Raw genomic sequence first — 56,825 nt, 5'->3', positions numbered from 1 at the left:
TCCCATTCCTTGGAGGCGCGCCTGACACCTGACAGCACGACGGTCACGTTCAGCGCGGCGAGCTCCTCGAAGGCTTCGGCGATCAGCCGCGCACCGGCGCGCGTGGTCGAGGTGACGCGGTGCAGGTCGAATACGACGATTTGCGGCCGCGGTCGTCCCGCCAGCCGGCGCGAGACGTAGTCGACCGCCGACAGCGACAGCGTACCGACCAGCTCGATGACCCGCACCTCCTGCTCATGCGCCGCCAGGATCTCGCGCTCCTGCGGCCGGCGCACGCGGCGTGACGGGCTCTTGCCGATATCGTAATCGGCGATGACGGCGTTGCGGGCATCGTCGCTGCGGTTGAGCATGTGCAGATCGTAATGCGAGGACAGCGCCTCGCAGACCTTGATGCCGCGCACGCTGTTGCCGTGCTTGTCGAGCTTTGGCGAATAGCTGCCGAGGCCGAGGCGGGCAGGGAGCGCCGCCAGAATGCCGCCGCCGACGCCGCTCTTGGCGGGAATGCCGATGCGGTAGATCCATTCGCCGGCATAGTCGTACATGCCCGACGAGGTCATCACCGAGAGGGTACGCGAGATCGCGTAAGCGCTCAGCACCTGCTCGCCCGTGACCGGATTGACGCCGCGATTGGCGAGCGTTGCCGCCATCACCGCAATGTCGCGCGCGGTCACCAGCACGGCGCATTGCCGGAAATAGACGTCGAGCACGGCGGCGACATTGTCCGAGATCACCGCATTGGTCTTGAGCAGATAGCCGATGGCGCGGTTGCGGTCGCCGGTCTGGCTTTCGGACGCGTAGACTGCCTCGTCGACAGCGAGGTCGCGACCGGCAAACCGGCTGAGCGCGAGACGAATTTGCTCGAAGGCTTCCGCGCCCTTGCTGTCGTAGATCAGCCCGGTGCAGGCGATCGCGCCGGCATTGACCATCGGATTGAACGGATGGTTCTCGGAATTGAGCCGGATCGAGTTGAAGGGATCGCCGGAGGGCTCGACGCCGATCGCGCTTTCGACCTTGCCTGCGCCCAGAAGATCCAGCGCCAGCGCGACACGAACGGTTTCGACATCGACTGGATGGTGAAGGGCACCCTGGAGTCGCCGACCTCATAGACATGGCCGTCCAGGGTCGCGAGGCTGATGCCGAAATAGGCAGGATCGGCCTTGCTCAGCTCTGGAATGTAATCGGCAACGTGGCCCGAGGTTTCCGCGGAGAATTCGTTCAGGCAATTGTCCAGAAACCGCAGCAAGGGCGGCTTCGAGCGGGTCCAGGCGGAGGCGAGAGGCGAGAGCAGTTTCATCGCCTCACTTGTGCAACGCAATCAGGGTGCGCGCAACCCGTTCGGTAGCATGCTCTGCCGTCGTACCAGCAGCAGCGCCAGCAAGGCCGTGGGAACGAGGATGGCAAGGCCGAGCAGCGTCACCTGCAGCTGCGACAGCGGCATGATCCCGCCGCCGGGTGTGGCCACCACGAAGCCGCCGATCACCAGCAGCACGCGGATCGGCCATTCCAGCGCGCCGGCGCCGCGCAGATCGCCGACGAAAGGCTGGTAGCCCTGGATGCCGCCGCAGATGAACAGCGTGCCGAACGCGGCAAGCCCCATCAGGCCGAGGCCGGCCAGATACGGGCTCGGCCCCTGCAGCACCAGCGCCGGATTGAGCACGAAGAAGAACGGCAGGAAATAGATGATGCTGCCGACCCACATCGATTCCCAACCCGTCTTCATCGCCGGCGAGCCGGCAATGCCGGCTGCAGCGAACGATGCAATCGCGACCGGCGGCGTGATCGACGACAGCATGCCCCAATAGAAGATGAACATGTGCACCGCCATGCGGTTGAGTCCGAGCTTCTCCAGCGCAGGCGCGACCAGGATGGCGAGGAAGATGTAGCAGGCCGTCGTCGTCAGCCCGAGGCCGAGGATCAGGCTGGTGAGGGCGCACATGCCCAGCAGCAGGAACGGATTGTCGCCGGCAATGTGCAGGAGGTCATTGGCAAGGCTCGACACCACGCCGGTCATCGAGAACGCGCCGATCAGCAGGCCGCAGCCGGCGAGGATGCCGACGAGCTCCACGAAGGTGCGTCCGTTGACCTCCAGGAATTTGCCGATGGTCGCAAACGTCCAGCGCGTGTCCTTGGAGAAGAACTGGTTGAGCACCAGCAGCAGCGCGGTGGCATAGAACGGCGCATGGCTCTCGCGCTTGAAGTAGAGCAGCATCACGATCAAGAGCGCGATGACGAAGACGTAGTACCAACCATCCTTGATCGTATCCATGATGCGCGGCAGCTCGGCGCGCGGAATGCCCTTCAGCTTGTGGCGCGCGGCATAGGCGTCGACCTGCATGAACAGGCCGACGTAATAGAGCACAGCCGGAATGATCGCGGCGACCGCGACGTCGGCGTAGCTGACGTTGAGGAATTGCGCGATCACGAAGGCGGTGGCGCCCATCACCGGCGGCGCCAGCACGGCGCCGGTCGAGGCGCAGGCCTCGATCGCGCCGGCATAGGAGGCGCGAAAGCCGCTCTTCTTCATCACGGGAATGGTCATGGTGCCGGCGGTCAGCACGTTGGAGATGATCGAGCCCGACATCATGCCGAGCAGGCCGCTGGCGAAGATGCAGACCTTGGCCGCGCCGCCGCGGAAGGTGCCGCACAGCGCGAAGGCGAGGTTGATGAAGAATTTGCCGGCGCCGGTCATCATCAGCGCGGTGCCGAACACGAGAAAGCCGATCACGGTGTCGGCGAAGGCCTGAATCGGAATGCCGAGCAGGCTTTCGCCCGACAGCACGTGATAGGCGGTTGCCTGCTCCAGTGTTGATTGCGTGCCGCGGAACGGGCCGAGCCAGCCGGCCTCGGCAAACAGAGGATAGACCGTGAAGGGCAGCACGCTGAGCAGCAGGCTCCAGCCGCCGGTGCGGCGCAAGGCCTCCATCAGCATCACCCACATCACGAGGCCGGCGGCGATCACATTGTTCGGCGCGCCGCCGAATTCCCAGCCTGCCTCGGCCGCCTTGCGCACGTTCGACATCAACATCAGCGCTGCCGCGAAGGTCGCGACGAACAGGACGAGGTCGTACCAGGGAATCCGGTCGAGCGGAGCGCGTTCCGTGCCCGGGAAGATCAGGAAGGTGAAGGGCAGCATCAACGCGATCAGGAGATAGAAATACTCCGTGTTGAGCTGGGTGTAGCCGACGAAGAAGCGCAACGAGAATTGCTGGTTGATGCAGAGCAGGATGGTCGCCGCGGTCGCGACCACCAGTGCCCAGCGCCAGGCGCCGCGAAGCGCGCGCACGCGCGTGACCTCCGCCTCCTGCATGTTGCCGGCGGCGCCATGCGGATCGTCGAACACGACCCGCTTGGCCCCGTCTTGCGGGGCGATGGAGGTGGAAGCAGAAGACATCATTGATCCCGCGCGTGGGTTAGTAATTGCTAACTAGCAGTTGGTCGAATCGGATGCAGCCACGGCCTCGCTAACCTCTCCCGCTTGCGGGAGAGGTCGGCGCGCAGCGCCGGGTGAGGGCTCTCTGGCGCACCTGTCGCGTAGCAACGACCAAGCTCAATCTCACTACGTTCTATTCCTCGAACCCGTTCGGCATCTCGGCCTTCGCCAGCGCGGCCGCGCGCGCCTTCATCCAGCCTTCGAGAAACGCCTTGTCGTCCGATGGCGGATTGGACTTGCCGTATTCCGCCCACGCCGCGCCGAGCACCTCCTGCCGCTTGATCAGCTTGTTGTTGTGCGCCTCCTGCGCATCGCTCCAATGCCCGGCTTCTTTCAGCGCCTTCACCGCGCCGGGATGCACCGGCACCACCCAGTTCTTGGTCTGGCGATCGGCCGCGAGACCGCCGGCGCCGGGGGCGGAATCCTTGTAGGCATCATAATTCACGATCATCGCCTTGGTCATCGCATAGACCTGGTCGGGTGCTTGCGAGGCATAGGTGACGAAGATCGGGTAGGGGTAGTTGCCGAGCTCAACGGGTTTGTCCGGCGAGATGCCGGCGCCGCAGGTCGCTAGCTGCGGGAAGAAGAACGAGCCGACCTTCTGCATCCGAGCCCAGCCTTCCTTGTCCTTGGCCGGCAGCGGCGGCCAGATCAGGCCGCGCGGCGAGGTCTCGGCCTCCTTGGCGGGACCGGTGATGGTGGTGCCGAAGGCGGCATCGACGTCGTTGTTGATCAGCCCTTTCCACATCGCGCCGTAGCTCGCGAACTCGACGACCTTGACGTCCTTCTGCGTCAGCCCGGCGAAGGCGAGCACGGCGAGCGAGTTCTGGTTCAGCGCGGGCGAGCCGACCACGAAGCCGACGCGCTTGCCCTTGAGGTCCTTGAGCTCCTTCACGCCGGTGTCGGCGGCAACGGCGAGCGAGCCGCAATTGCAGTCGACGGACGAGAGCACGATCTGAAGCGGCTGCGGGCCCCATTCCTTGGCCCCGAATTCGAACACGCCTTCCTGCGCGAAATAGGTGCCCGATCCCATCGCCGCGGACGCGGCGCGCTTGGCGCGCAGCGGCGCAAGGCGGGCGACGTCGTTGCCTGCGGGCAGCACGCGCACATCGGTGCCGTATTTGTCCTTCATCATCTTGCCGACGCCGACCGCGATGTTGAAGCCGGCGGTTCCGGTGTCATAGGCCGTGAAGGTCAAGGTCGCCGGCAGCTTGACGTCTTCAGCGAACGCGTAGCGTGTAGACGCAAAAGAAAAGCCTGCCACCAAGGCAGGGGCGAGCATGAGCAACCCACGAAGCATGTTTCCCTCCAATGACCCTCGCTTTGCCGCGAAGATTTTCTTTCTTTGTTTGAAACAACGTTTTGTTTGCAGCAGATCATGTCACCGCCATCAAGCGATGGCAACGCCGCACCGCGCATGCGGGAATGAGCCTGACAGATTGTCGCGCAGACGACGGATAGAACACTCAGCTCGCTACGATCGCCACCGCCTGTCCCTCGGCAACGACGTCGTCGAGCTTCACCAGAAGCGATTTGATCGTGCCGTTCGCAGGCGAGGGCACTGGTATCTCCATCTTCATTGCCTCGACCACCACAATCTCATCGCCATCCGCGACGGTTCCTCCAACTTGCACGGGAGTTGCGCAGATCCGCCCCGCGACCTCCGTGACGATCTTAATTTCTGGCATGCCATCGCCTTTTTGTTGTCGTCGCAAAATGCCTGAGGTAGCGTCGTCTGCAAGCGGAATTTAATTCCGCAGAGCGGAACATTAGCGGTAGGGAACATGGGACGACGATCCGAGCGGTTGAGTAGGCAAGGCGTGCTCGCTGGCGATGCCGGTGAGGGAGATGTCATCCAGGTGGTCTCGCGCGCGTTCGACGTGCTGCGATGCTTCGAGGGCCACGAGGCGAGGCTCGGCAATCTCGAGATTTCAAATCGCTGCGGCCTGCCGCGCTCGACGGTGTCGCGGCTCACGCACACGCTGACGCGGATGGGACAACTCGTCTATCTGCCGCGTGATCAGAAGTATCGCATCGGCCCGAGCGCGGTGGCGATGAGCGCGTCGATGATGAAGGGCGCGCAGCTGCGCAGCATGATCCGCCAGCGGCTGCAGGAAGTGGCCGAGCAAGTGCCGGGCACGGTCGGCTTCGTCGTCCCCGATCGCTTCCATCTGGTCTATCTCCTGTTCGCGCGCTCGGCGACCGCACTCGGCCTGCACGAGGGCACCGGCAGCCGAATCTCGATGGCCTCGACCGCCGCCGGCGCGGCCTACACCGCGGCGCTGGCGCCGGAGATCGGCGATGCCTTCATCGCGGACATGGAACGGGAAGCTCCCGAGGCCGTGAAGATCCTCAAACCCCGCATTGAAGCCAACCGGCAGATGCTGCGCGAGCGCGGCTATGTCACGGCCTGCGGCCTGTGGAGTCCGCACATCAACGGGCTCGCGGTGCCGATCTGGTCACCGCAGTACCAGACCTTCGTGGTCATCACGATCGGCCTTCTGTCCGCGATGTATGACGAGGAGCGGTTGCATACCGAAGTCGCGCCATTGATGCTCGAGCTCGGGCGTTCGCTCGGCAGCCTGGTCGAGGGCGCGGAAGGCGACGTCTTCAACAACCGCATCCCGCGTAAACCGGTCGCAATGGCCGTGCATAACAATAACAAGCCGATCAATTCGGAGGGAGTGAATGAACTGGAAGCCGGAACTCGACGAGCTCGCCCGGCGCGAAGCCTTCGCGCGGGAGATGGGCGGCGTTGACAAGGTCAAGCGACAGCATGACCAGGGCCGGCTGACTGTTCGGGAGCGTATCGACAAGCTGATCGACAAGGGCAGCTTTCACGAGATCGGTGCCGTCTCCGGCATCGGTGAGTACGATTCCAGCGGCGATCTGAAGAAGCTGACGCCGGCGAACTGCGTGTTCGGCCGCGCGCGCGTCGACGGCCGCACCATCGTCGTGGTCGGCGACGATTTCACCGTGCGCGGCGGCTCGGCCGATGCGTCGATTTCCGCAAAGCCGCTGATGGCGGAGGAAATGGCGCACGATTTCCGTCTGCCCATCGTCCGCATCATCGAAGGCTCCGGCGGCGGCGGCTCGGTCAAGACCATCGAGACCAAGGGCGCGGCCAATCTGCCGGGCGGCATCGGCGGCACGCGCTGGTATCGCTTCACGACGGAGAATTTGTCGCGCGTGCCGGTGGTCGCGCTCGGCCTCGGCTCGGTGGCAGGCTTAGGTGCCGCGCGTCTCGCGTCCAGCCACTATTCGATCATGACCCGGAAGTCCGCGATGTTCGTCGCGGGGCCGCCGGTGGTGAAGGCGCTCGGGCAGGACCTCTCGAAGGAGGAGCTCGGCGGCGCCGACATCCAGACCCGCGCCGGCGCGGTCGACCATGCCGTCGACACCGAGGAAGAGGCGTTCGCCTGCGCGCGGCGCTTCCTCTCTTATTTGCCGTCATCGGTCTACGAGCTGCCGCCGACCTTGCCCTGCACCGATGATCCGGAGCGCAGCGACGAAGCGCTGCTGAACGCGGTGCCGCGCAACCGCAAGCAGGTCTACAAGATGCGGCCGATCATCGAGCAGGTCGTCGACAAGGGCTCGTTCTTCGAGGTCGGCAAGAACTTCGGCAAGCCCCTCATCGTCGGCCTGGCGCGACTCGAGGGCAGGGCGGTGATGCTGCTCGCCAGCGACAGCTTTCATTACGGCGGCTCCTGGACCGCGGATGCCTGCCAGAAGGTAGTGCGCTGGGTCGACTTCGCGGAAACCTTCCATCTGCCCATCGTCTATCTCATGGATTGTCCCGGCTTCATGATCGGCCTCGATGCCGAGAAGGCCGCCACCATCCGCCACGGCGTTCGTGCCATGGCGGCGGTGAACCAGACCACCGTGCCCTGGTGCACCGTGATCCTGCGCAACGCCTTCGGTGTCGCCGGCGTGGTGCATCAGCCGGCCGATCGCTTCTCGATCCGCTACGCCTGGCCGTCGGCCTATTGGGGCTCGCTGCCGCTCGAAGGCGGCATCGAGGCGGCCTACCGCGCCGACATCGATGCGGCCGAGGACAAGGCGGCGAAGCTGGAGGAAATCCAGCAGCGCCTCAACAAGCTGCGCTCGCCGTTCCGCTCGGCCGAAAAATTCTGGGTCGAGGAGATCATCGATCCCCGCAAGACGCGCTCGCTGCTATGCGAATTCGCACGGCTGGCGGAGCCCTTGCGGAAAGCGGGACCGCCGGAGAATTTTTCGATCAGGCCGTAGCATCCTTGTGCTTACGCGCGGCAATGGCCGCATTGTGATCGGGATGCAAACCGGATGTTGGCAGTCAAGTGTCTTCCGCAACGCTTCCAAACGCCAACCGGGCTTGATTGCATGCTGCAAGCCTGGCGCGTTGAGCGCGCATTCGTGCGCTGCGAGTTAATCATCTCGGTCGCTACGTGTAGGCTATGACACGATTGCAGGTCGTGTCGCGCAATGCAGCCATTTCAGCCGCTCTTTAGGCCCATTTCAGCCAAACTGTTATTGATTTCTCGTTGTCCGGGGCAGGGTCTCTCATTTGGAGTCCTGCAATGTTCAAGCGAGTATTTTCTGCGTGTCTCTTCGTTGCCCTGGGTTCTGTCGCTTCGGAAGCGCGGCCTTATCGCATTCATCAAGCTTCTGAATGCAACGTCACCATGCCCTGCGACTTCTCGTACTCGCAGACGCGACGCGAGCGGACTTCCAGGTCTTCACTGGCTTCCAGATCATCACTGATTTCCAGGTCCTCACTGCAAGCCTACCGCTCGACGCAACTGACTGTGACTGATGCTGGGGGCACCGCTACGCCGGAGTCTATCTCCGGTGTCGCTGGCGTACGCATTGTCGGTGGCCGTCCGGCCGGTTGCCCGTCGTCCTTCTGCGGCTGCGGCGCGGCTCTGCGCGTGTTCGGCCGTATCGTGCCGGAGCTGAATCTTGCGTCCAACTGGCTGCGCTTTCCGCGGACATCACCCGCAGCAGGAATGGTTGCTGCGCGACGAGGACACGTTTTCGTCCTGGAGCAGCACCTAGGAGGCGACGTCTGGATGGCCTATGACGCCAACTCGGGCGGACGCGCGACGCGAATCCACGCGCGCTCATTGCGCGGATATACGATCGTCAATCCGCGCGGCGGTTCGGTGGCTTGAGGACAGGCACCGCTCCATGAGACCATGGACGGGTCGCAACGTCTTTGCGGCCCGCCTACGCCAGACCGATCGGGCGCAGCGTCCATCACAGCCGCAGCACCTTGCCGGGATTCATGATGTTCTGCGGATCGAGCGCGCGCTTGATGGTGCGCATGATGTCGAGCTCGGTCTTCGACCGGTAGTGGCTGAGCTCGTCGAGCTTGTCGATGCCAATGCCGTGTTCCGCCGAGATCGAGCCGCCCATGGAGGTGACGAGATCGTTCACGGCCCGCGTGATGGCGCCCTTGTATTGATTCAGCGTCTGCTGATCCATGCCGAGCGGCCCCATGAACGAGAAATGCAGGTTGCCATCTCCGATGTGCCCCAAAGGATAGGGCCGGATGGTCGGGAGAATGTCGAGCACAGCCTTGAGGCCCTTGTCGATGAACTCCGGGATCGCCGAGATCGCCACCGAGACGTCGAAACTGATCCCCGGTCCCTCGGCGCGGGAGGCTTCCGCCATGGCTTCGCGGATGTGCCACATATTGCGCGATTGACCGAGTGTGTGCGCGATCGTTGCGTCAAGCACACGGCCGGCTTCGAGCTGATCGGCGAGGAACTGCTCCATCTTGCCGGACATGCCCTCGGTTCCGTCCTGGCGCGGGCGCGCCGACGACCATTCCAGCAGCAGGTACCAGGGCGTGTCCGCCTTCAGCGGATCCTGCGTGCCGGGAATGTGGCGCAGGGCGAGGTCGACGGCCGCCCGGCTGAGTAGCTCGCAGGAGCCGACATTGTCCTCGGATGCCGCGTGCGCCTCAGACAGGATTTCCAGCGCCGCGCGTGGATCCCGGACCGCCAGCCACGCGGTGCAGACGTCCTTGGGCGCCGGCCATAGCTTGAGCACGGCCTTGGTGATGATGCCGAGCGTTCCTTCGGCGCCCATGAAGAGGTGCTTGAGGTCGTAGCCGGTATTGTCCTTCTTGAGTGCACGCAGCCCGTCCCAGACCTCGCCATTGGCCAGCACCACCTCCAGGCCCAGGACCAGATTGCGGGCGTTGCCGTAGCGGAGCACCTGCACGCCGCCGGCGTTGGTCGACAGATTGCCGCCGATCATGCACGAGCCCTGGGCGCCAAGGCTAAGCGGCAGGAACCTGTCGTGCCGGCTTGCTGTCTCCTGCAGAGTCTGCAGCACGCAGCCGGCCTCGACCGTCATGGTGTAGCCGGTGGCATCGACGTCCAGCACGCGGTTCATGCGGCCAAGCGACAGCACGATGCCGGTGTGCGAGGGCCAGGGCGTGGCGCCGCCCATCAGGCCGGTATTCCCACCCTGCGGCACGATCGCGACCCCATGGTCATGACAGAGCCTGACCACCTTCGCGACTTCCGCGGTGCTGCCGGGACGAACGACGGCGCCGGCACGTCCAACCAGCAGTCCGCGCCAGTCCGTCACGAACGGCTGCTTGCCGTGCTCGTCCTCGATGAGGCCCTTCTCACCGACGATCGCGCGCAGTGAATCGCGCATCTGGGCGGTCAGCGGAGCGGTTGGAATGATGGGTTCGGACGACGGACCGGCAGCCGGCATTTGTTTCCCCTGGGCGCATCTTGGTGTGCACTGCGCACGTGACGTGCGTCGGAGTATTGTCCACGTTTGCGCCGTGGAGTCTAACGGCATTATAGCGCCGGCCACCTCCGGTATTTCTACGGGCGTTTCCTACCGTTTATCGCCAATTTCTGTGGTCGCGTTTAAGCGACATTAGTGATGCCTTCTCGATATGGGACATCCCGATCCCGTGCGGTTCCGGTTTGCGGATTGTCCGTAAGTGTTGATTAACGGGGCGCTCGACATATTCCGCCCGTGACGGACGAGTGTTGGGATCGAATCCCGGCAATCTCTTCCGTCGATTTCAGGGAAAGGGCAGCTGCCGCAATGACGGCAGACAGGATGAACCTCATGCTCCGCCGCGCAGTGCTCTGTTTCGCGACAGACCGGAAGGCCAACGTCGCTATCATCTTCGCGCTGACGATGGTTCCTATCATCTTTCTCCTGGGCATGACGCTCGACTACACGCTGGCCCTGCGCAAGCGCGAGCAATTGAACGCGGCTGCCGATGCGGCCGCGATTGCGGCCGTGCGGCCGGCGATGCTGACGCAGACCGATAGCGAAGTCGTCAAGGCGACCGCGAAGGCGGTCTTTGCCGCCAAGGCGAATCTTCCCGGCCTGGCGGCGACGCCGACGCCGACGGTCACGGTCACCGATTCCGGTCTCGCGCGGACCATCACGGTTTCCTACACCGCGGAGTCCGTCAACAATTTCCCCGGCGTCCTCGGCAAGCAGACCTGGCAGGTGGTCGGTTCATCGACGGCGAAGGCGTCCAGCGCGCCCAACATGAATTTCTACCTGTTGCTGGATGATTCCCCGTCGATGGCGCTGACGGCGACCCAGGGCGACATCGATAAAATGATTCTCGCCACGCAGAGCCAGCCCACTTACGCCAGGAATTGCGCATTCGCCTGTCATGAGGCGCATCCCAACAACGCAGCCCCCAGCTCGACGAACAAGGACAACCTCACGGTCGCGCGTGCGAACAACGTCACGCTGCGGATCGATCTCGTGACCAATGCTGTCAAGCAGTTGATGGTCGGACCCTGGACGTGCCCCCAGTCGGGCACGTCGGGCGGCGTCATGCAGTGCATGTCGGCGCTCAACAACACGACCTACAAGGCTGCCATCTACACTTTCGACTACGCCCTGAACACGATCCAGACGCTGACCACCCCAACCACCGCAGGCACGAAGATCGGCAACATTCAGCTCCTGACGGTCGATCACCAGAACTGCCCCGTTCTCAACGGCTCGGGCGGCTGCATCTACACCACGGACTACGGCACCGATATCTCGAAGGGGCTGACGGACCTCAACACCTCCATGCCCGATCCCGGCGACGGTAGCGCGACCGGTACGCCGCAGGAAGTGATCTTCCTCGTCACCGACGGCGTCGAGGACAAGCTCATCCCGAAGTCGGGGGGCAGCTGCGACATCAATGCCACCTATCCGCTTCCGTCAGCCAACTCCACGACGGCGCGATGCCAGCAACCGCTCAACACGGCGATATGCGATACCATCAAGAAGCGAAACATTCGTATCGCGATCCTCTACACCGAGTACCTGCAATTGAGCGACGGCTGGTACACCAGCCGTATCTCGCAGTTCAACAATCCGTCCTCGTCGACGGGCACGATCGCGCAACGGCTGCAATCCTGTGCGTCACCGGGCCTGTACGCAAATGTTCAGAATGGTGGCGACATCTCCAAGGCACTGACGGACCTGTTCATCAAGGTTGCGTCCAGCACGGCCAGCCTGGTGCAGTAGGGGAAGGGCCATGTTCGGATTGACCTCCACCATAAGCAGACGCCGCAATCGCTGCGCCGCATTCGCGCGCGACAGCAGGGGCGCCACGGCCGTCGAGTTCGCGCTCGTCGCTGCGCCGTTCCTCGCCCTCGTCATCGCGCTGATCCAGACCTTTCTCGTTTTCTTCGCCCAGCAGATGCTCGAATCCGTCGTGCGCCAGTCGGCGCGCCTCGTCATGACCGGACAGGTTCAGTCCGCCAACATGACGCAGGCGGTCTTCAAGCAGAAGGTCTGCGATCAGATCGTGATCCTGTTCACCTGCAGCGGCCTGATGGTGGACATGCAGGTGGCAACCTCCTGGACGTCCACGAACACGGCGATGCCGACCCTGACCTACGACGGCTCGGGCAAGGTCTCCAATGCCTGGCAGTACAACCCGGGCGTGGCCGGCGATATCGTCGTGCTGCGCGTGCTGTACGAGTGGCCGGTCGTGCTCGGGCCACTCGGTTTCAATCTCTCGAATCTCAGCAACGGCAACCGGCTGATCATGTCATCCGCCGCGTTCCAGAACGAGCCAGGAGCCAACTGATGATCTCCGCCCTGTCATCTCGCGCCCGGCACCTGTTGACCGATGTCCGCGCCGTCGCAGCGACGGAGTTCGCCATCGTGACGCCGTTCATGCTATTGCTCTATATCGGCGGCGTCGAGCTCGGCAACGGGCTCGCCATGAACGTCAAGGTCAGCGCGACCGCGCATGCTGTCGCCGACATGATCACACAGAACACGTCCGTTAGCCCGAGCCAAATGGACGGTATCCTCGCGGCTGCGACCGCCATCATGGCGCCATATCCCATCAAGAATGGCAGCACCTCCTTGATGACGATCACCGTCTCGGAAGTCTCGACCGACCCCAGCGGCAATGCCACGGTGCGATGGAGCAAATCGACCAATGCGTCAGGGGCGAGAACGCCGGGCACCGCGATGACCTTGTCGGCCTTTACCGCGCAAGGCGGCACCACCAACGCCAACATCTCCCTCATCCTGAGCGAGGTGTCCTATGACTACACGCCCAACCTCGGCTTCACCATCGCGGGCACCATCAAGCTGTCCGACAGCTACTATTTGTTCCCGCGCTGCTCGACCAACGGCCCGGGCGGCTCCTCGAGCCCTCCCTATTACGACGTGAAGTATTCCTCGACTTCCCCGACGTCGACCACCTGCACCTGCGTCCAGCATCTGCAGCAGAAGACCTGCTAGTCTCGCCGACGCGGGCAGGGCTATCTCACACGGCATTGTGCGCGAGCTGAGCTCGCGCCGCGTCCTTCGAGACGGCGCTTACGCGCCTCCTCAGGATGGGGTTACTCAGAGCCAGGATTGCATCCCGTTGCGGACCGTCCCATGGCCGGGGGGGCGCGGGGACGCATGATCGCATCGATTTCCATCGACCAGCTCCGAGGATATTCAGGCCATGACGAAGGCACCTGCAGTCAGCCGCTTCCCGGTTCCTGATCTTGCCGACATGCCGGATGACATCCGGGCCCGTATCCTGGCGGTCCAGGAGAAGTCCGGCTTCATTCCGAACGTTTTTCTCGTGCTCGCGCACCGGCCGGATGAGTTTCGCGCGTTCTTCGCCTATCACGATGCGCTGATGGAGAAGCCCGGCAATCTCACCAAGGCCGAGCGGGAAATGATCGTGGTTGCGACCAGCAACCTCAATCAATGCCAGTATTGCGTCATCGCGCACGGCGCGATTCTGCGCATCCGCGCCAAGGATCCGCTGATCGCCGATCAGGTCGCGGTCAACTACCGCAAGGCTGATATCACCGACCGCCAGAAGGCGATGCTCGACTTCGCCGTACGCGTCTCGACGGAAGCCTACACGGTCTCCGAATCCGATTTCGCCACGCTGAAATCGCACGGCTTCACGGAAGACGACGTCTGGGATATCGCCGCAATCACAGCCTTCTTCGGCCTCTCCAACCGGCTCGCCAACGTCACCAGCATGCGTCCGAACCCGGAATTCTACAGCATGGGACGCGGCTGACGGGCCGCAGCTACGTCGGATGAGAGGCCGTCTGGGAAAAGACGACGCCGCCGCTTGCGCGCACGCCTCGTCGTTCGAGACGGCGCTTACGCGCCTCCTCAGGGATGAGGGGTCATTGTCGCATCCGCGCTAAGTCATTGATCCCTCATGCTTCGGCTACTGTGCATGGGGTTGTTTTCGCAGTTTTGGTCGAGCGCCCGCGCCGGGGGCATTCCAGGCGACGCTGCCTCGCGGCGAGACTGCCGCGCCTCCCTCAAAAAATTCGCTTTACAAGAATTCGGATTTATCGTAGACATCGACACATCCCGCCCGCCACAAGGGGCGTTTCGCGATCGTCACGAGATGCGGGCCGGGAGGCGGTGGCCGCGACGGCGTCGGCGCGCTGGGCAAGCTGCAGGGCGGGAATCCCCGTGAGCAGCGGCACGCGCGATACGACACGGCGCTGACAGCGTCCTCGTTCGGCCGCGATGGCGAGCGCACGCCAGCCGTCGCGGACAGGAATGGGGATGTGCGCGGACGGCAAAATCGTGTGGTCCTGACGCCCGGGGTCTGTGCGTCAAGTGTTGCGGTGATTGCGGCGGCCCAACCGGGTTCGCGCATCAGCCATCCGCAAGGCGACGGGGGCAATAGTGCATCGCTCCCCGGGGAGAGCACGACATAAGCCGTAAGACCATCCGCGCAGGGAAGGCCGGGCGTTCCGGCGTCACCTGTAGTCCACCCCGTGCGCGTCTTGTTCGCACACGGGACCGCGGGTGCCAGCCGGCGCCCGGCCTTCTCTGCGCCCTTTCTTAACGAAAGGAGCAACGAAGCGAGCAAAGCTCGGGCGAAATCGGCCGCGAGAACGCGGAGGTGTGTTTGCGAACGCCAAAGCCCGTCAGTGCACGCTTACGCTATCGCCGGCTTTGGCTTGATTTGCCGCGACAGCGCCAGCACGACCAGCGCGGCGAACACGCAGAGCGCGCCGGCGATGAAGAATGCGGGCAAATAGCTCTGATAGATCGTTCGCGACAGGCCGGCGCCGAAGGCGGCCGTGCCTGCGCCGAGCTGATGGCCGGCAAAGATCCAGCCAAACACCAGATTGGCGCGCTCGGGCCCGAACTTTTGCGCGGTGAGCCGTACCGTCGGCGGCACCGTGGCGATCCAGTCGAGCCCGTAGAACATCGCGAAGATCGAGAGGCCGTAGAACGAGAAGTCGCTGAAGGGCAGGAAGATCAGCGAGAGCCCGCGCAGGCCGTAGTACCAGAACAGCAAATAGCGATTATCGTACCGGTCCGACAGCCAGCCCGAGATGATGGTGCCGACGAAGTCGAACATGCCCATCGCTGCGAGCAGGCTCGCGGCCTGCACCTGCGGGATGCCGAAATCGAGGCACATCGGGATCAGATGCACCTGCACGAGGCCAGCGGTGGATGCGCCGCAGACGAAGAATGTCGCAAACAGGATCCAGAACGTAGCGGACTTCGAGGCGTCGCGCAGCGTTCCGAGCGCAACGCCGGTGATCGAGCCGTGGCTGACGGGCGGGGCGGGCAGGGGTGTGGTGCCTTCGTCGCCGAACGGGCGCAGGCCCAAATCGCTCGGACGGTCGCGCATCACGAGCAGGATCGCCAGCGCGGACACGCCGAGCATGATGCAGACGAAGCCGAGGGCGAGGCGCCAGCCGTAACGTTCGGTGAGGGTTGCGAGCAGCGGCAGGAACACGAGCTGGCCGGTGGCGACACTCGCGGTCAGGATGCCGATAACGAGCCCGCGCCGCGCGGCGAACCAGCGCGTCGCAATGGTGGCGCCCAGCACCATCGCGGTCATGCCGGTGCCGATGCCGATCACCACGCCCCACAGCGCGACGAGTTGCCAGACCTGCGTCATGCCGAGCGAGAGCACGAGCGCCGAGACGACGACCAATTGCGCGGTCAGCGTGACGTTGCGCAGGCCGTAGCGGTTGAGCAGGGCGGCCGCGAACGGCGCCATCAGCCCGAACAGGATGAAGCGGATCGACAGCGCGGAGGAGATCTCCGCCGTGCTCCAGCCGAACTCCTTTTGCAGTGGGACGATGAACACGCCGGGCGCGCCGACCGTGCCGGCGCTGATCAGCGCGGCGAGGAAGGTCACGCCGACCATCGCCCAGCCGTAATGGACGTTGCGGCGGGACAATGCTGCCGCGAGCCAGCTCGAGATCATTGGGCCTCAATCGTGGTTGGCGAGCCTCGAAGACCCGCACCATCGTCGCAATCTGGCACAAAAAAGGGAAGTCTAAAATGTCAGACTTCCCTCTATTCCGGCCATGGCGCGGGTTAGTGTGCCACCCGCTCCACCGCGATCGCGGTCGCTTCGCCGCCGCCGATACACAGCGACGCGACACCGCGCTTGAGGTTATTCGCCTCGAGCGCATGCAGCAGCGTCACGATCAACCGCGCGCCGGTGGCCCCGATGGGATGGCCGAGCGCGCAGGCGCCGCCGTTGATGTTGAGCTTGTCGCGGGGAATGCCGAGGTCGCGCTGCGCCGCCATAGCCACGACGGCAAAGGCCTCGTTGATCTCGAACAGGTCGACGTCACCCGCGCTCCAGCCGACCTTGTCGAGCAGCTTGCGGATTGCCGGGATCGGCGCGGTCGTGAACCATTGCGGCTCCTGGCTGTGGGTGGCATGGCCCTTGATCTCGGCGATGACAGGAAGGCCATTGCGATCGGCGAGCGAGCGCTTGGTCAGCACCAGCGCGGCGGCGCCGTCGGCATTGGCAGAGGAGGCCGCGGGCGTGATGGTGCCGTTGGCACGGAAGGCCGGCTTCAGGCCGGGAATCTTGGCAGGATCGACCTTCAGCGGATGCTCGTCATTGGCGATGATGCGGGGACCCGCTTTCTCGGTCAACGTGATTGGCGCGATCTCGGCCTTGAACGCGCCGCCCTGGACCGCTGTGCGGGCACGGCTGAGCGTTTCCATCGCAAAGGCGTCCTGGTCCTTGCGGGTGAACTGGTACGCCTCCGCGGTCGCTTCGCCGAAATCACCCATGGAACGGCCGGTCTCGTAGGCATCCTCGAGGCCGTCCATCATCATGTGGTCGATGATGCGATCATGGCCGGCGCGGTAGCCACCGCGTGCCTTGGCGAGCAGATACGGCGCGTTGCTCATGCTCTCCATGCCGCCGGAGACGACGATTTCGGCCGAGCCGGCGCGGATGATGTCGTGCGCCAGCATGGTCGCCTTCATGCCGGAGCCGCAGACCTTGTTGACGGTGGTCGCGCCGGTGCCGTCGGGCAGACCCGCTGCGCGCGCAGCCTGGCGCGCCGGGGCCTGGCCCTGGCCGGCCGGCAGCACGCAGCCCATGAAGACCTCGTCGACCTTCTCGGGCGCGAGCTTGGCGCGCTCCAGCGCCGCGCCGATCACATGCGATCCGAGCTTGTGCGCGGCGAGCGGCGAAAGCTCACCCATGAAGCGGCCGAGCGGGGTGCGGGCGGCGGAGACGATGACGATGGGATCGGCGGCTTCGGCCATGATGAGACTCCCTGGCGATGATGATTAAGATTATGACCATCATATGATGCGGCGCAAAAAATGCAACCGCGGCAGGGATGAGAAATTGTCGAGGGTCGGATGAGATTTGGTCTTGCGAAGGCAGGAGTGACGTCGAGGTCGCCGCTTCGGCGTCACTGCCTCGGGAGCACCTACCGCTTCCTGTTCACGAACGCCTGCATCAACCGCGTCGGCTCGTCGGTCAGGAACGACTCGCCGAACACCTTCACGCTCAGATTCACCGACTCCGTCAGCGGCAGCTCCTCCCATTGCCGCAGCAGCGCCTTCTGCGAGCGCAGCGCCTCGGGGCCGCATTCCAGCAAGGCCTTCACCAGGCGCTCGATCGTCGCATCGAGCCCGCCCTCAGGCGCGACCCTGTCGACCAGGCCCCAGGCGAGCGCCGTCGGCGCATCGATGTTCTCCGCGGTCATCACCAGCCAGCGCGCGCGAGCCCAGCCGATCAGGCGTGGCAGGAGCGCCGCGTGGATCACGGAGGGGATGCCGACGCGCACCTCCGGCATGCCGAAATGCGCATCATGCGCCGCGACCCGGAAATCGCAGGCCGCCGCCACTTCGAGGCCGCCGCCGAGGCACCAGCCCGGCATGCGTGCGATCACGGGGGCGGGGAACTGGCGCACCGCTTCGCAGAGATCGCGCAGGCGGCTGATGAAGGCCTCGGCCGAGGTCTGGTCGAGCGTCGCCATCTCCTTGATGTCGGCGCCGCCGATCATGCTCTTCTCGCTTTGGCCGCGCAGCACCACGACGCGGATGCTGCGGTCGGATGCGAGCTGCTGCAGGCCTTCGCGCACGGCGTCGGTCACCGGCGAGCCGAGAATGTTGAGCGGGCCGGCGTTGCAGATCGCGACATGAACGACGCCCCGCGCATCGCGCGTCACGCCGCAGTGGGTGTTGAGCATTTCCATCGTGGCACTCGAAGGTTTCGTGGACATGCGCGGGGGCGCGCCGGTCATGATCACTTCCGGGCCGAAACGCCCGGCTTGTCAAGCGCGTTGGGATGGAGTTGCCAGCCCGAAGGCCGTGCCATAGTATGATATGTAACATTCAAAGAGGACGGCATGACCCGAACCGATCAACTCGACCTGTTTTCGCCCGCGCAGCGGCGCGAGCGTGTGGTGGAGTGGCAGGCGCCGGCACCGGTCGCGAAAGTGGCAATGGGCCTGTCGGGCATGGACGCCATGCTGGGGATTCGCGACGGCCGGCTGCCGCCGCCGCCTTTCGCGAAACTGATCGGTTTCGCGGTGGCCGTGGTCGAGCCGGGCCGGATTGTGCTGGAACTGGAGCCACGCGAGGATCTCGAAAACACCATCGGTCTTATCCACGGGGCGACCGCCGCCGCGCTGCTCGATACCGCCATGGGATGCGCGATCTCGACCCGGCAGGAGGCCGGCCAGAGCTCGGTCACGCTCGACCTGAAGCTGGCCTTCCTGCGCCCGCTCTCGGTGCGGTCCGGGCTGATCTCGGCCGAAGGCAAGGTGATCAAGCTGGGGCGGCAGACCAGCTACGCCGAAGGCTTCGTCCGGGACGGCAAGGGGGCCCTTGCGGTGCATGCAACGGCGACGTTTTCCATGATCGGAAGCAACTTAACATGAATTAATGCACCCTTTGCGTCGTTTGCGTGTTATGAGATGACTATCGACATCCAATGAGATCCGCATGCGCTATTCCCGGGAACACAAGCAGGAAACCCACGACCGCATCGTGAAGAAAGCTTCGGTGCGGCTGCGCGAGAGGGGTGCCCACGGCATCGGTGTCGCCGATCTCATGAAGGAGGCCGGCCTGACCCATGGCGGCTTCTATGCGCATTTTGATTCCCGCGAAGCGCTGGTGATGGAAGCCTTCGCCTACGCCATGGATCGTTCGATGGACCATTGGCGCAAGCTCACCGACGAGGCCGCTCCCGAAAAGCGGTTGGCGCTGTTCGCGGAGAGCTATCTCTCCACGCTGCATCGCGACAATCCCGGCAGCGGCTGCTCGATCCCCGCCCTCGGCGCCGAGATCGCCCGCGAGAGCCCGAAGACGCGAAAAGCCTTCGCCGGCAAGTTCGAGGAGATGATCGAGCAGCTCACGGACTACATCCCGAACCTGCCGCGCAAGGCCGCACGCAAGCAGGCGATCGCGACCTTGGCGACGATGGCCGGCACCATGCTGCTGGCGCGCGTCGCCGGGTCGAGCGAGCTGTCGGACGAGGTGTTGAAGGCGGGCAGGGACAGCGCGCTCGAGGGCACGAAGCGTGAGCCGAAGGTGACAGCGGCGAAGAAGACGAAGAACTAGACGAGCTGCCGTAGGGTGGGTTAGCCGTGCGGACTGCGCGAAGCGCAGACAGCTCGGCGTAACCCACCGCTGTGTTGATCCGCTGAGACAGAAGAGGTGGGTTACGCCGAGCAGATGCGCTTCGCGCATCTGCAGGGCTAACCCACCCTACGTGACCGTCGCTGACCGCCCCGCAAACAGCGCCCGTTCGCGCTCCACGATCTCGCCGATGTAATCCGCCACCGCCCTGATCCGCGCCAGATCCTTGCTGTCGGCGTGCATCAGCATCCAGAACGTCCGCGTGATCGAGATCTCCTCCGGCAACACGGCTACCAGCTGCGGATAATCGCTCGCCATGAAGTGGGGCAGCACGGCGATGCCGAAGCCTGAGAGCGTGGCGTTGAGCTGGGCGATCAGATTGGCGCTGCGGAAGCGCGCGGAGATCTTCGGCGACACCTGCGGCAGATAGTCGAGCTCCGGCGTGAACAGCAGCTCCTCGATGTAGCCGACGAAGCGGTGCTGCATCAGGTCCTGCCGCGAACTGATCTCAGGGAAGCGGTCGAGATAGGCGGGGGCGGCATAGAGGCCGAGACGGTAGTCGAGCAGCTTGCGGCCGACGATGCGGCCTTCCTTCGGCATGGTCAGGCTGATCGCGATATCGGCCTCGCGCTTGGAGAGACTGAACAGCCGCGCGGTGGCCACAAGTTGCAAATCGAGATCGGGATACCGGTCGGCGAAGGGCGCCAGCCGCGGGGCGAGGAAGGCCGTGCCGAACCCGTCGGGCGCGCCGATCCGCACCGTCCCGGTCAGCCGCGCCACTGAGCCGCCGACCTGCTCCTGGTTGGCGACGATGGTCGATTCCATGGCTTCCGCGCTGTCGGCGACGCGCTGGCCGGCCTCGGTGAGGAGGTAGCCGGTCTTGCGCCGGTCAAACAGCTTTGCCGAGAGGTGCTTTTCGAGCCGGTCGACGCGGCGGATCACCGTGGCATGGTCGACGCCGAGCTGTTTTGCCGCAGCCGAGACCGAGCCGCCCCGCACGATGGCCAGCACGAAGCGGAAGTCATCCCAGTCGATAGCGCCTTGATCCAGCATTTTCGCACATCTATGGTGCATTATCTCAGACTTGAATCCCAATAAATGCAGGTCGATAGGATTTGTCAAAGCGTTCAAGCTCGGCCTCAAGGAGATCATTCCATGCGTTCAGTCGGACATTTCATCGGTGGCAAGGAAGTGAAGGGCACGTCTGGCCGTACCGCCGACGTTTTCGAGCCCATGACCGGTGACGTCCAGGCCAAGGTGGCGCTGGCGTCCAAGGCCGAGGTTCGTGCCGCCGTCGAGAACGCGCGCGCCGCACAGCCCGAATGGGCCGCGACCAACCCGCAGCGCCGCGCCCGCGTCATGATGAAATTCGTGGAGCTGGTTCAGCGCGACTACGACAAGCTCGCCGAGCTGCTGGCGCGCGAGCACGGCAAGACCGTGCCGGACGCCAAGGGCGACATCCAGCGTGGCCTCGAGGTCGCGGAATTCGCCTGCGGCATCCCGCATTTGATGAAGGGCGAGTACACCGAGGGCGCCGGCCCCGGCATCGACATCTATTCGATGCGGCAGGCGCTCGGCGTCGTCGCCGGCATCACGCCGTTCAACTTCCCGGCGATGATCCCGATGTGGAAGTTCGCGCCCGCGATCGCCTGCGGCAACGCCTTCATCCTGAAGCCTTCCGAGCGCGATCCCGGCGTGCCGATGCTGCTCGCCGAGCTCATGATCGAGGCCGGCCTGCCGGCCGGCATCCTCAACGTCGTCAACGGCGACAAGGAAGCGGTGGACGCCATCCTCGACGACCCCGACATCAAGGCTGTCGGCTTCGTCGGCTCGACGCCGATCGCGCAGTACATCTATGAGCGCGCCGCGCAGACCGGCAAGCGCTGCCAGTGCTTCGGCGGTGCCAAGAACCACGCCATCGTCATGCCCGACGCCGACATGGACCAGGCGGTCGATGCGCTGATCGGCGCGGGCTACGGCTCGGCCGGCGAGCGCTGCATGGCCGTCTCAGTGGCCGTCCCCGTCGGCAAGTCCACCGCCGACCGTCTGATGGAAAAGCTGATCCCGCGCGTCGAGTCCTTGAAGATCGGCACCTCGATCGACCCGTCGGCCGATTACGGTCCGCTGGTGACGCGCGAGGCGGTCGAGAAGGTCAAGAGCTACATCGACATCGGCATCAAGGAAGGCGCGACGCTCGCGGTCGACGGCCGCGGCTTCAAGATGCAGGGCTACGAGAACGGCTTTTATCTCGGCGGTTCGCTGTTCGACAACGTCACCAAGGACATGCGGATCTACAAGGAAGAGATTTTTGGCCCGGTGCTCTCGGTCGTCCGCGCGCACGATTACAAGGAAGCGCTGGCGCTGCCGTCGGATCACGACTACGGCAACGGCGTTGCCATCTTCACCCGCGATGGCGATGCCGCACGCGACTTCGCGGCCAAGGTCAACGTCGGCATGGTCGGCATCAACGTGCCGATCCCGGTGCCGATCGCCTATTACACCTTCGGCGGCTGGAAGAAGTCGGGCTTCGGCGATCTCAACCAGCACGGCCCGGACTCGGTCCGCTTCTACACCAAGACCAAGACGGTGACCTCGCGCTGGCCGTCCGGCGTCAAGGAAGGTGCGGAGTTCTCGATCCCGCTGATGAAGTGATCTCCCTTAGAGCGAGGCTAGCATGCAATTCGCTCTGAACGAGGATCAGGTCGTCCTTCGCGACATGGCGATGGCGTTTGCGGCGGAGAAGATTGCGCCGCACGCGTTGCGCTGGGACGAGGAGAAGCATTTTCCCGTCGAGGTGATGCGTGAGGCCGCAACCCTCGGCATGGGCGGCATCTACATCCGCGAGGATGTCGGGGGCTCCGCGATGACGCGGTTCGACGCGGCGCTGATCTTCGAGGCGCTGGCGACGGGCTGCCCGACCACCTCGGCCTTCATCTCGATCCACAACATGGCGAGCTGGATGATCGATGCCTTCGGCAGCGACACCCAGCGCCATCAATGGCTGCCGAAGCTCTGCACCATGGAGCTGATTGCGAGCTATTGCCTGACCGAGCCGGGCGCCGGCTCGGACGCCGCGGCGCTGCGCACCCGCGCCGTGCGCGACGGCGATTATTACGTCCTCAACGGCCAAAAGCAGTTCATCTCCGGCGCCGGCGGCACGGATCTGCTGGTCGTGATGGTGCGCACCGGAGGCGACGGTCCCGGCGGTATCTCCACACTTGTCATCGACGGCAAGACGCCGGGCGTCTCCTTCGGCGCCAACGAGCGCAAGATGGGCTGGAACGCGCAGCCGACCCGTGCGGTGATGTTCGAAGATGCCCGCGTGCCTGTTGCCAATCGCCTCGGCCAAGAGGGCGTTGGCTTCAAGATCGCGATGGCCGGCCTCGACGGCGGCCGCCTCAACATCACGGCGTGCTCGCTCGGCGGTGCGCAGACCGCGCTCGACAAGGCGCGCAGCTACATGAAGGAGCGCAAGGCGTTCGGAAAGCGGCTCGACGAATTCCAGGCGCTTCAATTCCGCCTTGCCGACATGGCGATCGAGCTGGAGGCCGCACGCACCTTCCTGTGGCGCGCTGCGGCAGCGCTGGATCGCAAGGACCCTGATGCCACCATGCTGTGCGCGATGGCCAAGCGGTTCGGCACCGATGTCGGCTTCGAGGTCGCCAACCACGCCCTCCAGCTCCACGGCGGTTACGGCTACTTGAGCGAATACGGCATCGAGAAGATCGTGCGCGACTTACGCGTGCACCAGATCCTCGAAGGCACCAATGAAATCATGCGGCTCATCGTGGCGCGCAAATTGATTGAGGGCGCGCGATGAGCGGAGCGGAAGAGGGCGATCTCATCGCCCGTATCGAGGGCGCTGCCGGCATCATCAGGCTCAACCGTCCAAAGGCGATCAATGCCGTGACGCTGGAGATGTTTCGCGACATCGACAAGGCGCTCGATCGCTTCGAGGCCGATCCTGACGTCGCCGTGATCCTGTTGGAAGGCGCCGGCGAGCGCGGCCTGTGCGCCGGCGGCGACATCCGCGCGCTCTGGGAAAGCTCGAAGGTGAACGGCGACCTCGGCAAGATCCTGTGGCGCGAGGAGTACATCCTCAACGCGCGGATCAAGAAGTTTCCGAAGCCCTATGTCGCGTTCATGGACGGCATCGTGATGGGCGGCGGCGTCGGCCTCTCCGCACATGCGAGCCATCGCGTCGTCACCGATCGTACCAAGCTGGCGATGCCCGAGGTCGGCCTCGGTTTCTTCCCTGACGTCGGCGGCACCTATCTGCTGTCGCATTCGCCGGGCGAGATCGGCACCTATTTCGGGCTGACCGGCCAGACCATGAACGGGCCGGATGCGATCCATGCGAAGTTCGCCGATTGGGTCGTGCCGGCGGGGAAGTTGCCGGAGCTGCGCGAGGCGCTGACGAAGCTGCGTTCCGGCGCGACTGCCGCCGATGTCGGCAAGCTCATCAGCGGCTTTGCGACCGGCGAGACCGCGGGGCCGGTGGCTGCCAAGGAGCCTGTGATCGATGCCTTGTTCGGCTTCGACCGCATGGAAGACATCTTCGCTGCGCTGAAGCGCGATGGCTCCGAGTTCGCGCTGGCCACGCTGAAGACGCTCAACGAAAAATCGCCGCGCGGCATGGTCGTGACGCTGAAACTGTTGCGGCTCGCGCGCGCTACATCGAGCCTGGAAGAGTGTCTGGTGCGCGAATACCGCGCCGCGCTGGAAGTCTTCCGCAGCGATGATTTTCGCGAAGGCGTGCGCGCAGCCGTGATCGACAAGGACCGCAACCCGACCTGGTCGCCGACGCGGATCGAAGATGTGACGCCAGAAATGCTGGCGCCGTATCTCGCCGAAATCGGCGCTGATGAGCTGAAGTTCAACTAATCAACGATTGCAGCGGAGGAAACAACAATGGCCACGATCGCTTTCATCGGTCTCGGCAACATGGGAGGCCCGATGGCCGCCAACCTCGTCAAGGCCGGCCACAAGGTCGTCGCCTTCGACCTCGTCGAAGCCTCGCGCAATCAGGCCAAGGCCGATGGCGCCAGCATTGCCGAGAGCGCAGCGAGCGCGGTGAAGGGCGCCGATGGCGTCGTCACCATGCTGCCTGCCGGCAAGCATGTGCTCAGCGTCTGGAACGAGGTCGTGCCTGTGATGGCCAAGGGCGCCTTGATCATCGATAGCTCCACCATCGACGTCGAGAGCTCGCGGGCCGCGCATGCGCTGGCGACGAAGCATGGCGTGCTTTCGGTGGATGCGCCGGTTTCCGGCGGCACCGGCGGCGCCAAGGGCGGGACGCTGACCTTCATGTGCGGCGGAGAAGAGAACGCATTTGCTGCGGCCAAGCCCGTGCTGGAAAACATGGGCAAGAAGATCGTTCATTGCGGCGGGGCCGGCGCAGGCCAGGCCGCAAAAATCTGCAACAACATGATCCTCGGCATCTCCATGATCGCGGTCAGCGAGGCGTTTGCGCTCGGCGAGAAGCTCGGCCTTTCGCATCAGGCGCTGTTCGACGTCGCCTCGACCTCGTCGGGCCAGTGCTGGTCGCTGACGACCTATTGCCCGGTGCCGGGCCCGGTGCCGACCTCGCCGGCGAACAACGATTACAAGCCGGGATTCGCCTCCGCACTGATGGTGAAGGATCTGACCCTGGCGCAGGATGCCGCCGAGGCCGCGGGCGCTGCGACGCCGCTCGGCAAGCATGCGCAGGAGATCTATCAGTCCTTCGACGCAGCCGGCCAGGGCGGGGTGGATTTTTCCGGAATTATCAAGCACGTTAGGAGTCTAGCCGGGAAAGCTTGATGACGACATTTCAGGAAGCGCGCGCGTTTCTGCTGGATCACCGCACGGACTACGAGGCCGCGGTCAAAGGCTTCCGCTGGCCGGATCCGGTTCCGTTCAACTGGGCGCTCGACTGGTTTGACGAGCTTGCCAAAGATGCGGACGCCAAGGACCGTCCCGCGCTCTGGATCGTCGATGCCGCACAGGACAAGCAGACGAAGCTCTCTTTCGCGGCGCTCTCGAAGCGCTCCAACCAGGTCGCCAACTTCCTCCGCGCGCGGGGCCTGAAGCGTGGTGACCATCTGTTGCTGCTGCTCGGCAATGTGGTTCCGCTGTGGGAGACGATGCTGGCGGCGATCAAGCTCGGCGTCGTCGTGATTCCCGCGACCACGCTGCTCACCGCGGACGAGCTGCGCGACCGACTCGATCGCGGCAAGGCGAAGGCGGTGGTTGCCGCGCAAGATCAGGTCGCGAAGTTCGCGAGCCTCGGCGCGGAGAATATCGTTCGCATCGTGGTCGGCACCGCCTCCGACGGATGGTCGTCATACGACGAGGCGGCAAAGGCTTCGGACAGTTTCAGCGCAGACGGTGCGACCAACGCCGACGACCCCATGCTGCTTTATTTCACCTCGGGCACCACGGCAAAACCGAAGCTGGTCCGGCACAGCCAGCGCAGCTATCCCGTCGGGCATCTCTCGACCATGTACTGGATCGGGCTGAAGCCCGGCGACGTCCATCTCAACATTTCCTCGCCCGGCTGGGCCAAGCACGCCTGGAGCTGCTTCTTCGCCCCCTGGAATGCGGGCGCGACCGTATTCGTGGTCAACCAGCCGCGCTTCGACGCCAAGGCGCTGCTTGCCACCATCGGCCGCTGCGGCGTCACCACGCTATGCGCGCCGCCGACGGTGTGGCGGCTGTTCATCCAGGAGAATCTCGCATCGTTCAAAGTGGCATTGCGCGAGGTCTGCGGCGCCGGCGAGCCGCTGAACCCTGAGGTGATCGACCAGGTGCAGGCCGCCTGGGGCCTCACCATCCGTGACGGCTACGGCCAGACCGAGACGACTGCGCTGGCCGGCAATTCGCCGGGGCAAAAGATCAAAATCGGCTCGATGGGCCGGCCGCTGCCGGGCTATCGCGTGCAGATCAGCGACGCCGACGGCAACCCGGCGAAAGAGGGCGAGGTCACGCTGGTGCTCGGCAGTGAGCGCCCCGCCGGTCTGATGCAGGGCTACCAGAGCGACGACGGCAAGCTCTCTGGCGCCGAGGGTGAGCTGTATCGCAGCGGCGATGTCGTGTTCGAGGATGATGAGGGCTATCTCACCTTCGTCGGCCGTTCCGACGACGTGTTCAAATCCTCCGACTACCGCATCAGCCCGTTCGAACTGGAGAGCGTGTTGCTCGAGCACGAGCTGGTCGCGGAAGCGGCGGTGGTGCCGAGCCCGGATCCGATCCGCCTTGCCATCCCCAAGGCGTTCGTGCTGCTGACCTCGGGTGCGGAGCGCTCGCCGGAGACGGCGCTGTCGATCTTCAAGCACCTGCATGCCCGCCTTGCCCCGTTCAAGCGGATTCGCCGCCTCGAAATCGTCACCGAGCTGCCGAAGACGATCTCTGGCAAAATCCGCCGTGTGCAGCTACGACGGCTCGAACGCGACAATGATCGCAGCGATCCGCTGCGCGGCCGGGAATTCCGCGAGGAGGATTTTCCGGAACTGCCGAAAACACGGAGTGAGACCTAAGTGAACGAAGTCTGGAAGAAACCGCCGATTGCGCTCGAGGCCTATCAGGCCCTGGTCGGCAAGGAGATCGGCGTGTCGTCGTGGCACCTGATCGACCAGCCCCGCATCGACACTTATGCCGACGTGATCGAGGATCACCAGTTCATCCACGTCGATCCCGAGCGCGCGAAGAAAGAGACCGCCTTCGGCACCACCATCGCGCACGGCTTCCTGACGATGTCGCTGCTGTCGATCATGTCGTATGAGGTGATGCCGGTGATCGCCGGGACCACGATGGGCGTGAATTACGGCTTCGACAAGCTGCGCTTCATCTCGCCGGTGCGCTCCGGCAAACGCGTCCGCGGCCGTTTCGTGCTGGCGGAGGCCAAGCTGCGCAAGCTGAATGAATTGCAGTCCCGCACCAATGTCACTGTCGAGATCGAAGGCGAGGACAAGCCGGCGCTGGTCGCGGAGTGGCTGGGCCTGATCTATTTCGCGTAAGGCGAGGCGTCGTTGCCGGGCTTGACCCGGCCATCCATCGCTGGTCAAAAGCTCGTCAATTCGATGGATGGCCGGGTCAAGGCCCGGCCACGACGGCTAGCATGTAGGAAAGCACTCATGGCAATCAGGTTCGACGGACGCGTCGCCATCGTCACGGGCGCGGGCAATGGTCTCGGCAAGGCGCATGCGCTGGGATTGGCCAGCCGCGGCGCGAAAGTCGTGGTCAACGATTTCGGCGGGGCGCGTGACGGCACCGGCGGCTCGTTGTCGCCTGCGGAGGCCGTGGTCGAAGAGATCCGCAAGGCAGGCGGTACCGCGATGGCCGACGGCGCCGACGTCTCGAATTTCGAGCAGGTCACCGCGATGGTCGAGCGCGCCACCAAGGAATGGGGCAGCGTCGACCTCTTGTGCGCCAATGCCGGCATCCTGCGCGACAAGTCGTTCGGCAAGATGGAGGCCGCCGATTTCCAGAAGGTGCTCGACGTGCATCTGGTCGGCACCTTCTATTGCTGCAAGGCGGCCTGGGCCGGCATGCGCGATCGCAACTACGGCCGCATCGTGCTGACCACCTCGTCCTCCGGCCTCTACGGCAATTTCGGCCAGGCCAATTACGGCGCGGCGAAATCCGGCATGGTCGGGCTGATGAACGTGCTGGCCGAGGAAGGCCGCAAGAACAACATCCGCGTCAACATCATCTCACCGACGGCGGCGACCCGCATGACCGAAGAGCTGCTGCCGCCGCAGGCGCTGCAACTGATGAAGCCGAACGCGATCACGCCCGCGGTCGAGTACATGCTGAGCGAGGACGCGCCGACCCGCACCATCATGGGTGCCGGCGCCGGCTCCTTCGCCGTGATCAAGATCGTGGAGAGCGAGGGCATCAACCTGCCGGAGTCCGAGTGGACGCCGGACGCAATCGCCGCGCATTTCACTGAGATTAGCGACATGTCGAGGGCCAAGGCGCTCACGGGTGCGTTCGAGCAGACGCAGAAATACGTGGCGCAGGCCGCGGCGCGGGTGGGGATAAAACTCTGACAGCCGTCGCCGTCATCGGCGCCGGCCCGGCCGGGCTGATGGCAGCCGAAGTGCTCGCACAGGGCCGTGTCCGCGTCACTGTCTATGATGCGATGCCGTCCGCCGGCCGTAAATTCCTGATGGCGGGCCGAGGCGGACTCAATCTCACCCACAGCGAGCCGCTGCCGCAGTTCATGGCGCGCTATCGCGAGGCGGCACCGAGGCTGCAGGCGGCGATCGAAGCGTTTCCGCCTGAGGCGTTGCGGGCGTGGAGCGAAGCGCTGGGCGAGCCGACCTTCGTCGGCACCAGCGGAAGGGTGTTTCCCAAAGCGTTCAAGGCCTCGCCCTTGCTGCGCGCCTGGCTGCGGCGCCTCGATGCCGGCGGCGTGCGATTTGCCTTCCGTCATCGCTGGACGGGCTGGGACGGCGAGGGCCGGCTGCTGTTTCGAACGCCGGATGGCGAGGCGGCCGTCGTTGCCAACGCCACGGTCCTCGCACTCGGCGGTGCGAGCTGGCCGCGGCTCGGGTCGGATGGCGGCTGGGTCGAACTCCTCGCGGCAAGAGGCGTCGCCATCTCAAGACTGCGGCCAGCCAATTCCGGCTTCACGGTCGCGTGGTCCGACGTCTTCCGGAATCGTTTCGAGGGGCAGCCGCTCAAGGGCGTGGCGCTGACGATTGGTGCGCACACCGTGCGCGGCGAAGCGATGATCACGCGGGGCGGCATCGAAGGCGGCGCGATCTACGCGCTGTCGGCGGAACTGCGCGAGGCGGTGCTGGGTCTCGGGCAGGCGCGGCTTTCGATCGCATTGCGGCCCGACCTCGACGCCGCCGCGCTGACGACGCGGCTGTCAGGCACGCGCGGCAAGCAATCGCTGGCGAATTTTTTGCGCAAGGCCGCGCAATTGTCGCCGGTCGGCATCGGCCTGATGCAGGAAGCCGCCATCGCCTCCGGCCGGCCGCTTGCCGCGTTCTCGCCAGCCGAGCTCGCGCACCTCGTGAACGCAATCCCCGTTCAGCTCACCGGTATGGCCCCGATCGATCGCGCCATCTCGACTGCGGGCGGCATCACTTTCGACGAACTCGATGACCACTACATGCTGCGCAAGCAGCCGGGCGTGTTCGCGGCCGGCGAGATGCTGGACTGGGAAGCGCCGACCGGCGGCTATCTGCTGCAGGCCTCGTTTGCGACGGGTGCCGCGGCGGGGAGGGGTGTATTGGCATGGCTGAAGCGTTCTTAGAACGCCGTCGCCCTTCGAAGCCTCCGCTGCGCTCCGGCGCCTCAGGGTGACGGCTACGAGAGAGCGCCGTCTCTCAGCTTCGTTCAACAGAGAGCGTCATCCTGGTGCTCGGTTTCCGGTGCGACAGCACCGGAGGCCGAGCCTCGAGGGATGCGCGGGTGCCGAACCGCCTACCGCAACTTCCCCCGCGCCGCCACCGGCAGCGTGCCGATGATCTCCTCGCCGCGGACCATCACCACCTCGTCCATCATGTTGACGACGACGCAGACGTGGTTCGGCACGATGCGGACGATTTCGCCGACATTGGGCCGCGTGTTGCTGCGGGAGAGGTCGAGGAAGCCGTGCTCCTCGGCGAAGCGCGCGATTCTGGCTTCGGGATGCTCCAGGATCAGGCCGTGGCCGTCGAGACCGCCAGTGTCTGTCGTCAGCGTCTTCGAGCCGGCATCGAGGATGCCGCGCTCGGGCGCGGCGCGGCTGACCACGGTCGAATAGATGTGCAGCGCGCAATCGTCCCAGGTGGCGACACCGGCTGCGACTTGCATGCGGTCGTTGTAGATATAGGTGCCGAAGCGGTGCTCCGTGCCGCCCTTGAGCTTGCCGAGATTCTTCAGGTTCGGCGTACCTCCGGTGGAGACGATCTCTGGCTCCAACCCGACCGCACGCACGCCGGCGAGCGCTTCGTCAAAAAACCGCTGCGCTTCCGCCCAGCCCGTCTCCGTCGGGTACATGAGAAAGCCGGCAAACTTCAGCCCAGGCCAAGCCGACAATTCGCGTGCCAGTTCGATCGCTTCCGCTGGAGTTTCGACGCCGGCACGCTTGCGGCCCGTATCGCACTCGACGACCACGCGCAGCTCTCGACCCGCGAGATGGGGCACTTTGATCAGTCCGTCGATGACTGTCAGATTATCGACGGAGACGGTCACATTTGCCCGCGCGCGGAGCGCGCCGAGCCGCGCCATCTTCTCTTCGCCGAGCAGATTGTAGCTGATCAGGATGTCGTCGATGCCGGCGTTGGCCATGATCTCGGCTTCGCCCAGCTTCTGGCAGGTGATGCCCTTGGCGCCGGCCGCGACCTGCATCTTCGCAATCGTCGGGTTCTTGTGCGTCTTGATATGCGGCCGGTTGGCGACGCCAGCCTCGTCGCAGGCCTTCTGGATCCGCGCAATATTGCGCTCGACCCTGTCCATGTCGATGACGGCGCAGGGCGTACCGTATTCGCGGGCGATTTTTGCGGCGAGGGGAGTGGTCATATTATCTCTCTATTTCCGGACCCGTAAGATGGGTAGAGCGAAGCGAAACCCATCATAACCTAATCCCTTTGGCGATAGGTTTCGCTGCGCTCACCCATCCTGCGAATCTATGCCTGTTCAATTTCTTCACGCAGCATTTCCAGTTCGAGCCACCGCTCCTCGGCGGCGGACAGTTCTTCATGCGCCTTGGCGATGGCGGCGGAGGTGTCGTCGAATGTCTTGCGATCCCTCGCATAGAGATTGGGATCGTCGAGCACGCGCTGCAGCTTGGCGATGTCGGCCTGCAGCGTCTCCATCTTCCTCGGCAGGGTTTCCAGCGCGTGCTTTTCATTGAAGCTGAGCTTCCGCTTGGGCGAGGAGGCGGGAGCAGCTGCGCGCTCCTCTTTCTTCTCGGCGGGAGCCTGCGCCGTCGCCGTCTCACGCTTCAGGTCGGCGCCGCGCTGCGCCAGCATGTCGCTGTAGCCGCCGGCATATTCGATCCACTTGCCGTTGCCCTCGGGCGCGATCACCGAGGTGACGACGCGGTCGAGGAAGTCGCGGTCGTGGCTGATCAGGATCACCGTGCCCTCGTAATCGCCGAGCATCTCCTCGAGCACGTCGAGCGTTTCGAGATCGAGATCGTTGGTCGGCTCGTCCAGCACCAGGAGGTTCGAGGGCTTTGCCAGCGCGCGCGCCAGCATCAGCCGGCCGCGCTCGCCGCCGGAGAGCACTTCCACCGGTGTGCCGCGCTGCTCCTGCGCGAACAGGAAGTCCTTCATGTAGCCGACGACGTGCTTCGGCTTGCCTCCAACCATGATCTGGTCGCCCCGGCCGCCGGTCAGGGCTTCGGCCAGCGTCGACTTGGGATCGAGGCTTTCGCGGTGCTGGTCGAGCGTGGCCGTCTCCAGATTGGCGCCGAGACGTATCATGCCAGAATCCGGCTGCATGCCGCCGGTGAGCAGATTGACCAGCGTGGTCTTGCCGGCGCCGTTCGGCCCGATGATGCCGAGGCGGTCGCCGCGCTGGATGCGGGTCGAGAAATTCTCGACGATCTTGCGCTCGCCATAGGCCTTCGTGACGCCCTTGGCCTCGATCACCAGCTTGCCTGACTGCTCCGCCTCGGCCGCCGCGAGACTGGCGGTGCCGGCGGTGCCGCGATAGTTGCGGCGCTGGTCGCGCAGCGTGTGCAGATTGGCGAGGCGCTTGACGTTGCGCTTGCGCCGGCCGGAGACGCCGTGACGCAGCCAGTGCTCTTCGTCGACGATCTTGCGGTCGAGCTTGTGCTGGTCACGCTCTTCTTCCGCTAGCACCTCGTCGCGCCAGCTCTCGAACGAGGCAAAGCCGCGGTCGATCTGCTTGATCTTGCCGCGGTCGAGCCACGCCGTGGAGCGCGACAGATTGGTCAGGAAGCGGCGGTCGTGGCTGATGATCACCAGGGCGCTGCGGCGGCTGTCCAGCTCCTGTTCCAGCCATTCGATGGTGGAGAGATCGAGATGGTTGGTCGGCTCGTCCAGCAGCAGAATGTCGGGCGAGGGCGCCAGCACATAGGCCAGCGCCGCGCGACGGGCTTCGCCGCCGGAGAGATCATGCGGGTTCTCATCGCCGGTGAGGTCGAGCTGCTCCAAGAGATAGCGTGCCTGGTGCTGGTCGTCGCCGGGCGCGAGACCTGACTCGACAAACGCCAGCGTGGTCTTGTGCTCGCCGAAGTCAGGCTCCTGCGGCAGATAGCGCACGGTCGCGCCGGGCTGCACGAACCGCATGCCGCCGTCGGGCTCGACCAGGCCAGCCGCGATTCTGAGCAGTGTCGACTTGCCCGAGCCGTTGCGGCCGATCAGGCAGACGCGCTCGGATGGCGCGACGTTGAGCTCGACACCTGATAGCAGCGGCGTGCCGCCAAAGGTCAGCCTGATGTCTTTCAACTGGATCAGCGGCGGCGCCATGATCAGCCCTGACTGGTGGCGGTCTGGTCAGCGCGGCGGCGCTGGATCCGGCGCAGCGTCTGGTCGAGCGCCGAGAGGAAGGCGGAGCGGTCGCGCGGTGCGAACGAGCGCGGGCCGCCGGTGACCTCGCCGGCCGAGCGCAAGTCGGTCATCAGGTTGCGCACCGCCAGCGTCATCCCGATCGACTCCTCCGTGAACGGCTTGCCGTTCGGAGCGATCACCTCGGCGCCCGCCTTGACGCAGCGGCTCGCCAGCGGAATGTCCGAGGTCACGACGACGTCGCCGGGCTTGGCGCGCTCGGCGATCCAATCGTCGGCGGCGTCCATGCCGCTACCTGCCGCGATACGCTCGATCAGCGGGTCCGGCGGCACGCGGATGAAATTGCCTGCGACGACGCTCACGGGCACGCCGTGCCGGAGCGCAACGCGATAGATCTCGTCCTTCACCGGACAGGCGTCGGCATCGACATAGATGCGGGTGGGGGTATCGGTCATTGGCCGCGTGGTACCCCATTCGGGCCGCAAAGGCGAGGGGATTGACCGGTGTTCCCGGCGGCCTACGATCGGCCCGAAACAACAAGACTACAGGGAACGCCCATCATGCCGAACCGGCTCGAAACCTGGCGCGTCGAGGCCTACAACACCGCCAAGCAATCCGAAAACAAGATGCATGACGACGCGGTGGCGCGCCGCTTCGGCTTTTCCGGCGGGCTGGTCCCGGGCGTGGACGTCTTCGCCTACATGATGCACGTGCCGATTGCCCGTTGGGGGCGCGATTTCCTGTCGCGCGGGCTGGTCGAGGCCCGCTTCATCAAGCCGGTCTATGACGGCGAGGCCGCCGATGTCGACGCCACCGAGCACAATGAGCTGCTGACGATCGAGGTGTTCAGCCGCACCGAGCTGTGCGCGACCGGAACGGCGTCGCTGCCGGCCGCTGCTCCAGCGGTGTTGGCGAGCGACTATGTCGCCGCGCCCGTGGTCACCGAGCGGAGGCCGGTCAGCGCGGCGACGTTCGAAATAGGCAAGTGGCTGGGCACGACACCACGCCGTTGGGCCGGGCCGGATGCGGCCGGCTATCTCGCTGACATCCGCGAGACCGACCCGGTCTTCGCGCGTGAAGGGCTTGGCCATCCCGGCCTGATCCAGCGCGTCATGAACCGCGTGCTGGTCGACAACACCATTCTGGGCCCGTGGATCCATGTCGGCAGTCGCATGCAGCTGTTGTCGGCCGCGCGCGCCGGTGACGAGATCACCGCGCGGGCAAAGGTCACGGCCAACTACGAGAAGAAGGGCCACCGCTTCGTCGAGCTCGACGCCCTCGTCGTCGCCAATGGCACGACGCCGATTGCGCACTGCCAGCATACGGCAATCTACCAGCCGCGCGAGCAGGCGGCGGCGTGACTTCGCCTCTCCCCGCAAACGGCAGGGCTATCGCATATGATTTGTAGCGACGGCCTGCGCGCACGCCTCGTCCCTCGAGACGGCGCTTACGCGCCTCCTCAGGATGAGGCTAAACGACATCAGTGTCCGTTGAAACTGCTGCCGCACATTCCGTCCTCATCCTGAGGAGCCCGCCTAAAGCGGGCGTCTCGAAGGATGGCCGCAGGGATAAGCTCTCAAATGCGATAGCCCTGCCGCAAGCGGGGAGAGATGAACAACAATTACGCCGCCTTTGCCTTCGCCTCCTGGATCGCGCGCCACACGCGCTCCGGGGTCAGCGGCATGTCGATGTGCTTGATGCCGTAGTCCGAGAGCGCGTCCAGCACGGCGTTCACCACTGTCGACAGGCTGCCGGCGCAGCCGGCTTCGCCGCAGCCCTTGCTGCCGAGCGGATTGGTCGTGGCGGGCACCGGGTGATCGCCGACGGTCATGTTCGGCACGTCCTCGGCGCGGGGCAGGGCGTAGTCCATCAGCGAGCCCGTGATCGGCTGGCCGCTGTCGTCGTAGCGGATGTGCTCCATCAGGGCCTGGCCGATGCCCTGCACGACGCCGCCATGGAGCTGGCCCGCGACCAGCAGCGGGTTGATCACCGTGCCGAAATCGTTGACCGCGCTGTAGCGCGCGATCTGCACAACGCCGGTCTCCGGATCGATCTCGACCTCCGCGACGTGGCAACCGTTCGGGAAGGCCGAGGCGACCGGTTCGCTGGTGTGATCGACGTCGAGCGTATCAGGGACGCCCTCGGGCATCTTGCCGTCATGCAAGCGCTTGGCGAGCTCCATGATGTCGATGCTGCGATCGGTGCCGGCGATTGTGAAGCGGCCGCCTTCGAATTCGATGTCGGCTTCGGACGCTTCGAGCATATGCGCCGCCGCGCGCTTGCCTTTCTCGATGACGAGTTTGGCCGCCCCCACGATGGCCTGGCCGCTTGCGGTGATCGAGCGCGAGCCGCCGGTGCCGCTGCCGGTGTGGACGATGTCGCTGTCGCCCTGCACGAGCTTGATGCTCTCGAAGGGAACGCCCAACTGCGCGCTCAGCACCTGCGCGAACGGCGTCGCATGGCCCTGGCCGTAATCGAGCGTGCCGGTGATGAGCTGCACGGTGCCATCAGCATCGAACACGATCTTGCCGAGCTCGACGCCGGGAGGCGCGGTGACTTCGAGATAGGAGCCGACGGCGATGCCGCGCAGCTTGCCGGCCTTTTTGCTCTCCTTCTTGCGCTTGGCGAAATTCTCGTGGTCCGAGATTTCGAGCGCCTTGTTGAACACGGCCTGGAAGTCGCCACTGTCATAGGTGACGCCGGAGGAGGCCGGGAACGGGATCTGGCTCGGCTTGATGAAGTTGCGCTTGCGCAAGGTCAGCCGGTTGATGCCCATCTCGTCGGCGGCGCGGTCGATCAGCCGCTCCATGTAATAGTTCGCCTCGGGCCGGCCGGCGCCGCGATAGGCGCCCATCAGCGTGGTGTTGGTCAGCACCACCTTGATGTCGACGGCCATCAGCGGCGTGCGGTAGACGCTGGAAAAATTCTTGCCGGTGTTGAGCGAGAGCGGCCCCGGCGCGACGCCGGTGATGTAGGCGCCGACATTGCCGTAGCCGGACAATCTTGCCGCGAGGAAATGCCCCTCGGCGTCGAGCGCCAGCTCGGCATGGATTTTTTGCGCGCGGCCGTGGCTGTCGGAGAGGAAGGCGGTCGAGCGCTCGTCGAGCCATTTCACCGGACGGCCCAGTGCCTTCGCCGCATACAGGATGCACATGTATTCGGGATAGTTGATGTTCTTCATGCCGAAGGAGCCGCCGACATTGGCGGTGAGGATGCGCACCTTCTCGTTCGGCACTTTCAGGTTCTTGGCGAGGTTGGCGCGGTTACCGGCCACACCTTGCGTCGGGACCTGCAGCGTGTAGCGCTCGGTCTTCTTGTCGTAGGAGGCGAGGCCAACCCGCGGCTCCATCGAGACCACCGCGACCCGGGTGTTCTCGATGTCGATCCTGGTGACATGGGCGGCGCTGGCAAAGGCCGCGTTGACCTTGTCCACGTCGCCGTAATGGTAGTCGAGCACGACGTTATCAGGGATGTGCTCATAGAGCTGTGGCGCGCCGGGCTTGGCGGCTTCCGCGGGATCCGTCACGGCCGGCAGCGGCTCGATGTCAAGCTCGACCGCCTCCGCGGCATCGCGGGCCTGCGCCAGCGTCTCCGCCACCACGAAGGCGACGGGATCGCCGACGAAGCGGACCTTGTCGGTTGCGAGCGGCTGACGGTTGGTCTGCAGCAGGGGCGAGCCGTCGCGGCTCTTCAGCGGCAGGCCGCAGGTGAAGGGGCCGTAGCCGGCGGCATCGAGGTCCTTGCCGGTCCAAACCCCCAGCACGCCCGGCATCGCCTTGGCGGCATCGATACCGACGCCGCGGATGACGCCATGGGCGTGGGTGGAACGGACGACCACGGCATAGGCCTGGTCGGGTAGGTTGAAATCGTCGGTGTAGCGGCCCTTGCCGCGCACCAGCGTGTCGTCCTCCTTGCGGCGGACGGGCTGCCCGACGCCATATTTTTGCAGTGCAATAGCGTTTTCGAGCGTGGACGATTTGGTGTGTTCTTGCATGGGAATGACCTGAAAAGCCGGTATTTGCGCATTTTCGCGGCAGCGGGGGACCGGATTCCACTGAGATAACCCACGACCCCGTTCACGACAACGCACGAATGGGCATGGTCCCATGTGATGCGTTGTTGCGCATACCCGCCGCGCTGCTAATGTTTCAGGCGAAAAAGCAATTCCAGACCGGCCCGACCGGCCGCGGAAAGACAGTTTGTATGAATGACCACACGCGGCTCCGCGACGGCCATGCGCCGCACGGTGAGCTGGAGGGGTCGATGGCCGCGGTGGCGTTGGCCACTGAACCGGCCGTCGGCGCGCAGGCGCCGGGAACCGGCGTCTATGCGGCGCTGGACCTCGGCACCAACAATTGCAGGCTGCTGATCGCCTGTCCGACCCAGGACGGCTTTCGCGTGGTCGATTCCTTCTCGCGCATCATCCGGCTCGGGGAGGGTGTTTCGGCCACGGGTTGCATCAGCGAGGCCGCGATCGAGCGCGCCATCGCTGCGCTCAGCATCTGCCGCGACAAGATCAATCTGCGGAAAGCGCGCCGGCTGCGGCTGATCGCAACCGAGGCCTGCCGTGCGGCCTCGAATGCAGAGGGGTTCCGCAGCCGCGTTGCGGCCGAGACCGGCATCGAGCTCGAGGTGATCGACCGCGAGACCGAGGCCGCGCTCGCCGTGCTCGGCTGCTCGCCGCTGGTCGACCCGAGGGGACGCGGCGCGATTCTGTTCGACATCGGCGGCGGCTCGACAGAGCTGGTGCGGATCGAGCGCGACCCGGAAAATCCGGAGCCGCGCATCAAAGCCTGGATGTCGATCCCTTATGGTGTGGTCACGCTCGCCGAGCAGTTCGGCGGCCGCGACGTGACGCCGGAAATCTATGCTGCGATGGAGCAGGAGGTCGCGAACCACGTCGCGCCGTTCGCGGAAGAGCATGGCGGCGATCTCGCCGACATGCACCTGCTCGGCACCTCGGGCACGGTGACGACGCTTGCCGGCATCCATCTCGACCTCGCGCGCTACGATCGCCGCCGCATCGACAGCATCTGGATGAACGATTCCGACATCACCGCGACCATCACCAAGCTGCTCGCCATGAGCTATGAGGAGCGCGCTGGCAACAACTGCATCAGCGTCGAGCGCGCCGATCTCGTGCTCGCCGGCTGCGCCATCCTCGATGCCATCAGGCGCGCCTTTCCGCTGCCGCGCCTGCGCGTCGCCGACCGGGGCCTGCGCGAAGGCATGCTGGTCGAGATGATGCGCGAGGACGGTGCGCTCAGGAGCTGGTGAGATGGCCAAGGACACCACCGGCCGCTTGCACGTCCAGGTCAAGACCGGCGGCAAGCGCAAATTGTCGTCGAAGCTCTGGCTGGAGCGGCAGCTCAACGATCCCTATGTCGCCAAGGCCAAGGCGGCGGGCTATCGCTCGCGCGCGGCGTTCAAGCTGCTCGAGATCGACGACAAGTTCCGGTTTCTGAAGCCCGGCATGGCCGTGGTCGACCTCGGCGCCGCACCCGGCGGCTGGAGCCAGATCGCCGCCAAGCGCGTCGGCTCCACGGAAGGCAAGGGCAAGGTCGTCGCGATCGACCTGCTCGAGATGCCCGAGATTCCCGGCGTCGATTTCGCGCAGCTCGATTTCATGGACAATGATGCGCCCGAAAAACTCACCGCGATGCTGGGCGGCGGCGCCGACATCGTGATGTCCGACATGGCCGCCAACACCACCGGTCACCGCAAGACCGACCAGCTCCGCATCGTTGGCCTCGTCGAAACGGCGGCAGCCTTTGCCTGCGACGTGCTCAAGCCCGGCGGCACCTTCTTGGCCAAAACGTTTCAGAGCGGGGCCGACGCCGATCTGCTCGCCCAGCTCAAGCGCGACTTCGCCGTCGTGCGCCACGTCAAGCCGGCCGCGAGCCGGCAGGATTCCTCGGAACGCTATGTGCTGGCGACGGGGTTTCGGGGCGGGACATAGTCTGCCGCATGTTTTTCTTCCTGCATAGTCATTGTTTGATTATGCTTCACGCTCATGAATATCCAGGACATCGAAGCCTTCGTCGCCGTCGCCGAAGCCGGTTCCGTCAATCGCGCCGCGATACGGCTTCGTCTGACACAGCCGGCGACGACGCGGCGCATTCAGAGCTTCGAGCAGAATTTCGGCACGGCGCCGCTGTTCAATCGTGCGGTGAAGCCGGCCGTCCTGACCTCGCTCGGGCTTCACGTGCTCGAGCACTGCCGGCGTGTGCTGGCCGCGGTGAGCGAACTCGAGGCCTGTAGCGCTGGCGGCGCCGACCCGTCCGGCGATTTGAGGGCAGGGGTGGCGCATGGTCTCGGCGAAATGGTCATGACGACGCCGCTTGATGTGCTGCGGCGGACGTTCCCGCGCGTCAGGCTGCAGGTGAGCTCGAGCTGGACCACGGACCTGATCGAGGAGGTTCGCCGCGGCGCGCTCGATTGCGCGGTCGGCCTGCTCACCGAAGCGCATTCGATCCCTGCCGGAGTGACGAGCATTGCCCTGGGGGCGGAGCAGGTCGTTGTCGTCGGTCCGAAGAAAGCGGCGGCAAAGTCCAAAGCCCGTCCATATCGGCTGCGCGACCTTGCCGAACGCGGCTGGTTTCTCAATCCGCCGGGCTGCGGTTGCCGCGCCGCGCTCGTCAAGGCGTTCGAGCGGCAGCGACTGCCGATCCACGTCGCGGCCGAGGTTTTCGGCGAAGACCTCCAGCTCTCCTTGCTCGCCCAGAGCGGCGGGCTCGGCCTCGTGCCCCGCCGTCAGTTCGCGCACAGTCTTCACCGGCGCGCGCTGCGGATACTGGATGTGGCGGATTTCACGATGCCGGTGACCGTGGCGTTGATCCGCCGCAGCGCTGCCGGGCGCTTTGATCCCGCCATCGCGCAGCTGGCGGAGCAGGTGAGGGCCGCGCTCCGCTAGATATTCAGCGCATAATCATGATCATGATTATGCATTTGAAGTATATGTGGGCTTTCGCGTATCGGTGGGAAGCACGATCATCCGATCGGGCTCGATCCATCTGCATGGCATAGGAGACACCCATGATCGTCACCATATTTCGCTCGCGCCTCAATCCGGGTGTGCAGGATGAATACGGCCCGATGGCGAAACAGATGAGCGAACTGGCGCGAACGATTCCGGGCTACGTCGCCCACAAGGGCTTCGTGGCCGACGACGGCGAGCGCGTGACGATCGTCGAGTTCGAGAATGAGGAAGCCTTACAGGAATGGCGGCATCCCGACCATGTCCGGGCCAAGCGCCGCGGCATCGAGAGCTTCTTCTCGGACTACAGCGTCCAGATCTGCAGCGTGCTCCGCAGCCGCAGCCGAGGCGCCGGACCGGAGGCAGCAGCATGACCGTGCGCCATGCTGTGTTCGACCATCTGACGGTTGGGGCCTCCTCGCTCGAAGTGGGCGTGGCGCATGTCCAACGTTGCCTGGGCGTGGTCGTGCCGCCGGGCGGCGCGCATCCTCTGATGGCAACGCACAATCATCTCATGAGGCTCGTCGAGGGCGCATTTTTGGAGATCATCGCCCCCGATCCCTACGCAAGACCGCAGCGCAAGCGCTGGTTCGACCTCGACAATCCCACCATGCGTTCGCGCCTGGAAGAGTCGCCGCGGCTGATCAACTGGGTTGTTCGGGTGAACGATCTCACGCAGACCCTAGGTGAGATCGACGAGGAGGTCGGCGAGCCCGTAGCCGTGACTCGCGGTGCTCTCTCCTGGCTGATCTCCGTGCGTCCCGACGGTGCCATGCCCTTCGACGGCGCTTTCCCGACGTTGATCGAATGGCCGGCCGGCCCGCATCCGTCGGCGCGCATGGCCGATCTCGGCTGTTGTCTTGAGCGGTTATCGATGAGCATCCCGCGGCAGAACGCATGTCCGGCTTGCTCGCGCTCGTCATCGCCGATGATCGCGTCGTGATCGCGGTCGGCGACACGATGCTGATGAGAGCAACGATTTCGACGCCTGCCGGCTCGCGCGAACTGTCCTAGTTTGCATGACTCGGATTCGGATGTGCGGGGCCGGATCGGTCACCCCAGCCGCTGATCCCGCACGTCCTGCGTATCCTCGCTCGCCGCCTTGATCGCCGCCTTTTCCGCGCCCTTGCCGGCGCTCTTGCGGCTCGCGATTTCCACGGCCTTGCGGCCGGAGATCTCGTGGCCGGCGTCGGCGGGCATCTGCCAGAAGAACCAGCTCGAGGCTGCCGAGGTCAGCGCGACCACGACGAAGGCCGGCGCGAACACGGTGGCGTCGATCTCGCCGACATGGTGGAACCACATCGTCGTCTCGACGCAGGCCGCGCCGACCGCAACGCCGGCCGAGACCGCCAGCTGCTGGTTGACGCTGACGAGGGTGGTGGCACGGCTCATCTGCGCGGTCTCGACGTCGGCATAGGCGACCGTGTTGATCGCGGTGAACTCCAGCGAGCGGAAGAAGCCGCCGACCACCAGGATCACCATGATGATGAGCAGCGGCGTCGTCACCGTGAACAGCGCGCAGACGGCGAGGAAGAACGCGCTGACGATCGCGTTCACCGTCATCAGGTTGCGGAAGCCGAAGGTGCGGATGAGGCGTGCCGCCAGCGTCTTCATGCCCATCGCCCCTAACGAGGAGGCGAAGGTGACGAGGCCGGAATGGAACGGCGACAGCCCGAAGCCGATCTGCATCAGGAGCGGCAGCAGGAACGGCAGCGCGCCGATGCCGAGCCGGAACATGAAGCCGCCGAACACGGCCGCGCGCAGCGTCGGCAGCTTCAGGAGCGAGAAGTCGAGCACCGGCGAGCCCGTGCGCCGGGCGTGCAGGACATACAGCGTCATCGAGATCGCGCCACCCACGACCAGGGCGGCGACCGTGCTCCACGGCAGCAGGTTCAGTCCGGCAACGGAGAGTCCGAATGCGATGCCGGCAAGCCCGATACCCGCGAGCACCATGCCGTAGAGATCGAACGGCTCCTGCGTCTCGCTCTTGATGGGATCGATGAAGCGCAGCGCCATGAAGATGCCGAGCAGCCCGATCGGGATGTTGATCAGGAAGATCCAGTGCCAGGACGCGTAGGTGGTGATGAAGCCGCCGAGCGGCGGGCCGATCACCGGGCCGATCAGGGCGGGGACCGTCACCCACGCCATAGCGTTGACCAGCGCGCTCTTGTCGACCGAGCGCAGCAAGACGAGGCGCCCGACCGGCGTCATCATCGCCCCGCCCATGCCCTGCAGGATGCGCGCGAACACGAAATCGGTGACCGAGGTCGAGAGCGCGCAGCCGACCGAGCCGACCATGAACACGCCAACCGCGATCGCAAACACCATCCGCGCGCCGAACCGGTCGGCGGTCCAGCCGCTCGCCGGGATGAACACCGCGAGCGACAGCAGATAGGAGGTGATCGCGAGCTTGAGCGTCAACGGACTTGTGCCGATGTCGGCCGCGATCGCCGGCAGCGAGGTGGCGATCACCGTCGAGTCCATGTTCTCCATGAAGAGAGCAGTGGCCACGATCAGCGGAATGACGCGTTGCTTGTCGACCATGACGGATTGGTAATGAAAATCGGAAGGAAGGGGGTCATTGCGGCTTATCACCGTCGCCCGCCCGCGACCATTGCGGATCGACGCATAGCACCTAAATCCTGCGTAACGGTGTGACCCGTCCCTTCCGTCGTTCCGGAGCGCGCCCCTTGGCGCGATCTCATTGGGCTGCGGCGACCGCGAAATGGGCTCCGGGTTCGCGACTTCGGCGCGCCCCGGAATGACTGCTGAGGGGAGGGCGTACCGAGCCTATCCCCGCCGAATTTGCGTAAAAAGCCTGTGCATGGCTGGCCAGCGGTCCGAATTGCTTTGATTCGTCTCGCAGGCATGCTATCGACCCGCGTCAACCCCACCGATGGGCTCCGATTCTCAAGGCGATGCCGCAAGGTACGCCGAGGGCGGCGCTCATCCATAGCTATTTGCGGCAGGGCCGCGGAAGGAGTTGGCACATGGCCACGGTACAACCAGGCATTCGCGAAGCCTTTACGTTCGACGACGTGCTGTTGAAGCCGGGCCTGTCGGACGTCATGCCGGGCGAGGTCGATATCCGCTCCCGCGTCACCCGCGCCATTCCGCTCAACATCCCGATCATGGCCTCCGCCATGGACACCGTCACCGAATCCCGCATGGCGATCGCCATGGCGCAGGCCGGGGGCCTCGGCGTCATCCACCGCAATTTCGATCCCGAAGGGCAGGCCGCCCAGGTGCGGCAGGTCAAGCGCTACGAGTCGGGCATGGTGGTGAACCCGCTCACCATCAGCCCCGAGGCCTCGCTCGACGACGCGCTCAAGCTGATGAGCGATCACGGCATCTCCGGCATTCCCGTCGTCACTGGCGCGGGCAAATCCACGCCGGGCAAGCTGGTCGGCATTCTCACCAACCGCGACGTGCGGTTTGCCACCGACCGCCGGCAAAAAGTCTCCGAGTTGATGACGCATGAAGGTCTCGTCACGGTGCGCGAGAACGTCAGCCAGGAAGAGGCGAGGCGGATGCTGCACCAGCATCGCATCGAGAAGCTGCTCGTGGTCGACGAGCAATATCGCTGCGTCGGCCTCGTCACCGTCAAGGACATGGAGAAGGCGGTCGCCCATCCGCTCGCCTGCAAGGACGCGCAGGGGCGCCTGCGCGTCGCCGCCGCCACCACCGTCGGCGACACCGGCTTCGAGCGCACCGAACGGCTGATCGATGCCGGCGTCGACCTCGTCGTCGTCGACACCGCGCACGGCCATTCCCGCCACGTGCTTCACGCGGTGAATCGCATCAAGCGTCTGTCCAATTCGGTGCAGGTCGTGGCCGGCAACGTCGCCACCACCGAGGGCACGCAGGCGCTGATCGACGCAGGCGCGGATTGCATCAAGGTCGGCATCGGCCCGGGCTCGATCTGCACCACGCGCATCGTCGCCGGCGTCGGCGTTCCCCAGCTCACCGCGATCATGGATGCGGTGGAAGCGGCGAAGAAGGCCGACATCCCCGTCATCGCCGACGGCGGCATCAAGTTCTCCGGCGACCTTGCCAAGGCGCTCGCCGCCGGCGCCGACATCGCCATGGTCGGCTCGCTGCTCGCCGGCACCGACGAGACGCCGGGCGAAGTGTTTTTGTGGCAGGGCCGTTCCTACAAGGCCTATCGCGGCATGGGCTCGGTCGGCGCGATGGCGCGCGGCTCTGCCGACCGCTACTTCCAGCAGGACATCAAGGACACGCTCAAGCTCGTGCCCGAAGGCATCGAGGGCCAGGTGCCCTACAAGGGTCCGGTCGGCAACGTCATGCACCAGCTCGCCGGCGGCCTGCGCGCCGCAATGGGTTATGTCGGCGCGCGCGACATGAAGGAGCTGCACGAGAAGGCGCAGTTCGTCCGCATCACCGGCGCGGGCCTGCGCGAAAGCCACGTCCACGACGTGACAATTACGCGCGAGAGCCCGAACTATCCGGGCGGGGGTTAGTCGCCGGTCGCGTTTCAGCGCCGGCCTCGTGCCCCGGACGCAGCTGCAGCGCGTCCGGGACACGAGAGATGCGGATGACGGAACGCCATCACACTCCTCCGCTTTTGTATTGACGCAGCTGCCTCCCTCCGCTTCCGTTCGCGTCGAAAGACAATAAGGAGGAAGCCATGTCCCAAGCCAAGCGCATCGTTCTCGCCGCGCGTCCCGTCGGCGAACCCAAGCCATCCGATTTCCGCATCGAGGAATTCGCGGTGCCGACGCCTGCGGCAGGTGAAGTCCTGCTGCGCACGATCTGGCTGTCGCTCGATCCCTATATGCGCGGGCGCATGAGCGAGGGGCCGTCCTACGCAGCTCCGGTGCCGATCGGCGGGGTGATGGAAGGTGAGGCGGTCAGCGAGGTCGCGGCGTCCAACAATCCCGACTTCGCCAAAGGCGACATCGTGCGCATCCGCTCCGGCTGGCAGACGCACGCGATCTCCAACGGCAAGGGCCTGATCAAGGTCGATCCCAAGCTCGGTCCGATCTCGACCTCGATCGGCGTGCTCGGCATGCCTGGCATGACCGCCTATACGGGCCTGCTCGACATCGGCAAGCCGCAGGCCGGCGAGACCGTCGTCGTCGCCGGCGCCTCCGGCGCGGTCGGCTCGGCCGTCGGCCAGATCGCCAAGATCAAGGGCGCGCGCGCGATCGGCATCGCCGGCGGCAAGGACAAGTGCGACTACGTGGTGAGGGAGCTCGGCTTCGATGCCTGCATCGATCATCGCGACCCTGATCTCGCCGCCAAGCTGAAGGATGCCTGTCCCAAGGGGATCGACGTCTATTTCGAGAATGTCGGCGGCGCCGTGTTCGAAGCGGTATTCCCGCTGCTCAACCCGTTCGCCCGCGTGCCGGTCTGCGGCCTGATCGCGCATTACAACGACACCGAGGCCAAGCCGCCGAAATGGGCCGCCAGCATGATGCGCGCGACGCTGACCAAGCGGCTGACCTTCCGCGGCTTCATCGTCTCCGACTTCGCCGCCCGCCATGGCGACTTCCTGCGCGACATGTCCTCTTGGGTTCGCGACGGCAAGGTCAAATACAAGGAGTTCGTCACCGAGGGCCTGGAGAGCGCGCCCGGCGCCTTCATCGGCCTCTTGAAGGGGGCCAATTTCGGCAAGCAGCTGGTCCGGGTCGGGCAAGACAAGGCTTAACTGCAAGGCTTAACTGCAAGGCCTAACTGCAAGGCCTAGTTGCCGTTCGGCTACCCTCCAGTCGGGGATGGTTAAGAAAGAGTCACCAAATGGTCACACCTTGCGGCAAAAGCCGCTGGTGTGACCGCCGGTTCATTGACGGGCCGACGAAGGCATTGAATCATCGCGCATATTTTAGGTGCTGCGATGTTAGAGATCAGTATTTTCTGCGTAATCCTGCTGGCTGCCGGCTATTGGGTGGCGATGTTCGTCATGGGGCGCCACGACGACGTCATTCACGGCAAGTTCGTGCGCTCCGAGGAGGAGGGCGAATGTGCGCGACCCGCGATGCCGGCGCCGCCCCCGCCATTCCCGAAGCGCCCGCTAAGGACGAGCCAGCCTGCCAAGCGGCCCGTTGCCAATGAGCTGGCGGGCAAGCCGGTGAACAGCGAAGCGCTGCAATCCTTGCTCGCCGCAATCCAGCAGGACCTCAAGAGCGTCGCTTAAGTCGCAACGCTCAGACGCTGCCGCGCTCGATCAGGGACAATTCGACGGCGAGCCGTTGCTCGGCTGCCGGCTGGCCGGACAGCCGCGCCAACAGCAATTCCCCCGCAATCCGGCCCAGGGCCGCCGCATCGAACGAGATGGTGGTCAGGCCGGGCGTGATCTGATCGGCGACGTCGTTGTCGCCGAAGCCGAGCACGGCGAGATCGCGCGGCACCGACAGGCCGCGGGCGCGCGCCTCGATCAGTGCGCCGGTCGCAAGCAGGTCGTTGGCGCAGAACACGGCATCGACCTCGCCGCCGCGATCGAGCAGGGCGGTGAAGGCGGCGCGGCCGTCGACGAGGCCGGTGATCTCACTGAGGCCGATCTCGTGGACGATCTCCAGACCGAGCTTTGCCGCTGCCGCGCGAAAACCGTCGCGGCGCAGGGCGCCACGGCCGCTGCTGCGGCCGATGAAGGCGACGCGGCGACGTCCGACCTCGGCGAGCCTCTGCGCCGCCATCGCGCCGGCATCCGCATTGGGCAGGCCGACCAGCATGTCGATGGGATCGCGCGGAAACGCCCAGGTCTCGATCACGGGAATGCCGAGCTCGGCCAGCGCGGCCCGGTTCTCCTCGAGCTCGATCACGCCGGTGAACATCACCGCGGCGGGGCGGATGCCGCGCAGCGACTGGATCATCGCGACCTCCTTGGCATAGGAGTAGGAGGTCTGGCCGACCAGCACCTCAAAACCTTCCGGCTCGAGCGTCGCGGCAAAGCTGCGTACCGCGAGGCCGAACTGCTGGCTGAGGATGTTGGAGACGAAGGCGACCACCACGTTCGACCGGCCCGAGCGCAGCGCGCGCGCATGCGGGTTGGAGGCGTAGCCGGTCGCCGCGATCACCGACAGGATTCGCTCCCGAGTCTTCCGATTGACCTTCTCGGGATGGCGCAGCACCCGCGACACCGTGATCGGTGCGACGCCCGCGCGCTCCGCAACTTCCTCGATACGCGGCGGCCGTCCGGTCGCATTGCTGCGGCCGGGTGGCGCCGGAATGCGCACCACGTCGTCATAGCCTGGCTTTGCCGGATCGGTCATCGAATCCCGAAATTATCCGCAGTCGATATCGTCTCCAAAGTTCAGCGCGCAGGCAACTCCTCGGGTGCTAGCGCACGGCCGACCTGAACCAGGCAATCGCCGCTCTGGCTGTCGGTGTGCAGGCGCTGCGAGATCACAATGCCGTCGGCGGGGAAGCGCAGCACCTCTTCGGCAAGTTCCGGGCGCTCGAAGTCGTGATACCAGCCGGCGATGTCGCCCGCCTTGACCCGTGCACCGACGGTGACGGCTGGCTCGAACCAGCCGCGGCGCGTCGCGAACACCGCCTGGGCATGGCTCTGCAGGGCCAGCAGCTCGGTGGCGCGCTCGACCGGCGCATGCGGCCCCAGCACGGGGGCCTGGACGAGGCCGAGCGCGAGCAGCAGCTGGTCGACGGCGCGCGCGGTGAACGCCATCGTCTGCGGCGTCACGGTGCCGCCGCCGCCGAATTCGCCGGAGAGACCGATCGCGCCGGCGCGTGCGGCCGCCGCCATGGAGGTCGGCGCCGAGGCGCCGTTCTCGGCAACGAAGGCGAAGGGCATCCCTAACCCCTCCATCAGACGCAGCGCGTGGCCGAACATCTCCGGCGGTCCCTGCCGCTCGATCAATGCGCAAGGCACGTGCGCCATGGACGTGCCGCCGGAATGGATGTCGAAGACGACATCGTGTCGCGGAAACAGCTCGTGCTCGAGGAAATGCGCCAGACGAAATGTCGGCGTGCCCGCTTCATCGCCGGGGAAGGCGCGGTTGAGATTGCCTTCGTCGAGCGGCGAGCGGCGGCGCGCCGCCATCACGGCGGGCCAATTGGCGAACGGCAGGATGGTGATCTCGCCCTTGATGGCGCTCGCATCCAACCGGCGATACAGCCGCGTCAGCGTGATCTCGCCCTCATATTCGTCGCCGTGATTGCCGGCCATCAACAGTAGCTTCGGCCCGGCGCCGTTCTTGATCCGGAAGATCGGAATCTTGACCTGGAAGTAGGGGGAGCGGTCGATCGAGAAGGGAATGCCGAGATGGCCGGACCATTTCTGGTCCTTCTCGAAGTCGATCTCGTGGAAAAGTCCGGTATGCATGGCTTGCCTCGAGGCCGCGCCGTCGCCGGCGCCGGCCGCAGGTTGAAGAAAAGGGTCGTGCCTTAGAGCAAGGCGACCGCGGTCATCTCGACGCGCAGGTCGGGATCGGCGAGGCGGGCTTCGACGCAGGCGCGCGCTGGCGGATTGGCCGGATCGATCCAGGCATCGTAGACCGAGTTCATGGTGTCGAAATCGGTGATGTGCGGCAGGAAGACGTTGACCGCGATCAGCTTGGAGCGGTCGGAGCCTGCTTCCTTGAGCAGCGCGTCGATCTTGGCGAGCACCTGCTGCGTCTGCGACACGATGCCAGCCTTGCGGTCATCGGCGACCTGGCCTGCGATGTGCACCATGCCGCCGGCGGCGACGGCCTGGCTCATGCGCGATCCCACGACGTAACGTTTGATCATCTGAAAATACTCCTCGTGAGGGGTGGCTCTCGCATGATGCGAGAGCCGGTCCGAAATCACAGCGTCGGCAGGGTCTGCTCTTCCTTGAACCATCTGAGCTGAAGCGCGCCGAGCTTGCCGTTGAGCTTGTTGAAGAAGATGTCGGTGTTGATCCAGTTGAGCAGGTTCTGCTCGCCCTGGCGCACGCCGACATGAGCCGGCGACTGGCGGATCAGGAATTTCAGCTCGACCTCCTTGGTCGGGTTCTGGTCCTGCACCTTCAGTGCAATGGCGCTGTTCTCGGCAAACGTGTCGGCCTGACCGGCGAGATAGGCCGCGATCGCCGCCGGGGTGTCCTCGAAGCGCACCAGCTTCACCTTCGGTGCGTTGTCGGTGAGCCAGACGTCGAGCGTCGAGCCCTTGGCCACCGCCACGCTGCGGCCGTCGAGATTGTCGGGCTTTTTGCCGGTCGCGGGGGCAATCGACTTGGCGCCGTACACGCCGAGATTGACCACCGCATAGGGCTGCGAGAACATCACCTGCTGAGCGCGCTCCGGCGTCGCGCCGAGGCCGGCGATCAGCATGTCGATCTTGTCGGAGAGCAGGTTCGGGATACGCGCTGCGCCCGTCACCGGCACTAGCTCGAGCTTCACGCCCATGTCGGCAGCGATCAGCTTGGCGAGATCGGCGTCGAGGCCTGCGATCTCGCCCTTGTCGTCCTTGAATCCCCACGGCGCGGCGTCGGTCAGGATGCCGACCCGAATCTTGCCGGCGCCGAGCACGTCCTGGAGCTTGTCGGCGTTGGCGATATCAGGCGTGGCGAGAACGGCGAGGGCGGTCGCCGCAATCGTGAAGAGGGACTTCAATTGTCTCATGGCTCTCTCCTTGAGGGGGAAGGTTCTCACTTCGTTTTTCACTTGGCGGATGCGATGAAGCTTGCGAGCTCGGGGGTCTCAGGATTGGCGAACAGTTTTGCCGGCGGTCCCTGTTCCCAGACGCGGCCCTGGTGCATGAAGACGATGCGGTTGGCGACGTTGCGGGCAAAGCCCATCTCGTGCGTGACCAGGATCATGGTCATGCCTTGCTTCGCCATTGCCTCCATCACCTTCAGGACTTCGCCGACGAGCTCGGGATCGAGCGCCGAGGTCACCTCGTCGAACAGCATGAGGTGAGGCGCCATGGCCAGGCACCGGGCGATGGCGACGCGCTGCTGCTGGCCGCCGGAGAGCTGCTCCGGCCAGGCGTCGATCTTGTCGGCAAGGCCGACGCGGGTGAGCACATCCTCGGCCAGCGCACGTGCTTTCGCCTTCTCGATGCGGCCGGTGAGCAGCGGAGCCAGCGTGATATTGCGCTCGACCTTCAGATGCGGAAACAGGTTGAAGGCCTGGAACACGATGCCGACGCGCTGACGGAATTTCTTCAGGTCCGGCATTTTGGCGTGGACCTTCTGGCCCTCCACCCGGATCTCGCCGGAATCGACGCTTTCGAGCGCATTGATGCAGCGGAGCAACGTCGATTTGCCCGAACCGGAGCGGCCGATGATCGTGACGATCTCGCCTTCCTCGACATCGAGCGAGACGCCCTTGAGCACCTCGACCTTGCCGAATGTCTTGTGCACGTCGCGGATTTCAACGAGAGCCATCGAGGCGGGCCTCCAAGGAGCGGGACCAGAGCGTGAGCGGCAGGCACAGCGCGAAATAGATCGCAGCGACCAGCGCGTAGGGGAGCAGTGGCTGGAACGTCGCCGCGCTCACCACTTGTCCGGCGCGTGCGAGTTCGACGAAGCCGAGGATCGAGGCGAGCGAGGTCCCCTTGATCAGCTGCACCAGGAAGCCCACGGTCGGCGGCAGCGAAAGCCGCAGCGCCTGCGGCGCGATGATGTGGCGGAATTGCTGCCAGGCGGAGAGGCCGAGGCAGGCACCGGCTTCCCATTGCGCCTGTTTTACGGCCTCCAGCCCGCCGCGCCAGATCTCGCCGAGGAAGGCGGCGGTGTAGAGCGTGTAGGCGACGGTCACGGCGAGGAGCGCCGGCACCTGGATGCCGAGGAAAACCGGCATGCCGAAATAGAAGAAGAACAAGAGGCCGAGCAGCGGCACGCTCTGGATCACCTGGATGAGTGCGGCCATCGTCCAGCGCAGACCGGCAAAGCGGCTGATGCGGCCCATCGCGAGCCCGAGCGCAAGCGGCGCACCGAAGAGAAGCGCGAGCACCACCAGCGCAACGGTCCAGCGCAGCGCGGTGAACAGCGAGACGAAATCGATGAGGGAAAAGGATCGCATCGCTTGTCCCTCAGCGCCGCCGCGGCCAGCGGAAGGCGGCCAGGCCGATCACGGCGAACAGCGCCTTGAACGACATCGCTATTGCGAAATAGACCGCGCAGATCACCGCATAGACCTCGAAGCTGCGATAGGTGCGGCTCTCGATGAAGCCGGCGACGTGAAACAGCTCGTCGGCGGCGACCTGCGAGGCCAGCGAGGTGCCGAGCAGCAGCAGCACGAACTGGCTGGTCACGGCGGGATAGGCATTGCGCAGTGCCGGCGGCAGGATGATGTGGCGAAACACCTGCCAGCCCGATAGCCCGAGGCACTGGCCAGCCTCGACCTGGCTGCGCGGAATGGAATCGAGGCCGGCGCGGATGATCTCGACCGAATAGGCGCCGAAGTACAGCGACAGCGCTACGGCGGCGGCCTCGAAGGCCGGCAGCTTCAACCCGAAGGTCGGCAGCACGAAGAACACGATGAAGATCTGGATCAGCGAGGGCGTGTTGCGGAACAGCTCGATGTATCCGCGCACCATCCAGCGCAGCGGCGTGATGCGGCCCTTCAGCGCGACTGCACCGGCGATGCCGATCACGAGGCCGGCCAGCGCCGAGATCACCGTCAGCTCCAGCGTGACGATGGCGCCCTCGATGAGCTGGTTCTGATAGCGCCACAGCGGCAGGAAGTTCATCGCGCCGCTCTCAGCCGAACTGGGTGGGAAGGACGCGCGTCACGACGCCGTCGGCGTCGAGGCCGAGGATGACGCGCCAGCGGTCGAGGCAGGTGCAGGGATGCGAGATGCCCAAGGCAATGATGTCGCCGACCGCAAGTCCGGCTTCGGGTGCGACCGACAGGAACGCATGTTGGTCGTTGAGGCGGGACACGGCGAGCGCAGCGGCGAGGCCGTGCAGCTCGACGCCATCGCGGAACACGCGCAAGGGCACGGGTAGTCCCTGGTCGAACGAGGCATCCCGCATGCCGAAGCCGGCGATCGCAAGTCCGTCTTCGGGACGCGACAGCACCTCGGCCCAGAGTGTCAACGCAGGACGAAAGCTCTCAGCGGCGGAGAGGTGTTGGCTGTCGACGAGGAGGCCGCCGCGCCGGTCGATTTCCGCGAAGGCGCGCGCATAGATGCCGTGATCGGCGAAGAACAGCGCGCCCGAGCGCAGGACCAACCTCGCGTTGCCGTCAGCCTGCGCCACTGGCGCGAGGAGGCGCGCGACGATATCGAAATAGGCTGAGCCGCCGGCGCTGATGATCAGCGGCCGTTGCGGGGCAGTGATGCGCACCAGCGCGAAGGCGTCGATGGTGCGCTCCAGCAGCGCCGCGATCGCGCGCATCGTCGCCTCGGTATCGGGCGTTGCCGCTGCGCCCTCATAGGTCGCGACGCCGCCGAGCACGAGGCGATCGGCCGCGAGCACGGCCGCGATCGTCGCCTCGATTGCGGCGCGATCGCGCGCGCCGGCGCGGCCCGCACCGAGCTCGACCAGCACCGACAATTCGCTGCGGCCTGCGATCCGCGCGGCTTCAGCGAGCGCTGCGACCGCGGCCGGTGAATCTGCGAAGGCGTGAAATTCGACGTCGGGGTAGGCACCGAGCAGCGCACCGAGCCGTCGACCGGCCGCGAGCCCGCCGATCTCGTTGGCCAGCAGCAGGCGCCGCTCGCCGCTCGCGAGCAGCACGGCTGCCTGCTGGATGTTGGCGACCGTCGTGCCCCAGGCGCCGGCTGCGCGCAGCGAGCTGGCGAGCTCCGGCGACATCGGCGTCTTGGCGTGGGGGGCAACGCTGACGCCGGCGCTCGCGCACCATTTCAGGAAGAGGTCGCGGTTGGCCGCGAACGCAGCCTCATCCAGAGTGAGGGCCGGCAGGGCCAGATCGCCGCGCGATGGCGACCAGCGCTGGCGGCCGATCTCCTCAGTGGTTGCGCCGTCGACCAGGGGGATGCCCCGCGTCGTCGTCGAAAGGCGTTGGCTATCCCACCGGGACAAGACCTGCATCGTCGCTCCTCAGCGGCCCTCGACCGCTGGAGTGAACGATATGTCCTTATGACAACGTTGTCATCACCGAAATCTGACCGGTTTTGGCTGAATCCGATGCATTGAGGTATTTAGATAAGGACTCGTGCCTGCGAACTAGGCTAGTGCTCGCCGCCCATCTGGGCGAGGAGCTCCTCGATGTCGACATCAACCTGGCCCGCGGCCCTGACGTGGCGAACCTCGAAGCTGTCGGGTCGGAAGCGATACTCGACCAGGCCGACTTCCTTGATCGCGATCCGGTCCTGGCGCTGATCGTTGATGACGAAGCCGGCCGATGGCGCCCAGACATGGCGGGTGTGGCGCCAGCTGAAGTCACGCCGCTGGTGCACGTGGCCGCTGGCAATGAGACGCAGATCGACATGCGCGAACATCTCGATCAGCCGGGCCCGCGCCGGCTGCGGCACGTAGCGGATCGAGGTCTCCGGCGTTTCAGGATCGTCGGGCAGGTTGAGGAAGAGCGGCTTGTGCAGGAACAGCGCGGCCGGCCTGCCGTTCGTCTGCGCGATCTCCGACGCCAGCCAGTCGAACTGTTCGGCCTCGAAGGCGAGCCCTGAATTCATCACCAGCGAATTGAGGCCGATGAAGCGCCAGCCTGCGGCCTCGAACGCCCAATGATCTTCGCCGATGATGTCGCAGAATTGCCGGCGGTGCGCCTCGCTGACCGGCGGCTTTGGCGCCGGCCCGATCGCGGTCGGATTATCGCCGATGTCGTGATTGCCGGGGATGTAGCGGCACGCGACCGGCAAAGCGTCGTGCAGACTCTTTGCGAAGACGACATCGTCGCGGCTGGTCGGCCCGTCAAAGGCGACGTCGCCGCTGTTGACGATGAGATCGGGCCTGTCAGCGTGGATGTGCTCGCAAACGCGATGGAAATTGGCGACGAGGCCGGGGAAGCGCCGGCCGAGATGGGTGTCGGAAATCTGCGTCAGGCGAAATTCGGACATGCGATCAGCTTACTCGGCGTCGCGCGTCGGAACGATGACGGCGCCGGCATGGATCGCAGCGAACAAAGTTTAAAGCACGCGGTAGCGGATCGTGTAGCCATCCTGCGGAGCGACGGGGCCGGCGAGCGGCGAGGCGATGCGGTCGGCGAGGTGCCAGGGACCGAACTCTGCGGAGCGATGCGGCTCGGCAGGCAGACGAAGACGGAACTCGAAAACGCCCTTGCCCGGCAGGTTCACGACCAGAACGCGGTCCGCGGTGCGGTGGTTGAGCGCCACCGCGCCGCGCAGCATCGCCCGCCCGTCTGCGAGGTCGCGCATGCCGTCAACCAGCGCCAGCGTCTGGTTGCGGTCGGTGTGCAGCTCGATCTGGCTATCGGTCGCCGCCGTCAGCATCTCCCGGGGCATGCGGATCTCGAACTCGACGGCGGGCTTGGACGGGTTGAGGCCGAGATAGGCCAGCGCAGCATGGCGCATGTCGTAGGCGGCGAAGGCGAACAGGGCGACCGCCGCGAGCGTCGCAAGGCCATGCCTGGCAACGTCCCGCCAGGTCCGGTAGCTCAGGCGGAAATACACCGTCATCGCCAGCGCGACCGCGAGCGCCATCGCGATACCTGACAGTGCCGACATCAGGATACCGAGCCGGCCATCGGCAGATTCGGTCCAAAGGCTGGACAGGGTGGTCATGGCGCCATCTCGCCTTGGGCCCCAAAGGGCCGAAATCGCTTTAACTCTCGGTGGTTGGTCGCAAGATCGGGAACGCCGGTTCAATTCGTTGATTGTCAGCGTCGGAAGTCGCGGCTAATGACGGTCTGCGGTCTTCCGCTCACGGGAAAGTTCCGATGTCCGTTCAAATGGTCCTGCTGCCGGTCTTCGTGCAGATCGGCCTCACCTTCGCACTTTTGATCGGCATGGTTGTCGCGCGCCGCCAGACGCTGGTCTCCGGCGAGACCAAGATCCGCGACATTGCGCTCGGCGAACCGAACTGGCCCAAGGGCGCCACCCAAATCGCCAATTGCTACCGCAACCAGTTCGAGCTGCCGGTGCTGTTCTACGTCCTGATCGCGCTGGCCTTGCCCTTGCGCCGCGCCGATCTCTTCATTGTGCTGATGTCCTGGGTGTTCGTGGTGACGCGCTTTGCCCATGCCGGCGTCTTCGTCACCTCGAACGATCTTGGCCGGCGCTCCACGGTCTGGCTCGCCGGCGTGCTCGTGCTGCTGGCGATGTGGATCTACTTCGCCCTGAAGCTCTTGTTGCTGATCTAGGCGCTTGCCCGCCAATGCTGATCTGAAAGATTGAGAATGACCCCCAGTGCCCGGCTGTCCGCAGCCATCGAACTGATCGACACCATCGAGAGGGACCGCGTGCCCGCGGCCAAGGCGCTGAAGGAGTGGGGCACCGCGCACCGCTTCGCCGGTTCCGGTGACCGCGCCGCCATCGCCGGCCTCGTCTGGGATGTGCTGCGCCGCTATGCCTCGAGCGCGTTCCTGATGGATTCCGACACCGCGCGTGCCAGGCTGATCGGCATGCTCCGGCTCGAGCGCAACATGGACACGGCGACGATGGGCGCGTTGTTCGACGGCAGCCGGTTTGCGCCGGCGCCGCTGAGCGAGGCCGAGCAGGCGGCGCTCAGCCATCGCTCCCTGAAGGATGCGCCGGCCGCGATCGCCGGCGACTATCCCGAATGGCTGGATCCGCACCTTGCGAAAGTGTTCGGCGATACCCGCGCGGCGGAAGCGGCCGCGATGGCGAGCCGGGCGCCGCTCGACCTGCGCGTCAACACGCTAAAATCCAATCGCGACAAGGCGCTGCAGTCACTTGCTCATCTTCATGCGAAACCGACGCCTTGGTCGGCAACGGGCCTGCGCATCGAGCTTTCAGCCGATGCGCGCAACCCCGGGATCCAGGCCGAGGAGGCTTTCATCAAGGGCGGAATTGAAGTGCAGGATGAGGGCTCGCAGCTTGCAGCCCAGTTCACCGCGGCAAAACCGGGCGAGCAGGTGATCGACCTCTGCGCGGGCGCGGGCGGCAAGACGCTGGCGCTCGCCGCTCTGATGCAGGGCAAGGGCCGGCTGATCGCGACCGACCGCGACAAGCGCCAGCTTGCACCGATCCACGAACGCCTGTCGCGCGCCGGCGTCCACAATGCCGATGTCCGCACGCCCAAGGGCGAGGCCGATTCCCTGGCGGACATAAGCAGCTCGGCCGACCTCGTGGCGATCGATGCGCCCTGCACGGGAACCGGAACCTGGCGCCGCAACCCCGATGCCAAATGGCGCATGCGCCCCGGCGCGCTGGAGATCCGCCTGCGCGACCAGGCCGAGGTGCTGGAGCGCGCGGTGCCGCTGGTGAAGCCGGGCGGCCGCATCGCCTACATCACCTGCTCGGTGCTGGCGGAAGAGAACGGCGAGCAGGTGAGGGCATTCGTCGCGCGCCACCCCGAGTTTTCGGTGGTGCCGCCCGAGCAGACCGCGACTGTGCTGTGGGACAAGGCGGAGGCTTTTGGCGAGGCCGCGCTGCGGTCGGACGAGGGCTGGCTGTTGACGCCGCGCCGCACGGGAACCGACGGGTTTTTCGTCTCGGTGTTGAAGAAGGCGTAGCTCTTGTAGATTCCATGGGGCGGTGAGCGGGCTCTTTCCGATAGGTTTGGGTTTCCACACTCGAACCATCGGAGAGTCTGATGCAAGCATCGACCGAGAGCACG

51 protein-coding genes and 1 pseudogene (1 of these 52 running past the window's edge) are annotated in these 56,825 nt (G+C 65.3%); 28 read left to right on the top strand and 24 right to left on the bottom strand.

The annotated features are described in order from the left end of the window. From glsA to IVA79_RS15555, 4 genes and pseudogenes are all read right to left on the bottom strand, one after another. A pseudogene (glsA, locus tag IVA79_RS15570) lies at positions 1-1,294 on the bottom strand (glutaminase A) (it extends 553 nt beyond the left edge of the window). Between the two features lie 21 nt (positions 1,295-1,315). Then, a complete protein-coding gene (locus IVA79_RS15565) occupies positions 1,316-3,391 on the bottom strand; it encodes a TRAP transporter permease (protein WP_247554714.1) in 2,076 nt (691 codons plus the stop codon). A 172-nt stretch (positions 3,392-3,563) separates the two neighbouring features. Next, complete coding sequence (locus tag IVA79_RS15560) at positions 3,564-4,730, bottom strand: TAXI family TRAP transporter solute-binding subunit (protein ID WP_247554127.1); 1,167 nt, start codon at positions 4,728-4,730, stop codon at positions 3,564-3,566. A 166-nt stretch (positions 4,731-4,896) separates the two neighbouring features. Beyond that, complete coding sequence (locus tag IVA79_RS15555) at positions 4,897-5,118, bottom strand: acetyl-CoA carboxylase biotin carboxyl carrier protein subunit (protein ID WP_247554126.1); 222 nt, start codon at positions 5,116-5,118, stop codon at positions 4,897-4,899. A 96-nt stretch (positions 5,119-5,214) separates the two neighbouring features. Between IVA79_RS15555 and IVA79_RS15550 the strand changes: the two genes are divergently transcribed. The 3 genes from IVA79_RS15550 (at position 5,215) to IVA79_RS15540 (ending at position 8,580) form a co-directional block, all read left to right on the top strand. Continuing rightward, positions 5,215-6,189: a helix-turn-helix domain-containing protein gene (locus tag IVA79_RS15550; protein ID WP_247554125.1), complete on the top strand. Its 975-nt coding sequence runs from the start codon at positions 5,215-5,217 to the stop codon at positions 6,187-6,189. Next, positions 6,119-7,678, top strand: coding sequence for a carboxyl transferase domain-containing protein (locus IVA79_RS15545; RefSeq protein WP_247554124.1), 1,560 nt, complete (start codon positions 6,119-6,121; stop codon positions 7,676-7,678). The genes IVA79_RS15550 and IVA79_RS15545 overlap by 71 nt, the downstream gene beginning before the upstream one ends. A 308-nt stretch (positions 7,679-7,986) precedes the next feature. Further along, positions 7,987-8,580 (top strand): hypothetical protein, encoded by a 594-nt coding sequence (locus IVA79_RS15540; protein WP_247554123.1) that lies wholly within the window; start codon positions 7,987-7,989, stop codon positions 8,578-8,580. 85 nt (positions 8,581-8,665) lie between these two features. On the opposite strand, the gene IVA79_RS15535 is transcribed toward IVA79_RS15540, so the two are convergent. Beyond that, a complete protein-coding gene (locus tag IVA79_RS15535) occupies positions 8,666-10,141 on the bottom strand; it encodes an FAD-binding oxidoreductase (protein WP_247554122.1) in 1,476 nt (491 codons plus the stop codon). A 369-nt stretch (positions 10,142-10,510) separates the two neighbouring features. Between IVA79_RS15535 and IVA79_RS15530 the strand changes: the two genes are divergently transcribed. From IVA79_RS15530 to IVA79_RS15515, 4 genes are all read left to right on the top strand, one after another. Beyond that, entirely contained in the window at positions 10,511-11,929 is a 1,419-nt protein-coding gene (locus IVA79_RS15530; protein WP_247554121.1) for a pilus assembly protein TadG-related protein, read from the top strand. Positions 11,930-11,939: 10 nt separating this feature from the next. Continuing rightward, a complete protein-coding gene (locus IVA79_RS15525) occupies positions 11,940-12,497 on the top strand; it encodes a TadE/TadG family type IV pilus assembly protein (protein WP_247554120.1) in 558 nt (185 codons plus the stop codon). Next, positions 12,497-13,165, top strand: coding sequence for a TadE/TadG family type IV pilus assembly protein (locus IVA79_RS15520; protein WP_247554119.1), 669 nt, complete (start codon positions 12,497-12,499; stop codon positions 13,163-13,165). The genes IVA79_RS15525 and IVA79_RS15520 overlap by 1 nt, the downstream gene beginning before the upstream one ends. Before the next feature lie 211 nt (positions 13,166-13,376). Beyond that, positions 13,377-13,952, top strand: a complete 576-nt coding sequence (locus IVA79_RS15515) for a peroxidase-related enzyme (RefSeq protein ID WP_247554118.1) — start codon at positions 13,377-13,379, stop codon at positions 13,950-13,952. 885 nt (positions 13,953-14,837) lie between these two features. Here IVA79_RS15515 and IVA79_RS15510 read toward each other — a convergent pair. The 3 genes from IVA79_RS15510 to IVA79_RS15500 form a co-directional block, all read right to left on the bottom strand. Beyond that, positions 14,838-16,127, bottom strand: a complete 1,290-nt coding sequence (locus tag IVA79_RS15510) for an MFS transporter (protein WP_247554117.1) — start codon at positions 16,125-16,127, stop codon at positions 14,838-14,840. A 113-nt stretch (positions 16,128-16,240) separates the two neighbouring features. Then, complete coding sequence (locus tag IVA79_RS15505) at positions 16,241-17,437, bottom strand: acetyl-CoA C-acyltransferase (RefSeq protein WP_247554116.1); 1,197 nt, start codon at positions 17,435-17,437, stop codon at positions 16,241-16,243. 170 nt (positions 17,438-17,607) lie between these two features. After that, the gene (locus tag IVA79_RS15500; RefSeq protein WP_247554115.1) at positions 17,608-18,378 is read right to left on the bottom strand and encodes an enoyl-CoA hydratase; all 771 of its coding nucleotides are present in this window, start codon (positions 18,376-18,378) and stop codon (positions 17,608-17,610) included. A 153-nt stretch (positions 18,379-18,531) separates the two neighbouring features. Here IVA79_RS15500 and IVA79_RS15495 point away from each other — a divergent pair, with 153 nt between their 5' ends. Further along, on the top strand, positions 18,532-19,065 hold the full coding sequence (locus IVA79_RS15495) for a PaaI family thioesterase (RefSeq protein ID WP_247554114.1): 534 nt from the start codon (positions 18,532-18,534) through the stop codon (positions 19,063-19,065). Positions 19,066-19,129: 64 nt separating this feature from the next. After that, positions 19,130-19,747: a TetR/AcrR family transcriptional regulator gene (locus IVA79_RS15490; RefSeq protein WP_247554112.1), complete on the top strand. Its 618-nt coding sequence runs from the start codon at positions 19,130-19,132 to the stop codon at positions 19,745-19,747. A gap of 147 nt (positions 19,748-19,894) precedes the next feature. Here the strand turns inward: IVA79_RS15490 and IVA79_RS15485 are convergent, their stop codons facing one another. Next, positions 19,895-20,818 (bottom strand): LysR family transcriptional regulator, encoded by a 924-nt coding sequence (locus IVA79_RS15485; RefSeq protein WP_247554110.1) that lies wholly within the window; start codon positions 20,816-20,818, stop codon positions 19,895-19,897. Between the two features lie 102 nt (positions 20,819-20,920). Between IVA79_RS15485 and IVA79_RS15480 the strand changes: the two genes are divergently transcribed. The 8 genes from IVA79_RS15480 to IVA79_RS15445 all read left to right on the top strand — a co-directional run bounded on the left by IVA79_RS15480 (position 20,921) and on the right by IVA79_RS15445 (position 30,014). After that, positions 20,921-22,417, top strand: a complete 1,497-nt coding sequence (locus IVA79_RS15480) for a CoA-acylating methylmalonate-semialdehyde dehydrogenase (protein ID WP_247554108.1) — start codon at positions 20,921-20,923, stop codon at positions 22,415-22,417. Positions 22,418-22,439: 22 nt separating this feature from the next. Next, positions 22,440-23,585: an isobutyryl-CoA dehydrogenase gene (locus IVA79_RS15475; protein WP_247554106.1), complete on the top strand. Its 1,146-nt coding sequence runs from the start codon at positions 22,440-22,442 to the stop codon at positions 23,583-23,585. Further along, positions 23,582-24,649, top strand: coding sequence for an enoyl-CoA hydratase/isomerase family protein (locus IVA79_RS15470; RefSeq protein WP_247554104.1), 1,068 nt, complete (start codon positions 23,582-23,584; stop codon positions 24,647-24,649). Before IVA79_RS15475 ends, IVA79_RS15470 begins: the two co-directional genes overlap by 4 nt. Positions 24,650-24,676: 27 nt before the next feature. Beyond that, a complete protein-coding gene (mmsB, locus tag IVA79_RS15465; protein ID WP_247554102.1) occupies positions 24,677-25,567 on the top strand; it encodes a 3-hydroxyisobutyrate dehydrogenase in 891 nt (296 codons plus the stop codon). Further along, positions 25,567-27,282, top strand: coding sequence for an AMP-binding protein (locus IVA79_RS15460; RefSeq protein ID WP_247554100.1), 1,716 nt, complete (start codon positions 25,567-25,569; stop codon positions 27,280-27,282). Before mmsB ends, IVA79_RS15460 begins: the two co-directional genes overlap by 1 nt. Continuing rightward, positions 27,283-27,762, top strand: a complete 480-nt coding sequence (locus tag IVA79_RS15455) for a MaoC family dehydratase (protein ID WP_247554098.1) — start codon at positions 27,283-27,285, stop codon at positions 27,760-27,762. A 117-nt stretch (positions 27,763-27,879) separates the two neighbouring features. Beyond that, a complete protein-coding gene (locus tag IVA79_RS15450) occupies positions 27,880-28,797 on the top strand; it encodes an SDR family NAD(P)-dependent oxidoreductase (RefSeq protein ID WP_247554096.1) in 918 nt (305 codons plus the stop codon). Continuing rightward, positions 28,794-30,014 carry a TIGR03862 family flavoprotein gene (locus IVA79_RS15445; protein ID WP_256465630.1) on the top strand — a complete coding sequence of 407 codons (1,221 nt, stop codon included), beginning with the start codon at positions 28,794-28,796 and terminating at the stop codon, positions 30,012-30,014. The genes IVA79_RS15450 and IVA79_RS15445 overlap by 4 nt, the downstream gene beginning before the upstream one ends. Before the next feature lie 170 nt (positions 30,015-30,184). Here IVA79_RS15445 and IVA79_RS15440 read toward each other — a convergent pair whose 3' ends face one another. The 3 genes from IVA79_RS15440 to IVA79_RS15430 all read right to left on the bottom strand — a co-directional run bounded on the left by IVA79_RS15440 (position 30,185) and on the right by IVA79_RS15430 (position 33,677). After that, positions 30,185-31,264 (bottom strand): D-TA family PLP-dependent enzyme, encoded by a 1,080-nt coding sequence (locus IVA79_RS15440; protein WP_247554092.1) that lies wholly within the window; start codon positions 31,262-31,264, stop codon positions 30,185-30,187. 107 nt (positions 31,265-31,371) lie between these two features. After that, complete coding sequence (locus IVA79_RS15435; protein ID WP_247554090.1) at positions 31,372-33,183, bottom strand: ATP-binding cassette domain-containing protein; 1,812 nt, start codon at positions 33,181-33,183, stop codon at positions 31,372-31,374. A 2-nt stretch (positions 33,184-33,185) separates the two neighbouring features. Next, positions 33,186-33,677, bottom strand: a complete 492-nt coding sequence (locus tag IVA79_RS15430) for a YaiI/YqxD family protein (RefSeq protein WP_247554088.1) — start codon at positions 33,675-33,677, stop codon at positions 33,186-33,188. Between the two features lie 105 nt (positions 33,678-33,782). On the opposite strand from IVA79_RS15430, the gene IVA79_RS15425 reads away from it, so the two are divergent. Next, positions 33,783-34,583 carry a hypothetical protein gene (locus tag IVA79_RS15425; protein ID WP_247554086.1) on the top strand — a complete coding sequence of 267 codons (801 nt, stop codon included), beginning with the start codon at positions 33,783-33,785 and terminating at the stop codon, positions 34,581-34,583. A 260-nt stretch (positions 34,584-34,843) separates the two neighbouring features. Here the strand turns inward: IVA79_RS15425 and IVA79_RS15420 are convergent, their stop codons facing one another. Then, positions 34,844-37,216, bottom strand: coding sequence for a xanthine dehydrogenase family protein molybdopterin-binding subunit (locus IVA79_RS15420; protein WP_247554084.1), 2,373 nt, complete (start codon positions 37,214-37,216; stop codon positions 34,844-34,846). A gap of 209 nt (positions 37,217-37,425) precedes the next feature. Between IVA79_RS15420 and IVA79_RS15415 the strand changes: the two genes are divergently transcribed. The 5 genes from IVA79_RS15415 (at position 37,426) to IVA79_RS15395 (ending at position 41,141) form a co-directional block, all read left to right on the top strand. Beyond that, a complete protein-coding gene (locus IVA79_RS15415) occupies positions 37,426-38,499 on the top strand; it encodes a Ppx/GppA phosphatase family protein (protein WP_247554082.1) in 1,074 nt (357 codons plus the stop codon). A gap of 1 nt (position 38,500) precedes the next feature. Further along, positions 38,501-39,181, top strand: a complete 681-nt coding sequence (locus tag IVA79_RS15410) for an RlmE family RNA methyltransferase (RefSeq protein ID WP_247554079.1) — start codon at positions 38,501-38,503, stop codon at positions 39,179-39,181. A gap of 54 nt (positions 39,182-39,235) precedes the next feature. Continuing rightward, complete coding sequence (locus IVA79_RS15405; protein ID WP_247554077.1) at positions 39,236-40,135, top strand: LysR family transcriptional regulator; 900 nt, start codon at positions 39,236-39,238, stop codon at positions 40,133-40,135. A gap of 122 nt (positions 40,136-40,257) precedes the next feature. Further along, positions 40,258-40,572: an antibiotic biosynthesis monooxygenase gene (locus tag IVA79_RS15400; protein WP_247554075.1), complete on the top strand. Its 315-nt coding sequence runs from the start codon at positions 40,258-40,260 to the stop codon at positions 40,570-40,572. Positions 40,573-40,586: 14 nt separating this feature from the next. Beyond that, entirely contained in the window at positions 40,587-41,141 is a 555-nt protein-coding gene (locus IVA79_RS15395) for a VOC family protein (RefSeq protein ID WP_247554073.1), read from the top strand. Positions 41,142-41,251: 110 nt separating this feature from the next. Here the strand turns inward: IVA79_RS15395 and IVA79_RS15390 are convergent, their stop codons facing one another. Then, positions 41,252-42,742: an MFS transporter gene (locus tag IVA79_RS15390; RefSeq protein ID WP_247554071.1), complete on the bottom strand. Its 1,491-nt coding sequence runs from the start codon at positions 42,740-42,742 to the stop codon at positions 41,252-41,254. Between the two features lie 446 nt (positions 42,743-43,188). On the opposite strand from IVA79_RS15390, the gene guaB reads away from it, so the two are divergent. From guaB to IVA79_RS15375, 3 genes are all read left to right on the top strand, one after another. Continuing rightward, on the top strand, positions 43,189-44,679 hold the full coding sequence (gene guaB / locus IVA79_RS15385) for an IMP dehydrogenase (protein WP_247554070.1): 1,491 nt from the start codon (positions 43,189-43,191) through the stop codon (positions 44,677-44,679). A gap of 167 nt (positions 44,680-44,846) precedes the next feature. Next, positions 44,847-45,869, top strand: a complete 1,023-nt coding sequence (locus IVA79_RS15380) for an NADP-dependent oxidoreductase (protein ID WP_247554069.1) — start codon at positions 44,847-44,849, stop codon at positions 45,867-45,869. Positions 45,870-46,055: 186 nt separating this feature from the next. Continuing rightward, the gene (locus IVA79_RS15375; RefSeq protein WP_247554068.1) at positions 46,056-46,355 is read left to right on the top strand and encodes a hypothetical protein; all 300 of its coding nucleotides are present in this window, start codon (positions 46,056-46,058) and stop codon (positions 46,353-46,355) included. Positions 46,356-46,365: 10 nt separating this feature from the next. Here IVA79_RS15375 and IVA79_RS15370 read toward each other — a convergent pair whose 3' ends face one another. The 10 genes from IVA79_RS15370 to IVA79_RS15325 form a co-directional block, all read right to left on the bottom strand. Continuing rightward, a complete protein-coding gene (locus IVA79_RS15370; RefSeq protein ID WP_247554067.1) occupies positions 46,366-47,430 on the bottom strand; it encodes a LacI family DNA-binding transcriptional regulator in 1,065 nt (354 codons plus the stop codon). A 41-nt stretch (positions 47,431-47,471) separates the two neighbouring features. After that, a complete protein-coding gene (locus tag IVA79_RS15365) occupies positions 47,472-48,500 on the bottom strand; it encodes a succinylglutamate desuccinylase/aspartoacylase family protein (RefSeq protein WP_247554066.1) in 1,029 nt (342 codons plus the stop codon). Between the two features lie 62 nt (positions 48,501-48,562). Further along, the gene (locus IVA79_RS15360; protein WP_018645782.1) at positions 48,563-48,907 is read right to left on the bottom strand and encodes a RidA family protein; all 345 of its coding nucleotides are present in this window, start codon (positions 48,905-48,907) and stop codon (positions 48,563-48,565) included. Positions 48,908-48,963: 56 nt separating this feature from the next. After that, complete coding sequence (locus tag IVA79_RS15355; protein WP_247554065.1) at positions 48,964-49,761, bottom strand: transporter substrate-binding domain-containing protein; 798 nt, start codon at positions 49,759-49,761, stop codon at positions 48,964-48,966. Between the two features lie 38 nt (positions 49,762-49,799). After that, the gene (locus IVA79_RS15350) at positions 49,800-50,528 is read right to left on the bottom strand and encodes an amino acid ABC transporter ATP-binding protein (RefSeq protein WP_247554064.1); all 729 of its coding nucleotides are present in this window, start codon (positions 50,526-50,528) and stop codon (positions 49,800-49,802) included. Beyond that, positions 50,515-51,165, bottom strand: coding sequence for an amino acid ABC transporter permease (locus IVA79_RS15345; protein WP_247554063.1), 651 nt, complete (start codon positions 51,163-51,165; stop codon positions 50,515-50,517). The genes IVA79_RS15350 and IVA79_RS15345 overlap by 14 nt, the downstream gene beginning before the upstream one ends. A gap of 10 nt (positions 51,166-51,175) precedes the next feature. After that, positions 51,176-51,835 carry an amino acid ABC transporter permease gene (locus tag IVA79_RS15340; protein WP_247554062.1) on the bottom strand — a complete coding sequence of 220 codons (660 nt, stop codon included), beginning with the start codon at positions 51,833-51,835 and terminating at the stop codon, positions 51,176-51,178. Between the two features lie 10 nt (positions 51,836-51,845). Next, complete coding sequence (locus tag IVA79_RS15335; protein ID WP_247554060.1) at positions 51,846-53,141, bottom strand: alanine racemase; 1,296 nt, start codon at positions 53,139-53,141, stop codon at positions 51,846-51,848. A 140-nt stretch (positions 53,142-53,281) separates the two neighbouring features. Beyond that, on the bottom strand, positions 53,282-54,124 hold the full coding sequence (locus IVA79_RS15330; RefSeq protein ID WP_247554058.1) for a metallophosphoesterase: 843 nt from the start codon (positions 54,122-54,124) through the stop codon (positions 53,282-53,284). A 69-nt stretch (positions 54,125-54,193) separates the two neighbouring features. Next, a complete protein-coding gene (locus IVA79_RS15325; protein ID WP_247554056.1) occupies positions 54,194-54,808 on the bottom strand; it encodes an acriflavin resistance protein in 615 nt (204 codons plus the stop codon). A gap of 155 nt (positions 54,809-54,963) precedes the next feature. Between IVA79_RS15325 and IVA79_RS15320 the strand changes: the two genes are divergently transcribed. Then, positions 54,964-55,386 (top strand): MAPEG family protein, encoded by a 423-nt coding sequence (locus IVA79_RS15320; RefSeq protein ID WP_247554054.1) that lies wholly within the window; start codon positions 54,964-54,966, stop codon positions 55,384-55,386. A 36-nt stretch (positions 55,387-55,422) separates the two neighbouring features. Then, complete coding sequence (locus IVA79_RS15315; RefSeq protein ID WP_247554053.1) at positions 55,423-56,721, top strand: RsmB/NOP family class I SAM-dependent RNA methyltransferase; 1,299 nt, start codon at positions 55,423-55,425, stop codon at positions 56,719-56,721. Positions 56,722-56,825: the final 104 nt, after the last annotated feature.

The sequence above is a fragment of the Bradyrhizobium sp. 138 genome (assembly GCF_023074075.1).
GTDB lineage: Bacteria > Pseudomonadota > Alphaproteobacteria > Rhizobiales > Xanthobacteraceae > Bradyrhizobium.
Note: the sequence above shows the minus strand (reverse complement) of the source record. Positions and strands in the feature narration are given on the sequence as shown.

Bases quoted from the DNA above. Each gene is read 5' to 3' on its own strand.
- IVA79_RS15565 (WP_247554714.1), bottom strand. From the start codon at position 3,391: ATGTCTTCTGCTTCCACCTCCATCGCCCCGCAAGACGGGGCCAAGCGG.
- IVA79_RS15560 (WP_247554127.1), bottom strand. From the start codon at position 4,730: ATGCTTCGTGGGTTGCTCATGCTCGCCCCTGCCTTGGTGGCAGGCTTT.
- IVA79_RS15555 (WP_247554126.1), bottom strand. From the start codon at position 5,118: ATGCCAGAAATTAAGATCGTCACGGAGGTCGCGGGGCGGATCTGCGCA.
- IVA79_RS15550 (WP_247554125.1), top strand. From the start codon at position 5,215: ATGGGACGACGATCCGAGCGGTTGAGTAGGCAAGGCGTGCTCGCTGGC.
- IVA79_RS15545 (WP_247554124.1), top strand. From the start codon at position 6,119: ATGAACTGGAAGCCGGAACTCGACGAGCTCGCCCGGCGCGAAGCCTTC.
- IVA79_RS15540 (WP_247554123.1), top strand. From the start codon at position 7,987: ATGTTCAAGCGAGTATTTTCTGCGTGTCTCTTCGTTGCCCTGGGTTCT.
- IVA79_RS15535 (WP_247554122.1), bottom strand. From the start codon at position 10,141: ATGCCGGCTGCCGGTCCGTCGTCCGAACCCATCATTCCAACCGCTCCG.
- IVA79_RS15530 (WP_247554121.1), top strand. From the start codon at position 10,511: ATGCTCCGCCGCGCAGTGCTCTGTTTCGCGACAGACCGGAAGGCCAAC.
- IVA79_RS15525 (WP_247554120.1), top strand. From the start codon at position 11,940: ATGTTCGGATTGACCTCCACCATAAGCAGACGCCGCAATCGCTGCGCC.
- IVA79_RS15520 (WP_247554119.1), top strand. From the start codon at position 12,497: ATGATCTCCGCCCTGTCATCTCGCGCCCGGCACCTGTTGACCGATGTC.
- IVA79_RS15515 (WP_247554118.1), top strand. From the start codon at position 13,377: ATGACGAAGGCACCTGCAGTCAGCCGCTTCCCGGTTCCTGATCTTGCC.
- IVA79_RS15510 (WP_247554117.1), bottom strand. From the start codon at position 16,127: ATGATCTCGAGCTGGCTCGCGGCAGCATTGTCCCGCCGCAACGTCCAT.
- IVA79_RS15505 (WP_247554116.1), bottom strand. From the start codon at position 17,437: ATGGCCGAAGCCGCCGATCCCATCGTCATCGTCTCCGCCGCCCGCACC.
- IVA79_RS15500 (WP_247554115.1), bottom strand. From the start codon at position 18,378: ATGGAAATGCTCAACACCCACTGCGGCGTGACGCGCGATGCGCGGGGC.
- IVA79_RS15495 (WP_247554114.1), top strand. From the start codon at position 18,532: ATGACCCGAACCGATCAACTCGACCTGTTTTCGCCCGCGCAGCGGCGC.
- IVA79_RS15490 (WP_247554112.1), top strand. From the start codon at position 19,130: ATGCGCTATTCCCGGGAACACAAGCAGGAAACCCACGACCGCATCGTG.
- IVA79_RS15485 (WP_247554110.1), bottom strand. From the start codon at position 20,818: ATGCTGGATCAAGGCGCTATCGACTGGGATGACTTCCGCTTCGTGCTG.
- IVA79_RS15480 (WP_247554108.1), top strand. From the start codon at position 20,921: ATGCGTTCAGTCGGACATTTCATCGGTGGCAAGGAAGTGAAGGGCACG.
- IVA79_RS15475 (WP_247554106.1), top strand. From the start codon at position 22,440: ATGCAATTCGCTCTGAACGAGGATCAGGTCGTCCTTCGCGACATGGCG.
- IVA79_RS15470 (WP_247554104.1), top strand. From the start codon at position 23,582: ATGAGCGGAGCGGAAGAGGGCGATCTCATCGCCCGTATCGAGGGCGCT.
- mmsB (WP_247554102.1), top strand. From the start codon at position 24,677: ATGGCCACGATCGCTTTCATCGGTCTCGGCAACATGGGAGGCCCGATG.
- IVA79_RS15460 (WP_247554100.1), top strand. From the start codon at position 25,567: ATGACGACATTTCAGGAAGCGCGCGCGTTTCTGCTGGATCACCGCACG.
- IVA79_RS15450 (WP_247554096.1), top strand. From the start codon at position 27,880: ATGGCAATCAGGTTCGACGGACGCGTCGCCATCGTCACGGGCGCGGGC.
- IVA79_RS15440 (WP_247554092.1), bottom strand. From the start codon at position 31,264: ATGACCACTCCCCTCGCCGCAAAAATCGCCCGCGAATACGGTACGCCC.
- IVA79_RS15435 (WP_247554090.1), bottom strand. From the start codon at position 33,183: ATGGCGCCGCCGCTGATCCAGTTGAAAGACATCAGGCTGACCTTTGGC.
- IVA79_RS15430 (WP_247554088.1), bottom strand. From the start codon at position 33,677: ATGACCGATACCCCCACCCGCATCTATGTCGATGCCGACGCCTGTCCG.
- IVA79_RS15425 (WP_247554086.1), top strand. From the start codon at position 33,783: ATGCCGAACCGGCTCGAAACCTGGCGCGTCGAGGCCTACAACACCGCC.
- IVA79_RS15420 (WP_247554084.1), bottom strand. From the start codon at position 37,216: ATGCAAGAACACACCAAATCGTCCACGCTCGAAAACGCTATTGCACTG.
- IVA79_RS15415 (WP_247554082.1), top strand. From the start codon at position 37,426: ATGAATGACCACACGCGGCTCCGCGACGGCCATGCGCCGCACGGTGAG.
- IVA79_RS15410 (WP_247554079.1), top strand. From the start codon at position 38,501: ATGGCCAAGGACACCACCGGCCGCTTGCACGTCCAGGTCAAGACCGGC.
- IVA79_RS15405 (WP_247554077.1), top strand. From the start codon at position 39,236: ATGAATATCCAGGACATCGAAGCCTTCGTCGCCGTCGCCGAAGCCGGT.
- IVA79_RS15400 (WP_247554075.1), top strand. From the start codon at position 40,258: ATGATCGTCACCATATTTCGCTCGCGCCTCAATCCGGGTGTGCAGGAT.
- IVA79_RS15390 (WP_247554071.1), bottom strand. From the start codon at position 42,742: ATGGTCGACAAGCAACGCGTCATTCCGCTGATCGTGGCCACTGCTCTC.
- guaB (WP_247554070.1), top strand. From the start codon at position 43,189: ATGGCCACGGTACAACCAGGCATTCGCGAAGCCTTTACGTTCGACGAC.
- IVA79_RS15380 (WP_247554069.1), top strand. From the start codon at position 44,847: ATGTCCCAAGCCAAGCGCATCGTTCTCGCCGCGCGTCCCGTCGGCGAA.
- IVA79_RS15375 (WP_247554068.1), top strand. From the start codon at position 46,056: ATGTTAGAGATCAGTATTTTCTGCGTAATCCTGCTGGCTGCCGGCTAT.
- IVA79_RS15370 (WP_247554067.1), bottom strand. From the start codon at position 47,430: ATGACCGATCCGGCAAAGCCAGGCTATGACGACGTGGTGCGCATTCCG.
- IVA79_RS15365 (WP_247554066.1), bottom strand. From the start codon at position 48,500: ATGCATACCGGACTTTTCCACGAGATCGACTTCGAGAAGGACCAGAAA.
- IVA79_RS15360 (WP_018645782.1), bottom strand. From the start codon at position 48,907: ATGATCAAACGTTACGTCGTGGGATCGCGCATGAGCCAGGCCGTCGCC.
- IVA79_RS15355 (WP_247554065.1), bottom strand. From the start codon at position 49,761: ATGAGACAATTGAAGTCCCTCTTCACGATTGCGGCGACCGCCCTCGCC.
- IVA79_RS15350 (WP_247554064.1), bottom strand. From the start codon at position 50,528: ATGGCTCTCGTTGAAATCCGCGACGTGCACAAGACATTCGGCAAGGTC.
- IVA79_RS15345 (WP_247554063.1), bottom strand. From the start codon at position 51,165: ATGCGATCCTTTTCCCTCATCGATTTCGTCTCGCTGTTCACCGCGCTG.
- IVA79_RS15340 (WP_247554062.1), bottom strand. From the start codon at position 51,835: ATGAACTTCCTGCCGCTGTGGCGCTATCAGAACCAGCTCATCGAGGGC.
- IVA79_RS15335 (WP_247554060.1), bottom strand. From the start codon at position 53,141: ATGCAGGTCTTGTCCCGGTGGGATAGCCAACGCCTTTCGACGACGACG.
- IVA79_RS15330 (WP_247554058.1), bottom strand. From the start codon at position 54,124: ATGTCCGAATTTCGCCTGACGCAGATTTCCGACACCCATCTCGGCCGG.
- IVA79_RS15325 (WP_247554056.1), bottom strand. From the start codon at position 54,808: ATGACCACCCTGTCCAGCCTTTGGACCGAATCTGCCGATGGCCGGCTC.
- IVA79_RS15320 (WP_247554054.1), top strand. From the start codon at position 54,964: ATGTCCGTTCAAATGGTCCTGCTGCCGGTCTTCGTGCAGATCGGCCTC.
- IVA79_RS15315 (WP_247554053.1), top strand. From the start codon at position 55,423: ATGACCCCCAGTGCCCGGCTGTCCGCAGCCATCGAACTGATCGACACC.